Source organism: Bacillus cereus group sp. BfR-BA-01350 (genome assembly GCF_022663775.1).
GTDB lineage: Bacteria > Bacillota > Bacilli > Bacillales > Bacillaceae_G > Bacillus_A > Bacillus_A paranthracis.
In genome coordinates this window covers 519044-576714 of sequence record NZ_JAKUGD010000001.1, presented here as the reverse complement: position 1 = coordinate 576714, position 57671 = coordinate 519044, and the positions used below count along the sequence as shown (strand labels likewise).

The window sequence follows — 57671 nt, the reverse complement described above, 5'->3', positions numbered from 1 at the left end:
TCGTTTGAAATTGCTACATTATATTCCTTAATCAGAACTTCCTTCAGCTTCGCGACTGTAATATTTTCACAATCTATGTGTAATGCTGGCTTACTTACTTCTTCTTGTAAATGTGCAAATAATAGTACTTCAATCAATTTCTCATCTCCTTTCCAGGCTCGCCATTACCATATGCTGTTTTCTCTAACTGATCGCCTATCCACGACTCACTATCTTCCCAAAACTCTTTTTTCCATATCGGAACAATTTGTTTTATACGTTCCATAATATATTCATTCGCCTCATAAGCAGCTTTCCGATGCGATGTAGCAACAGCAACGACAACAGCCAAATCAGAAATTTGTAACGTACCAATGCGATGTGTAATTGCCACATATGTTCCAGGCCATTTCTCTCCTACTTCGGTACCAATTCTCTCAAGCTGTTTCTCCGCCATTGTTTTATAAGCTACATACTCTAAATAAAGCGTACGTCGGCCTTTCGTAAATTCTCTAACAGTGCCAATAAAAGTAGTAACCGCACCACACTCACGCCGAATTACTTTGTTTGTCACTTCTTCAATTGATATAGGTGTATCAATTACTTCATAATACGTATGTGTCATTTCGCACCTCTTATCTTTGTATAAATTAGCAACCTATTTTTCTATTATTTGTATGAACGAAACAATTCTTTCCATGGCCATTCACTTCCGTTGGTTGATTCTAATAACAGTACCGAAACAGTAATTCCAGCTTTAAATCCTCTCGTTCCCCCTGGCAAAACGATAAATGCATTCGCTTCTGCAAGTGAAGAAATTGCGCTAGATTTATCTAAACCAACTGGTGTAACTTGCAATTGACCATCTACAATTTCTACTCTCCCTCTTACAAATCGAGTAAACGGATTTGCTTTCGGAAAGTCTTTTTGTAAAATTGCCTCTGCACGAAATACGTGCGAATCTTTTCTATGCAAGTATGTTCCAATGACTGGTCTAACATATAATTCACAACCGACATAACAAGCTGAAGGATTACCAGATAAACCAAATAGTAGTTTTCCTTCTACCTCAGCTACAGTTGTCACACTTCCTGGTCGCATCGCTATTTTGTTAAAAAGTACATTAGCTTGTAATCTCTCATAAATAGCAGGCAAATAGTCATAGTCTCCTACTGAAACGCCACCAGTCGTAATTAAAATATCAACTTCTTTTATCGCCTTTTTTACATTGTTATAACACGTCTCAAAATCGTCAACGAATTGTCCATAATACCGTACAACTCCGCCCGCTCGTTCAATTTGCGCTGCTATCATATAGGAGTTACTATTTCGAATCTTCCCTGGCTTTAATTGTTCATGTACTTCAAGCAGTTCGCTACCCGTCGTTACTATTCCAATAATCGGCTGTTTTACAACATGTACGGAACTATAACCAAACGTAGCAAGAAGTGCTGCAACTCCAGGATTAATAACAGTCCCTTTTTTCACAAGGATAGTATTTTGTTTTACATCTTCACCTTTAAAGGAAATGTTATCACCAGCTGCGAAACAGCGTTTTAATGTCATATAAGTCCTTTCATTTTTTTCAAATCCTTCCGTTAGTTCTAACATAACAACTGCATTACACCCTCTCGGAATTGCGGCTCCTGTCATAATACGGACAGCTTGAAATGCTTTCACTTCTTCTGTAAAGACAAAACCTGCTCCAATTTCACCAATCACTTCAAACTGAATGGGATTACTGCTACTGGCTTCTTTTGTATCTTCTGCTCGAATCGCAAATCCGTCGTATGGAGAGCGATTGAAATGCGGGACATCATGATCTGCAATAACATCTTTTCCAAGTGTTCTACCGTAGCTTTCTATAAGAGAAACCTTTTCTATTTCACCTTGGTAAGCATATTCCATTACACGCGCAACTGCTTCTGCCACTGGAATTGGTATACGTTTTTCTAACATTCTTTTTCACCTCGTTTTAATAAGGAGAAACTTTCTTTCTGTTCATCCTATATATTTTGCGTACAATCGTTTTCCTATTTTCACATCATTTGTCCCATGAACAAATGCCCTACCGTCTGTAAATAAAACGAAACGATATTCATCAATTAGAAATGATAGTAAGTACGGCGTTTTTTGGACATGTACAATTTTTTGTAATCTTTTTTTAATTTCGTTTAAATTTAGAACTCTCTTTATTCCTGGACGGATTTGAACTGTATTCCGTCCGCATAGCACCTCCGTTTTCACCTGTGATTCAAATGTTAAACTTGGGTACGTACGTGTATTTCCGCAAGATGGACATGTACTTTTTTTCTGTTTATTTACTTTTAATGAGAGAAATTGATTGTTCCAAATATCAAATGATAACATTGTTCCTCGTAGCGTCTCGAAATCATCCACCAATATTTTCATCGCTTCTGTCACTTGGTGAGCAACAACCATCTGTACAGCTGGTTGAATGATTCCGGCTGTATCACATGTTGCACCGCCCATCGGATGATCCATTAAGCAGCGAAAACATGGTGTTTTTCCTGGAAGAATTGTGTACGTTACACCGTAACTTCCAATGCATCCACCGTATATCCAAGGTATATTTTCTTTTTGTGAAATATCATTTATAAGTAGACGCGTATCAAAGTTGTCAGTCGCATCTAATATGAGATCCACTTCTTTCGTTAACTCTTCCATTTCTTTCATTGTGACATCCGTTACAACTGGTACAATTTCCACCTCTGAATTAATCTTTCTTACATGTTCTGCCGCTGCAATTGCTTTTGGTTTGCATTGTTTTGCATCTTCTTCTGTATATAACTGTTGCCGCTGTAAATTACTCCATTCGACATAGTCACGATCGGCAATTGTCAATTTCCCAATTCCCATCCGAACGAGCGCTTCTGCATTTGCAGCTCCTAGCGCCCCCGCACCAATTAAGAGCACATGCTTTTCCCTTATTTTCCTTTGTCCCATTTCACCTATTCCAGAAAACAATACTTGTCTTGAATATCGCTCTTGCATAAGGAATCCTCCTTTCGCTATCCACCAATGTAAGACATCTCAACTTTTTGACGTTTATTTGTACTTTCCGCCGTTCTTTCATCTGAATATTGATCTGTTCTATACTCCCATGTATATTGGAGAATTTTTAGTAGTGAGGCATCCGAAATATTTTCTCGAAGAAGCGATCGTAAATCCGTTCCTTTTTCTACAAATAAGCACGTATAAAACTTGCCGTCTGCCGAAATACGGGCTCTCGTACAAGAAGAACAAAATGACTCAGATACTGAAGTAATAAATCCAACTTCGGCATCGCTTCCTACATATCGATACAATTTCGCAACTTCTCCAAAGTAACGAGGTTTAACAGGTTCAATTGGATATACACGATTAATTTTCTCTATTAATTGTTCCTTCGTAACGACTTGTTCAAAGTTCCATCCGTTCGTACTGCCTACATCCATAAACTCAATGAAACGTAACTGTATTTCTTGTTCTTTAAAATACTGAGCCATAGGAAGAATTTGACTATCATTCATCCCTTTTTTTACAACCATATTTACCTTTACTTCTAATCCAGCTTCCTTCGCTGCTTCAATTCCTTTCAGTACAGGTTTCGTACTTACATGTCTTCCATTAATTTTTTGGAAGACACGATCCTCTATTGCATCTAAACTAATATTTACACGCTTTAATCCTGCTTCTTTTAGCGCCTTAGCTTGTTTTGCTAAATGAATTCCGTTTGTTGTGAGCCCAATATCTTTTAAGCCTTCTAGCTTTGCAAGTCTTGCAATTAACTTCGGTAAGTCTTTACGCAATAAAGGTTCACCGCCAGTAAGCCTAATTTTATTAACTCCCATACTTATAAATAATCTCGCTAACCTTTCTATTTCATCAAACGTTAATAAACACTCTTCCTGTAAAAAAGCATAATCAGGTCCGAACACTTCAGCAGGCATACAATATGTGCACCTAAAATTACAACGATCAATAACTGAAATGCGTAAATCTTGAAGTGGCCGCTTTAAAGAATCTTTCATGTTCTCGTGCATCTATATCCCTTCTTTTCTGCTGCAATGCTTAGTAAGCTTTCGTTTTTTTATTTGCCTTCATTATAAAAAAGAAGCTACATATTCAATGTGACTTTTCTCACATTACTTTCCCCATTCAAAAATTCTTCACAAATCCGTTCGCATTTTGTTCACATCTTCAGTCCCTATTCCTTACGGTCATTGAAATTTAACTTTATTTTTGAAATAGCTCTTGCATTTTCATCATATTTACACTCAAAATAGGAAATGTATTGCTTATAAGAAGAAAGGTGATTGCTGTGGCAAACAGTATGACATTATCTCAAGATTTAAAAGAATTACTTGCATCTGTTGAATATAAAATGCAGATAAAAAAAGGTAGTTTTATTTTTCAAGAAGGTATGGAGGCAACCGAACTCTATATCATCCACTCAGGAAAAGTACAAATTAGTAAACTTAGTGCTGACGGACAAGAACTAACACTTCGAATTTGTTCGGCATACGACATTATTGGAGAATTAACATTGTTCACGGATAATGCGAAGTATTTATTAAATTCAAAATGCCTTGAAGATGTTGAAGTAGGCGTTATAAAGCGTGAAGCGTTAGAAAAAGAATTACTCCAAAAACCAGCTCTTGTATTTGAATTTATGAAATGGATTAGTGAACATTTAAGAAGAATGCAAACGAAGTTCCGAGATTTAGTATTACACGGCAAAAAAGGTGCCCTATATTCTACTCTCATACGAATGACAAATAGTTATGGTGTTTTAAAGGAAAATGGTATTCTCATCGATTTACCATTAACGAATCAAGAACTTGCTAACTTCTGTGCAACTTCACGTGAAAGTGTAAATCGAATGTTAAATGAATTAAAAAAGCAAGGTACAATTTCTATTCATAAAGGAAAGATTACAATCCACGATTTACAATTTTTAAAATGTGAAATTGCTTGTGAAGATTGTTCTGCTTCTGTTTGTAGTATCGATTAGCGTCTTATTTAGGTACTTATACTTATAAAGAAAGCCGAGGTCTCCAATTAGATCTCGGCTTTCCTTATAAATTACGAAACATATAAAACTAAATTATTTTTTCAATTCATTTGGAATACGTCTTCTGTAAATTACATAACTACGGCTTATATATTTAATTGGGGCACTAAATACATGTACTAGTCTAGTGAATGGCCATACTGCGAAAAGCCCCATTCCTGCAAGAATATGAATTTTAAACCACACTGGTACTTCCGTCATATATTCAACTTTCGGTTGGAAAATAAAGAGGCTTCGGAACCATGGACCGATTGTTGTACGATAATCAAATCCTTTTGAGTCGATATTTAAAAACGTTGAAGAAAGTCCTGCTAGCATTACGATAAGTAATAAAACAAGCGCAATATAATCTCCCTTTGTACTCGTTGCAATGATGCGTTTTACTGTTACGCGGCGGTACGTTAATATAATTAAACCTATGATAGAAGCAATACCTGCCGGAAGACCAAAACTAATTGCTACTACATGATACATATGCTCAGAAATACCTATGGAACGGTATACAGCTTCTGGAATTAATATCCCCATAACATGACCGCCAATTACGAACATAATCCCAAAGTGGAATAATAGACTTCCGATTCGGAGCATTTTCTTTTCTAATAGTTCACTAGATTTTGATGTCCATCCAAATTGATCATAGTTGTATCTAAAAATATGTCCACCGATAAAGATTGCAAAAATGATATAGGGAAACAACACCCATAGAAATTGATCCATCATTTTGACAACTCTCCTTTCTAATTTGTCTGTACACCCCATGTATCAATAGCGAGTAGAACAGCCGCAAGAATTGGTTCATACATACTATCAGCTTCTTTTAACTGAACGTGTAATGCTTGGATGTTCTCTTTGTATTTACTCATAATTGGTTCACTGTCTTGCTCATTTGCATTTGCAAAAAACTCTAGTAATAGCGGTAAATAATCAGGTAGTTCTTTATCTGTTACTTCAAAACCAGATTTTTTATACTGCTGTTTTAACTCTAGTAATTCAATACCTCTTTCCCTTTGTTCACCGGTGTTCATATACGTTAAATACATATTTGTCTTCTTACCGAAATCAAATGTATATACGTAACTATCAATGAGTTGATCGTTCGTTTTATCCAGTGCTTGTTTTATAAATGCTGTAAGTGAAGTTTTAACTTCTTCCTGTTCAATCGCTTCAATCTCTTCTTGCAATTCAGCTAAAGCTTCTCTCCACCCGAGTTCCGGGTAGGAGAGAAGGAATGAAGAACAAGAAAAAGCAATTTGTAGACTTTGTTTCATATTTTTCCGCCCCCATTATTTAAGAAATTGTCATGCAAGAGCCTGGACCACCTGCAAATGATAAACCACAGCTTCCTTGTTCATTGTATAAATCTGCAACTTGTTCGCGGTGAGACGTCGGGATAACAAAACGATCTTTATATTTTGCGATAGCAAGCAGACGATACATGTCTTCTACATCTTGTTTTGTTAAACCGAGTTCTTTTAATACCGCTTTATTTGGTTCTTTATTAATTTGAATTGCTCTCATATGTGTTCGCATAACAGCCATTTTTTTCAATGTAAGACGAATATGTGATTCATCTCCTGCAGTGAGTAGATTCGCTAAATATTGAATTGGAATACGCATATTATCGATAGCAGGGAAAATCTCTTCTGCTTGCCAGTTACTACCTTTCCCTTCCACCATATTCATAATTGGGCTAAGCGGTGGGATATACCAAACCATTGGCATTGTACGATACTCCGGATGAAGAGGTAGAGCAATTTTCCAATCGATAATCATTTTATAGATTGGTGACTGTTGTGCCGCTTTAATCCACTCTTCAGGAATGCCTTGTTTTATCGCTTCAGCTGCTACTTCTGGATCATTTGGATCTAAGAAAACAGTAAGCTGAGATTCGTATAAATCTTTTTCATTTTCAACTGAAGCTGCTTCTTTTACTTTGTCAGCGTCATATAGCATTACCCCAATATATCTGATACGTCCGACACATGTTTCCGAACAAATTGTTGGCATACCAGCTTCAATACGCGGGAAACACATTGTACATTTTTCCGCTTTATTCGTTTTCCAGTTAAAATACACTTTTTTATATGGGCAAGATGATACGCAGAATCTCCATGCACGACATGCATTTTGATCTACAAGAACAATCCCATCTTCTTCCCGTTTATACATCGCACCAGATGGACAAGACGATACGCAAGATGGATTCATACAATGTTCACATATGCGTGGTAAATACATCATAAAGACATTTTCAAAATCCGTTTTAATTTCTTCTTCCATTTTCTTTACGTTCGGATCTTGTAATCCTGTTATATGTCCACCAGCTAAATCATCTTCCCAGTTTGGACCCCATTCAATTTTTTCAATAAATTCACCTGTAATTGCTGATTTTGGACGAGCAACTGGCTGATGCTTACGCTGCGGACTATTTGTTAACGTTTCATAATCATAGTTCCAAGGTTCAAAGTAATCATCAATTGTTGGTTGATCTGGATTGTGAAAAATATTCATAAGGCGCTTCATTTTCGAACCGGATTTCAGCTGAATTTCACCATTTTTCAATTCCCAGCCACCTTTATATTTCTCCTGATCTTCCCATTGCTTCGGATAACCAATGCCAGGTTTCGTTTCTACGTTATTGAAATACATATATTCAGCACCTGGACGATTTGTCCAGGTGTTTTTGCACGTTACGCTACAAGTATGGCAGCCGATGCATTTATCTAGGTTCATTACCATTCCGACTTGTGCTTTAATCTTCAAGCCAATCTACCTCCTTCAGTTTGCGAATTACAACGTTTAAATCGCGCTGGTTCCCAGTTGGACCATAATAGTTAAATCCATAACTTAATTGACCGTATCCACCAATCATATGTGTTGGTTTCACGTGAATTCGAGTTGGACTATTATGCGTTCCCCCGCGATTACTTGTTAATTTCGTTCCAGGTACGTTAATGTGGCGATCTTGCGCATGGTGCATAAACGCCATTCCTCTCGGTATACGGTGCGTTACAACAGCACGTGCAACAACAACACCGTTACGGTTAAAGCACTCGATCCAATCATTATCCGCAACACCAGCTTCTGCAGCATCTTCTTTATTCATCCAAACGGTTGGACCACCTCTAAATAGCGTTAACATCGGTAATGAATCAAAGTACATACTATGAATGGACCACTTATTATGGGGTGTTAAATAGTTTAGTGTAATCTCTTTCCCTTCTACTTCAGGTCGTGATTTACGGAACGGTTTATGTTGCAGAATTGGTTTAAATGTCGCCATCGTTTCACCAAATTCTTTCATCATGTCATGATCTAAATAGAAAGATTGTCGTCCAGTGATTGTTCTCCAAGGGATGAGACGTTCCACATTTGTTGTAAACGGTGAGTAACGACGTCCACCTTTTTCTGAACCTGTAAAGGCCGGAGAAGTAATTACTGTTTTTGGTTGTGCTGTAATTTGTTCAAATGTGAAGCATTCTTCTTCACGTTCTTCTGCTAAATCACGTAGTTTTAAATCCGTTTGTTTTTCAAGTGCTTCCCATGCTTTTACAGCCATATGACCGTTTGTTGTAGAAGAAAGCGTTAATACCGCTTCAGCAGCATTGATTGCTTCTTTTATGTCTGGACAACCTTTCGCAATAGAATCTGTTTGAACAACTCCTAATCGGCTCTTTAATTGCTCATACTCTTTTTCTGCCGACCAAGAAATTCCTTTCGTACCAATCGGTTGTTTCCCGGCATTTGGTCCAAGTGCTGTCATTTTGTCATAAATCGTTTTATAATCCCTTTCGACAACATGAATTTGCGGCATCGTTTTACCTGGTATTGGTTCACACTCACCTTTGCTCCAATCTTTAATCTTACCAAGTGGTTGTGCTAATTCTTGCGGTGTATCATGAAGAAGTGGTGTTGCAACAACTTCTTTCATTGGTTCAAGATCAATTTTCTCTGCTAGATCTGACACAGCTTTAGAAAGTGATGTGAAAATATCCCAGTCAGAACGTGCTTCCCATGGTGAACCGATTGCCGGATTAAATGGATGTACAAATGGATGCATATCTGTACTGCTTAAATCGTGTTTTTCATACCAAGTTGAAGCAGGTAAGACGATATCAGAATAAAGCGCTGTTCCAGCCATACGGAAATCTAAATTAATGAGCAAATCAAGCTTCCCTTCTGGCGCTTCTTCATGCCATTTAATTTCTTCTGGTCGCAATGAATCACTATCATCATTCATTAATCCGTTCGTTGTACCTAATAAATGTTTTAAGAAATATTCGTGTCCTTTACCAGAACTTGAAATTAAGTTTGCACGCCAAACGAATAAGTTGCGCGGGAAGTTATTTTTATTATCTGGATCTTCAATCGCAAATTTTAGTTCTTTTTCTTTTAGTTTTTGTGCAACGTATTTTCCGATTTCTTCTTGCGTTGTTGCACCAGCAGCAACAGCTTCTTTATATAGTTCAATTCCATTTTTCTCGAATGTCGGATACGAAGGTAACCAGCCAAGTCGCGCTGCTAATACGTTGTAATCACCGTGATGTTGATAACGAGAGTTACCTTCTACTGGTGATGCTAAATGACCAACTGGTGTATCTTCATAACGCCATTGATCTGTTACGAAATAGAAGAAAGATGTACCGTTTTGTAATTTTGGCGGTCCTTGCCAATCTTTTGCCATCGCGATTGTTTGCCATCCTTCCGCTGGTCGTAATTTTTCTTGCCCAACGTAATGCGCCCAGCCACCGCCGTTTACACCTTGTGCTCCGACGAGAAGTACAAGATTTAAAACTGCCCGATAAATCGTATCAGAGTTAAACCAATGGTTAATACCAGCTCCGACAATAATCATTGAGCGACCGTTCGTATCAACAGCATTTTGTGCGAACTCACGAGCGATTTGAATGATTAGATCTCGTTTCACTCCCGTCATTTTCTCTTGCCATGCAGGTGTAAACGGCACGTCATCATTGAAGTCTTTCGGCTCTTGTCCACCAAGCCCTCGGTTCACACCGTAATTTGCTAACGTTAAGTCATATACAGTAGTAACGAACACTTCGCCCTCTTCTGTCATAACCTTTTTCACTGGAATTGTACGTTCTAATACTTTGTTTCCATTATCAGAGAAGTACGGGATTTGTACAGTTCCAACATAATCTTCCATTCCAAGTACAGAAAGACATGGATCAATCTTTTCGCCTGTTTCTTCATCTTCTAAACGTAAGTTCCATTTCTTTTCGTTATCCCAACGTGACCCCATTGTGCCGTGAGGTGTTGCAAAATCGTTCGTATTTTCATTCCAAAGTACAGGTTTCCATTCTCCTAACTTTGTTTCGCGTCCAATATCAGAAGCATTTAAGAATCGATCCGCAACGAATTGGTCTCCTTTTTGTTTCAATGTAACGAAGAAAGGAAAATCAGTATATTGCTTCGCATACTTTGTGAAGTATTCCACTTGATTATCTACGTAAAATTCTTGTAAGATCACGTGCCCCATTGCCATCGCAAGTGCACCGTCTGTACCTTGTTTCACACTAATCCAATCATCTGCAAACTTTGTTGACTCAGCGAAATCAGGACTGACAGAAACGACTTTCGTTCCTTTATATCGAACCTCCGCTAAAAAGTGTGCATCTGGTGTTCTTGTCATCGGTACATTTGAACCCCATGTCATAATGTAACCAGCGTTATACCAGTCACTACTTTCTGGTACATCTGTTTGATCACCCCAAATTTGCGGAGAAGCTGGTGGTAAATCTGCGTACCAATCATAGAAACTAAGCATCGGTCCACCCATAAGTTGCATAAAGCGGCTGCCTGCAGCATGACTTAACATCGACATAGCTGGAATTGGTGAAAAACCAACATTTCGGTCTGGACCGTATTTCATTACTGTATATAATAATGAAGCTGAAACGAGTTGTAACACTTCATCCCAATTCACACGAATGAATCCCCCTTTACCACGTGCCTGCTTATACTTTCGTGCTTTTTCAGGGTTTTCCACAATGCTTTTCCAAGCATCTAATGGTGACTCATTATTTTGTAATTCCTCTTGCCACACACTCCAAAGAACACCACGTACATACGGATATTTCACACGAAGTGGACTATAAATGTACCAAGAAAAACTCGCTCCACGTGGGCAGCCTCGTGGTTCAAAGTCAGGCATATCTGGACCTGTTGTTGGATAGTTAAGCTCCTGTCCTTCCCAAGTTACAATTCCATCTTTCACATAAATGTTCCAACTACATGAACCAGTACAGTTCACACCATGTGTAGAACGAATTACTTTATCATGCTGCCAACGCTTTCTGTACACATTTTCCCATTCACGATCTTCATATGTTTCTTGTGTATGATTATCGTTATAACGATCTATTGGTGAAAAATATTTTAAACGTCTCATTAGTGCTGAAGGTTTCTTCTTCATACTGTTCACTCCTTTAATACGTCTCTCTTACATACCCTTACTATAAGAGAGGTTGTAAAATACAGATGTGACATTTCGCACAGTTCAAGAGATTGTCAAAAATTCAGTAGAAAATAAGTTTGTGAGAAGACCTTTTGTTTTGTTATGAAGATTTATAGTAAATCTTGATTAATAGAAGAATAGTATTTTGAGGTATTGACTATTTTGCAAAAGAAAAACGTAGGAGAAACTCCTACGTTTTTCTTTATAAATATAGGAAACAACCATTTGAATGCATTTATAAAACTAGAAATCATTATTTACCATATTGCCCTTAGTTACTGAAACAATTATACTAGATGTAATCAGAATAAATAATCTGAATATTCTTAGAATTAAAGGTAAGAGTTTTATACTCGCACATAGAGAGGTACGTTCTATTTTCCACTAAATAGATTAGAAAACGATAATAACATTAGGAGGATTACGATGCACCAACTTGATTCATTACATCCCATTATAGAAAAAATAATTAACAATATTGAAAAATTAATGGTCGGAAAAAGAAAAGAAACGATTTTAGCTTTGACAGCTCTCTTAGCTGAAGGTCATGTACTATTAGAAGATGTTCCTGGCGTTGGGAAAACAATGTTAGTACGCGCTCTTTCTAAATCTATTGATGCTGATTACAAGCGAATTCAATTCACACCTGATTTACTGCCATCAGATGTAACAGGTGTTTCTATTTACAATCCGAAAGAGCTCCAATTCGAGTTCAATCCTGGACCAATTATGGGGAATTTTATACTTGCTGATGAAATTAATCGTACATCTCCCAAAACACAATCTGCCTTACTTGAAAGTATGGAAGAAGGCAATATTACAATAGATGGTATGACAAGACCGTTACCAAAACCATTCTTTGTAATGGCTACACAAAATCCAGTCGAATATGAGGGAACATATCCTTTACCAGAAGCCCAGCTCGATCGTTTCTTATTGAAGCTAAAAATGGGATATCCTTCACCAGAAGAAGAATTTGAAGTTTTAAACCGGATGGAAAAAACAAATCCCCTCTCCCTTTTACAAGCTATTACTACAATAGAAGAATTACTTTATTTGCAACAAAGCGCACGGGAAATAAGCATGGACAAAGCAATCAAGCATTACATTGTAAAGCTTGTTAGTCAAACTCGCTCTTATAGTTCTATACAACTAGGTGCAAGTCCACGTGGCTCGATTGCTTTAATGAAAGCTTCACAAGCTTATGCATTCATCCATGGCAGAAATTATGTTATTCCAGACGATGTTAAATTTTTAGCTCCTTACGTGTTAGCTCACAGACTCATTCTAAAAATGGAAGCAAAATTTGAAGGAATAACAGGGGAACAAGTTATTTCAAAAATCGTTGCGCGAACTACCGTGCCGACTCAAAGGAAGATGAACCTTTGATGAAACGCATGCTACGAGCACTACATCACGTTTTGAAGTTATTACTAATCCCTTTATGCCTAGTGTTAACATTTGTGTACGCTATGCTTCAAGGAGGATTTGTAAGTTGGTTTTTATTTTACAGTATGGTTCCTATTGGCCTTTATTCACTATTATTCCCCTTCTACGCTTTACGGGGTGCTGAAGTAAAAAGAATAACAAATCAAAACGATTATGTAGCAGGAGAACGATTTGTAAGTACGATTACAATAAAAAGAAAATTTCCTTTCCCCTTACTTTATTTAGTTATAGAAGATGAACTGCCACCATACCTTACAAGTTGTAGACAAACAAAGATGAATAAAACAATACTCTTTCCAGGATTAAAACGAAATTTTTCGTTTCAATATGCAATTGACACAATCCCTAGAGGAGAGCACACTTTTTCAAGCATACGCGTCAAAACTGGTGATTTATTCGGTATGATGGAGAAAGAAGTAACTTTTTCAGTTCCGGATATATTTTTAGTCTATCCTCAGTATGTAGATATAACGTATCAGCAATTGGAAAACCATTTCGAGCAAGGAGCGCTCTCAGCAAATATAAATTTCACAAAAGACTCTACCATTTCTGTCGGTGTGAGAGACTATAAACCTGGTGACCGCTTTTCATGGATTGATTGGAAAGCAACTGCAAGAACAAACAACATTATGACGAAAGAGTTTGAACAACAGCGCAGCCATAATATTATGATATTCATAGACAGAACTGAGTCTCCTCTATTCGAATCAGTCGTCACATTTACTGCCTCTATTGTCAGGGCTGTATTGAAGCAAAATTCACCAGCGTCATTTGTGTCTGTCGGAAAAGAACGAACTTTTTTCCCTTTAGACAATGGAGATAGTCAGTTGCAGCAAATCTTTTGTCATTTAGCGAAAGTACAAGCGGACAGTGTATTCCCGCTCTCCCGGAGTGTAGAAATGGAATTAAGAAAAGTTTATGAGCCCGTAACAATTATACTCGTGACAAGCGATCTTTCTCCCGATATTCAAAAGGCAGCTGACTATGCCGCTATACAAAATAGAAAATTACTAGTTTTTATTGTAAAAGAAAAACCGAATCAACTCTCACATCGAGAACTCAGTGTTTTAGAAACTCTACAAAAACGAAAAATATTTGTAAATGTGGTTTATGAAAACCGATATACAAATGTGTTTTTTGAGGTGAGCAAATGACAACATTACAAACAAAATACAAACGGGATATGAGCAGATTCTTCATGCATGCATGCGCATTTCTACTTTTACTAGAATGGATACGACCCCTTATAGGTATTACAAACGTAGGTAGATTAGATATTTTTGTAATATTTATAGGAATTTGCTTCACACTCTCTTTTTTTCAAACAAAGTGGCAGATTCCGATAAAGATCGTGACAATTTTATTCATCATTCATCTCCTATATTATAAAAATATTTTTATAAATCCATCTTGGCTAACGAAATTTTTTACTGATATTTCTCGAAATTCCTTCCTGTTATTCCAGGGGAATTTGCTAGATATTTCTCCAGTTTTTCCAACCGTTTTATTTTTTCTATCATTTTGGTTTTTGAGTTCTTTCATCTCTTTTTGGTTGATTCATAAAAAGCGTGGATTGTTATTTCTTATATTGACTATTATTTATATCACAATTTTTCATAACTTACATTTATACAATGCAAACTACGCTATTATTCGTACCGTTGTCATCGGCTTTTTTATGCTTAGTCTTCTTCGCATAGAACGAATAAAAGAGAGTGAGCACTTACAAAATTATGCTAGAGAAATCTCAAAACTACTTAAACCTCTTACAATATTTATTGTATTGTCAGCAACCATCGCATACTTTGCGCCAAAATTTGGCCCTCAATGGCCAAACCCAATGGATTTTTTAAAATTCAACACATCCGAAGTAAGTAAAAAACAAGAAGTTTCTAAAATTGGATATGGTCTAGATGACTCAAAATTAGGCGGTCCTTTTAAAGCAGATCCTACAATTGTTTTTACAGCAGCAACACAAAACAAACAATATTGGAGAGTAGAAACGAAAGATTTTTATACAGGAAAAGGCTGGGAAGTTTCTGAAAAGCAACAGAAGGTTTCTTTTAAAAATAAAAACGACGTCGTGAGCTGGTACGAACAAAATACAAAAAAGGAGACAACTAAGGCAACAATCACCATGCAAAAAAGGTATCCTCACCTTACCTATCCAGCAGGGTTAGTATCAGTTGAGGCTTCTTCCGATGTATCATACAGCGTTGACCCATTTTCAGAAAAAATCTATACGATGGACGGAGACTCTTCTACTACTTTACATTCATATAAAGTAACATATGAGGTCCCGGAGTTTTCCATAGAAAACTTGAAAGCTGTAAAAACGAATGAAGGTCAAGAATCAAATCCTTATTTCATGACAAAGTACACGCAACTTCCCGAATCATTACCGCAGCGAGTAAGAGACTTAGCTGTAAGTCTAACAAAGGATAAAGACACCCGATACGATAAAGTATTAGCTATTGAAAACTATTTCACCGACCATTCTTTTATATATGAAACAACGAATGTCTCATTCCCTACCAAACACCAAGATTATGTAGATCAATTTCTTTTCGATACAAAAAGCGGCTACTGTAATAATTTCTCAACATCCATGATCGTGTTACTTCGTTCTGCTGGAATTCCCGCTCGCTGGGTAAAAGGTTATACAGAAGGAACTCTTGATAATACGCTGGTGGGTGCTGAAGGTGAGGATGTTTATAAAATCGCGAACGATAACGCACACTCTTGGGTCGAAGTATATTTCCCTGGATACGGATGGATTCCATTCGAACCAACAAAAGGATTTACGAATCCCTATAATTTCACAAATAATACTCCTGCTCCTACTTTACAAAATAGCGAAGATACTAATTCTCAAAACGCGCAAATGCATCAAAAAAACAATGAAGCAAAGCTCAAAAGTTTAATAGAAGATACAGAAGAAGCTTCTATTAAAAAGATTCCAAATTCTAAAAATGGATTTTCTTGGTGGTACGTATTCCTCTCTACAATACCGATTAGTATTATAGGATACATTCTATTCATCACTAGAATGAAATGGATTACGTTTTTTATCATTCATTTCTATAAATATCGAAAAGATGATGCCGTTTATACAAAAGCTTACGATTCTCTCCTAAAACAATTTGCGCGAATTGGTATACGACGAGACGAGAGTCAAACATTCCGAGAATATGCTCTCCATGTTGATACACTTTACAACTCGGCTGATATGCAACAACTTACTTTCAGTTATGAGAATGCTATGTATCAAAAAGGACAAGCCGCAGCAGAATGGAAAAAATCCGTACACTTATGGGAAGTGCTTATGAAAAAAGCTGCTTCTCCGCCTAAATCAAATGACTTCCATTCAGCGATTTAATATTGACAATATGAATGTAAATAAAATGCCTCAAAGAACAAAATAGTTCTTTGAGGCATTTTTTAATAAAGTGAAACTCCTAGTTATTCGCCAAGTACCTTCTCAATCTCAACCTCTAAATCCACCGGCTTCGTTTGCGGTGCAAAACGCCCTACTACTTTTCCGTCTTTTCCAATTAGAAATTTTGTAAAGTTCCATTTTACTGCTTTCATACCGAGTAAACCTGGTGCTTGTTCTGTCATGTATGTATACAGAGGATGAGCCTTATCACCTTTTACATCAATTTTTGCAAACATTGGGAAGTTTACACCGTAGTTTAATTCACAAAAGCTTGTAATATCTGCTTCTGTACCTGGTTCTTGTCCTCCGAATTGGTTACAAGGGAAACCGAGTATTTCAAGTCCTTGTTCTTTATATTTATCATATACTTCTTGTAATCCTTTATATTGCGGTGTAAACCCGCATTTACTAGCTACATTTACAATAAGAAGTACTTTTCCCTCGTAATCTTTTAACGATTTTTCTTCACCTGTTATTGTTTTAGCTGAAAAATCATAAACTGTCATTGTCTTTGCCCCTCTCTTCACTATCATTCCATGTTTATACTATACTACATTCGTGAATTTACAGCTCTTATTACGTATTTTCTCCCCACGATTGTAAACGCTTTATTTCCGTTCGAAAATTCGACACAAATTACTAGACTTTTATGATGGAAAGTTTTACAATTAAATTGTGAACAAAATGTGACAGTTTATATTCTATTATTATAGAAAAGGATGGTGTTCAATATGAAAACTGCACAACATGAAACGATTTCAAATCGCGAGTTTTATTTCGTACTATATATGATGTTATTGTATGTGATTGGCTGGGTAATCGATGTAAATGGTTTATTTTTAAGCTCCTATTTTAATTTAGCTGGAGAAATTATGCTTCCATTAGTTGGCGGTATTGTTGGACTATTCGTTATGTCTATTAATAAACAACAAAAACAATAAGAACATTACAAAAAGGCAGAAGACGAAACTTTCGTTTTCTGCCTTTTTGTATTTTTGGCGTATAATAGTTACATACCGTATATAAGGAGTGGTAAAGATGAAAAAAGTAGAACAATTATCTTCTCACCTATATCTGATTGATGATTTTGATTTACAACATAATGAACGAACTGGTACGTACGTTTTATTAGGTGATGATATTACTTTAATTGAAACTTGTGCAGCCCCTTCTCTTCCGTATATTTTAGACGGCTTACAACAATTACATATTGATTTAAACGAAGTTAAAAACATTATCGTTACACATGTTCATTTAGATCACGCCGGTGCTGCTGGTTTAATGATGGAAAAATGCCCAAATGCTACTTTATATGTGCATTCTCGCGGTGCTCGTCATATGATTGATCCAACAAAACTCATTTTAGGTGCAAAAGCTGTGTACAAAGAAGATTTCGATAAACTATTTGATCCAATTCTTCCAATTGAAGAAGAACGTGTTCATATTGTACAACATGGTGATACGTTACAAATTGCCGAAGACCGCATCCTTACATTTTATGATACACCGGGACATGCAAAGCACCATATTAGCATTCACGATTCATTAACAAACGGTATTTTTACTGGCGATACAATTGGCATTTATTATAGAGAACTCGCAGACGTTGGTGTAGAACTATACCTTCCTTCAACGTCCCCTTCTCAATTCCAACCAGATGCGATGATTGCTTCTAAAAATCATATTCAAAGTATGAATGTAGATACTATTTATTTCGGCCATTACGGTGCATCATCCAATGTTACAGAAGTATATAAGCAACTAGAACATTGGTTACCTATTTTCGTTCATACTGGTAAAGAGGTCTTTGAAAAATATAATGATTTCGATGAGGCTACTAAAGCTTTGCAAACTGTATTAATGGATAAGGTCTCTTCTCACCTTACAAAGTTAAATGTTCCATCAGATCATTCCGTTTATAACATTTTACATCTAGATATAGAAATTAGCGCGATGGGCATTATAGATTATTTCACGAAGCAAGAAAAAGCAAACACCACTATTAAATAACCGTAAAAGAAGAGATATACAACAGTAGTTATTGTATATCTCTTCTTTTTTTTGAATATATTTTGAGTAAAGGATGGTGGAATATAATGCAAAAAGTGATGCTATACCTCTGCTTTACATTATTTATCGTCTTATTATTATTTGTCGGAGTGAAAATTCAATTTTATTTAGATACAGACGCACAAGTAAACTTTAACGTTTATCCAAGATTATTCTACTTTACACTCTTCCCTCTTATAGTCGGCATTTTATTACGATTCCTTCAATCTATTAATCGTGAAACAAGTAAACAAAACTGGCGCTTTCAACCGGATAAATTTATCGCCATTACTGTGCCTACACTATTCATTTCCTTTTCTCCAGCTCTACTCTTTTCACCAGTTGGTGCATACCTACCTTATATAACTAATATTATTCTTATCAATACAACTTTTGTTACGATAATTAGTTTAATAGCTGGCTATTCCCTTTTAGATTGTTTTATACAAAAAGATACTGTAAATATGAAAAAATATAATTGAGCACTCTTTTTTTGTTTCAATAAAAAAGCTCAAAGCTAAAGCATTGAGCTTTTTTACTTATCTCACCTTTTCGTCTACATACTCCATAAACTGCTCCGCTTTCATAAATCTTTCTTTATATGCCTCAGGTATTTCTTCTACTGGAATATGTAATATTTCTGCTACTTCTTCTTGAGAGTAGTCGTGTAAGTATCTTAAGATAATAACTTGTTTCAATTTATACGGTAATTTATGAATAAGTTCGATTAGCTTTTGATTTGATATTTTACTTACAACATCGTTAGAAAAATCAATTTGTACCGGTTTTCTTTGCTCTTCTGCTTTTTTTATAATTCGTAGTCGCATCCACCTCTTTCTTCTATAAGAGTGAATTTGTTTAATTACAAGTCCAATTAGCCAAGGACGAAATGGCTTCTCGCTATCATACTTACGAAGCGATTCATATAGCTGTATGTATATTTCTTGAACGACATCATCTACATCCGCTTTATCATCTATTAAAAAATGTGCTGTCTTATATACTTCGTGAATCGTTACATCATATAATTCGCTATACGCTTCTTTATTTCCTGATAAAGTTAATTGGATCAAATCTGTATACACTGTTTCATCCTTCATATACCACCCCTCCTTTGTCTTACACTTTATATTGGCAAGTAATCTATATTTCGTTCGATTTTTTTAAAAGTTTTTTATATAAATTAATATAATGATTCAATACGTTCATAAGCTTCACTTATAACCTTGCATAACTATTATATAATTTTCCAATTCCTGATAAAGATTTAAAATGATTTATATAGTCAAATTTAGGGGGATAAATAATGAAAGCTATCATTGTAACATCGTTCGGTGGTCCTGAAGTGATGAAATATACAGATGTGGATATACCGGCTATTTCAGAAGATCAAGTTTTAATTCGTGTTGTTGCTACGAGTGTAAATTTCGCTGATATTAAATCACGTTATGGCAAAAAAGGAACTAAAGCACTACCTTTTATTCCAGGGATAGATGCCGCTGGTATTGTAGAACGTGTCGGTTCTCATGTGAAAAATATTTATCCTGGACAACGTGTCATTGCTTTTCCTCAAAATGGATCTTACGCTGAATATGCTGTTGCAAATGAAAATCTTACTTTCGCATTACCTGATGAAGTCGATTTTCAAACTGCAGCAGCATGCCCTATCGTATCTTTCACAAGCTATAATTTACTCGCAAATGTAGCAAGGATTCAACAAGGTGAATCTGTACTCATTCATGCGGCGGCTGGTGGAATTGGCACTACTGCTATTCAACTTGCAAAACTATTAGGGGCGGGAAAAGTTATCGGTACTGTCGGAAGTGAAGCAAAAAAAGAAATTGCTTTAGATGCCGGTGCTGATTATGTAATTGGTCATCAAGATGAAGATTTTGTAGAGAAAGTCAATGAGCTGACAAATGGTGAAGGGGTTGATGTAATTTTAGACTCTATTTCTGGAACGGTTTCGGAAAGAAGTTTAAAATGTCTTGCTTATTACGGCCGCCTCATTCATTTCGGTAATGCAAGTGGTGAAATTGGCAATTTCCAAACGAAAGATTTACATGCAAGTTGCCGCTCTATACTCGGTTTTAGCTTTGGAACTACACGAAAAAAACGTCCTGAACTACTCCAAGAAACTGCAAATGAAGTATTCCGTTATTTGCGTGACGGACGTTTGCAAATCAGGGCTACGAAATCTTTTCCACTTCAAGATGCAGGGAAAGCACATGAATGGGTCGAAAGTAGAAAAAGTACAGGGAAAGTAATACTAACTGTTCAGTCCTCTTCCTGAAATGAATACTTGAAACCGAGGTGTCATTCATGGGATCACGAATTATGCATGCTATTATCGCTAACGGTATTGCCGAGAAATTATGTATTCAAGATAAAACTTCTTTCATACTTGGAGATGTAGCCCCTGATGCGGTTCATTCAGCAGAAGAAAAAGGAACTTCACATTTTTACGCAGGCACGACGAAAAACTATACGCGAAGGATAGATTTCAATTCTTTTTTTCAAAAATATAAAGTTCATATGAATTCCCCTTTTCTCTTAGGCTATTACACCCATCTCATTGCCGATGATAATTGGCTAAGTGGTTTTTTTCTACCTTGGCTAAAAAATAGAATAGAAAATGATGAAACAATCGCACCTATGTACTATAACGATTTTAAATTGTTAAATGCAAAATTGCTTCATCATTACGATAAAGAACAACAGCTCTTCTCTCTTCTCAATCAAGAGGCTCACATTGTGGATATTGAAGAGGTTTCTAAAGAAAATATTTTAGAATTTCGAAAGTATCTTTTTGAAGATATGTTGTATCCGGAGCAACATTTGCATGAAGACTTACAGGTGTTTACGTTTAATCAAATTGTCGGTTATATGGAAACCGCTATTGAAAAAGGAACATTTTTTATTAAACAACTTTCTCATGATAAATTCATTTCAATGATTTAATCCCCCTCAATATGTTTGAGGGGGATTTTCACATAGCAATATTATTATTTGTTCTTTTCCATAACCGCAAAATAATTTCCTTCACTATCAGCAAAGTTAAACACTTTACCAGAAGGCATAGTTACCATTTCTCCAACAGTAACATTTTTATTTGTTAAATCTGTATATAATTGATCAAGATTTTCTGAGAAGAACATTAAAGATGGTGTACCAAGATTCAATTCTGGGCTCATCTTAGAGATAACTTCTTTATTATGTAGTATAATGCTCGTTTCAGCACCGTTAGTTGGAGCGATTTCAATCCATCTCATTCCTTGTTTGTTATCTTCCTCTGCAACTACATGAAACCCTACCTTTTCCGTCCAAAAATTGACTGCCTCATCTTGATTATTTACATACAGCATAATTTGTCCGACCTTATGGATCATTACATTTCCCCCTAATGTTTTTTATATTCTAAGTAGGTTTCTACATGTACTATCATTATTCCTTTTGAGTTGGTATGTACTTCTTTGCAAAATTTATCGACTGACTCATCCCATCTAGTTCGTCAAAATAATCATTTCTTTCGATCATGTTATATCCATTGAATCCAATTTCATCTAATACTTTGAAGAATATATCGAAATCTACTTCACCATTTCCTACTGCTACTTCAATATACTTACTTGAACTATCGCTTTTCACTTTTGTACAATCTTTAATATGAGTTTGTACTATATAATCTTTTAATAACAATAAACCTTCTACCGGATTTTCATTTACATCACTAATTAAATTTGCTGGGTCAAAGTTAACCGCTAATCCTTTTGAATTTATATTTTCTATAAATCGCTTTAACACTATCGCTTTTTCAGATCCCGTCTCAATAGCAAAGAATCCTCCAAATCTGAATGCTAATTCCCCTATTTCATTACAAACACGTATCATTTTATCATAGTACTCACTATTTTCATCATCTGGGGTTTTCCCAATATGGGCTGTTACTATGTTAGCTCCTAACCTTAACCCTTTATCACTTGATTACAAACAAAAAAGACGTAACTACAAATAGTTACGCCTTCCACATTATTTATCTAGGCTTTTTCTTCCCAGTAAATGCTGGTTTCTTTTTCTTTGGTGCTTTCGGTTTCGTTTCTACAAATGATCCTTTGAACATTTCTTGCTTCGTAAATACGATACCTAGTTTTTTCGCAAATTGTAGTAATTTACGCTCTTCTTGCGGTGTTACAAGAGATACAACAGTTCCTTCTTTCCCCATACGTCCAGTACGTCCAGAGCGGTGAATATATTGGTCTACTGTGTCTGGTAATTCTAAGTGAATTACATGTGTTAAATCGTCAATATCGATACCGCGTGCTGCAATATCAGTAGCAAGTAGAATTTCTAATTTTCCTCCGCGGAAAGCACGCATCGTCGCTTCACGCTCTTGTTTACTTGCTTCTGCATGAAGAGCCGCTGCTTTCATTTTACGGAATTTCAATTTCTCTGTAATTTCGTCTAAACGGAATGGGTCGTTTAAGAAAGCAACTGCTTTTACATCGCCCATATGCATAATTCTTCTTACGTAATCATTTTTCTCGCGTCGCTCACAAATGATATACGTATGCTCAACTAAGCTTTTTGACTCTGCTCGTGTTACACGTACTAATTGTGGTTCAACTGCTAAATCACGTGCCGCATCTTCTGCAGCTTTTGTCATTGTAGCCGAGAAGAATACTAATTGACGATCGCGCATCGTAGATTTAATTACATCTTGTACAGCGCCCATCATCTTTTGTTTTACAATTTGATCAAACTCATCAAATACAATTGTTTTCACTTCATGCATTTTTAGCTTTTTCATACGAATTAATTCTAAAATACGTCCCGGTGAACCGACAATCACTCTTGGGTGTTTCTTTAATTTTTCTACTTGGCGCTTAATATCTGCACCACCAATTAAAGATGCACCTGAAATTTCAGTTCCTGCTGTAAACTTTTGAACCTCTTCATGAATTTGCATGACAAGTTCACGTGTTGGCGCTAAAACAACAACTTGTGGCTGTTTTACTTCAGGATTGATTTTATGTAAAAGGGGTAATAAGTACGCTAATGTTTTTCCTGTTCCAGTTGGAGATTCAGCTATAACGTCTTGTCCTTCTAAAATAGTTGGAATCGCTTGTTTTTGAATTTCAGTTAACTCCTTAAAACCAGCCTTCTCCCAAGCTTGTTGTAAAAATGGTTGCATATCTTTTATCATTTGTTTTTCTCCTTTATCTCTATTTTTGAAGAAAATGTTGTATTGTTCGCACCGTTTCTATCATGTGTGAAATAACAGCTATTAAATCATCAACATGGTCTTCTGTAATCGCTTTTTGAAATAGAACCTCTACCTTATTATGATATGAAATCGCTTGCTTATTATATTCGTATGAAAGTTTTTGCGTAATCATTCTTTCTTTTCCCCATATAGAATGCATGAAAGTTTCAATTTCTTCGCACATTACTTCTGGTTTTTCTATCGGGAATGAAAATGCTAACTTCATTTCGCATCCTGGTGTAAATTGTGGTACTTCTAATATTTCACCAGACAAGTTCTTTGCATCTACAGATAGTGAAAATGTTGCCTCTACTAACGGTTCGAATGCTTCTGTTAACTGAAATGAAATATGATATATACGACTTAATGAAGCAAGGTCCATCATATCTTTTCGATCTGTTACAAGAATATCTCCATGTAAATCAAAATCATATACAGCGCCTTCTACGATTACTTTTAAATTATCAAAAGCAGTTGGATCAAACATAATTCCCTCCAAAAAACAGGCGCCTTTCGATGGAAAGGCGCCACTTGATGTATATATAGTTTACAGATAAACGAGATGAATTACAACCTTTTAGAATAAACCTACTGCTTTTCCATCTTCATTTACATCCATTTGTAGTGCTGCTGGTTGTTTTGGAAGGCCTGGCATTGTTAACATTGTTCCTGTTAACGCAACGATAAAGCCTGCACCAATAGATGGTTTTAGCTCACGAATTGTAACGATAAAGTCAGATGGACGACCTAATTTCGTTGCATCGTCAGAAAGAGAGTATTGTGTTTTCGCCATACAAATTGGTAGGTTACTCCAACCTTCGCCTTCATATTGAGCTAATTGCTTACGTGCTTTCGGAGCAAATTCAATGTCTTTTGCGCCATACACTTTTTGAGCAATTGTACGAATTTTCTCTTCTAATGGTAATTCTAATTCATAAAGTGGTGCGTAGTTGTTTTCACCTTTTTCAATTTCTTTTAACACTTTTTCAGCAAGGTCAACTCCGCCTTGGCCACCTTTCTCCCAAACTTCTGTTAAGGATACCGCATAGCCACGCTCATTACACCATTCTTGTAAGTATGCAACTTCTGCATCTGTATCTGTAATGAATTTATTAATTGCAATTACGAAAGGCACACCGAAGCTTTGAATTGTTTCAACGTGCTTCTGTAAGTTCTCCATACCTTTTGCTAATGCATCTACATTTTCTTCTTTTAATTGATCTTTTGCTACGCCACCATGCATTTTAAGCGCACGAATCGTCGCAACAATAACAACTGCTTCTGGTTTAATACCAGCTGCACGAGCTTTAATATCTAAAAACTTCTCAGCACCTAAATCTGCACCAAATCCAGCTTCTGTAATAACATAATCACCTAATTTTGCTGCCATTGTTGTAGCGATAACACTGTTACAACCATGAGCGATATTCGCAAATGGTCCGCCATGAATGATAGCTGGTGTATTTTCTAACGTTTGCACTAAGTTTGGCTTTAATGCATCTTTTAATAATAATGTTAACGCACCTTCTACACCTAAATCTTTAACCGTTACAGGTTGATTTGCAAAATTATAAGCAACTACGATGCGTGATAGACGTGCTTTTAAATCTTGAATATCTGTCGCAAGGCAGAATACGGCCATAATTTCAGATGCTACTGTAATATCAAAACCGTCTTCACGCGGTACACCTTGAACCGGTCCACCAAGACCAATTACTACGTTACGAAGGGCACGATCATTTAAGTCAACACAACGTTTCCAAACGATTTTACGCGTATCAATTCCAAGTGTATTTCCTTGTTGGATATGATTATCAATAAACGCGGCTAACGCATTATTAGCAGTTGTGATCGCATGGATATCTCCAGTAAAGTGAAGGTTAATGTCTTCCATAGGTACAACCTGTGAAAAACCACCACCTGCTGCTCCGCCTTTTAGCCCCATCGTTGGTCCAAGAGATGGTTCGCGAAGTGCAATTACTGTTTTCTTACCAATTTTATTAAAAGCTTGACCTAAACCAACTGTTACTGTTGATTTACCTTCTCCAGCTGGAGTTGGGTTAATCGCTGTTACTAAAACAACTTTACCGTCTTTCTCATTCTGTAAGCGCTTAAAAATATCAAGAGATAACTTACCTTTATAATGCCCGTATGGCTCTAATTCATCTTCTAAAATATTTAAATCAGCTGCAATTTCTTGAATCTTTTTCATACTCGCTTCTTGTGCGATTTCAATATCGGATTTAACTGTTGTAGTAGTTGTCATATACCCTAGTCCCCCTTTAATTGGTTCTGATGATATTGTATCAGTTTTTTGTATTTTCTGCACTTATTTACCTCCTAAAAATTCTTTCATTTCTTTATGCTTTTTTAACATAAATACCCATAAGAACGTTAACGATTGTTGTAACTCTGTAGGAAGTTGACCTAACATCTTCTCATTTACTCCGCGCTTATATACACCGATACCATCTACAACTTTAAAACCTTGTTCTTTTGCTAACTGTTCAAATTCCCAAGGCATCATCGTATTACATACAACGTCTTTGCCGTATAAACGAGGATAACTGTTCTCTCTTGGCTTTGCTGTCGGCCCTAAAATTGCAATACATGCATACCCATCACTTTTTAGAACACGCTTTATCTCATTTAATGCTCGTAATGGCTCCTCGGTCCATTCTAAAGAATTAATTGCCATAATTGCTTCAAATTGTTCATTTTCAAATGGCAAGGAAGAAAGATCTCCTTTTATAAAAGATAAATCTGGTCCTTCTCCGCGCTCCTTCCCTTTTTGAATCATCACTTCTGATAAATCCACTCCAACTGCTTTATAGCCCGTGCGACTTAATTTATATGTACCGTATCCATCACCACAACCAACATCGAGCACCTCGGCTTCTTTCTTTACGTACTGTTCAAAAAACGGAATAATTGTACTCCTACTCCCGCTGTCCCACATCTCCTGACTATTTTGATTCCAAAACTCTGCGCTACTATCCCATTTCTTTTCTGCTGATTCATGCCAATTAAATTTCGTCATACATTCCCCTACCTTCACGCTTTATCACTCATTTCATTCTACATCATTTTCCAAAATTCCTGTTTTATCTTCATTAGGAAATGTACATGCTAATAAAGGAATCTTTATTCTCCAATTTTTGCTTTACTTGGGTTTAACTCATACTCATGTTCTTCTCTTTATGAAAGATAATATAAGTACACCCAATTGAAAGAGAGGGATGTACATGCGAAGAAAGAGAAATCATCATTTTAAAAGTGGTGAAAAAAACGAAGAGTATGCAGCTGAAATATCACCAGCTGGCATTCCAATTAGACATAAACGTAAAGAAATTGCAAATGAAATAGAAGGTACAAATACCGGTGCAATGATAGGCTATGTCGCTTTATTTCTTTCGCTTTTCTCCATTGCTTTTTATCCAGTTACACTCGGTTCTCTTGCGATTTTAGTTGGCTTATTAGCTGTCAATTTTGGAGCAAGAACACTTGGATATACAGCAATTGGTTTTGGTAGTTTTTCTGTTTTATTTACTTTACTTTATCCGCTTGCTTTGTCAGCGTTTTAAAAAAACACACCAAGTTATACTTGGTGTGTTCATTCGTGATACAACATAATATGACCGCATCCACAACAATGTTTCGCTGTAATTTCTTGAAACACTGGATAATTTTCTTCATCCCGATGCTCAATAAACACCTTTTCAAATCGATACATATTTGGTGCATATGCCCAATCTTGTTTCGTACGTGCGTATAATGTAGAAGAGAAAAACTCCTCACCGCCACAAACAATACATTCCTTTTTCATCAATACCCCTCCTATGCTTGTCTTACTTCATCTATATGAACATAAGCATAAGAAAAAGACCTTCTATTACTAGAAAGTCTTCTCTGAAACAAAAAGAAATGTACCAAACATTCCTACCCCGCTATATTCTCTCGTAACATCAGCTTCTGTTTTAAATGTTTGCTTTACAGTCATAAAGAATACACCATTTCGTGCATCTGTACTTTCAAATTTTAGTTTTTCTTTTTTACCATCTACATTTTGTGTGCATTCAAAACTACCCTCGTCACATTTCAATGCATACTTATCTTCTAGATACAATTTAAAATCTGATTCTTTCGGACAAGTGATAAGTAAAATTGCCACAAGAATAATACTTACAATACCCACAATTGTATAATATTTCTTCATTTGTACTCCTTTCAAAAGACAAGAAAACTTGACTGCATGCGCCAAGTTTTCTTAGTCCACAACCCATTGCCACTCTTGTTCTTTCTTATCAAAAATAAGCCAACCAGTCTCTGTTGCTTCTTCTTTCAATTCATCGATATTATCTAGTACCTCATCCGTACTTTCATACGAACCGACTACATAAACTGGAATTTCAAGACCCCTTCTTGACTCAATTTTCCCTGCCAGATCAATATAAAGACCATCTTCCATTAATGGAATAAGCCCCATAATCACTTCTTTTGAAATTGCTGGGAAAATTTTTGATTTTTGGAAGAAAGAAAAACGTTTCTTACCGAAAGCACCGAGTTTATAAGGAATGACTTTACTTAACATCCCTACAAAGTCTGCAATTCTACGATAATACACTTTGTTGTACCATCCGTCATCATGTGAAAAATAAACAAATCTATTTTTCAATAACGGAAAGAACGTTCTTGCAAGTGGTTCTTTTTTGTGAGCCAAATATAAAAGCTCTGCAATTTCTTTTGGCTCTAGTTCATCTAAATCGCTTGCATCATCAAAATCTACCCAACAAAATTCATCAAATTCATCAATCTCTGCTTGAATTAACTTATGTATATTTTCTTCCTCAACATATTCAAATAAAGTATGATAATGAAAATCTGTCCATTCAAAGTTATGCTTTAAAAGCAACACTTGATGAAGCGGTGAAGGGATGTTACTTGCAAACTCTTTAAACGTAATTCCTGATGTAATAAAACAATGACCCCGACGATTACCATTAATATATATCATATTCTTTACTTGGTCAGATCCTCCAGACAAAGCACCTAGCCACCTTCGTTTTATATGTTTCAATTCTATAGCATATTTTAACATGAAAAATTTTAGAAACATAGAAAAAACTTCAAAAACTATTTACAATTTCATGTGTTTTATTACACAGTGATTACAAGAAAAAACACCTGCTCGTAAGCAGGCGTTTTTAAAGGATTTCATCTGGGTTTTGAGGATGATGATTTCCCTCTTTCTTTTCATCTTTTTGGAACATCGATTGAATTTTATCAATTGTTTGTGGAGCTAATTCAATCATTTTCTCTGCTAAATGTGTCGCATTTTGCAAATGAAGAATATTTACTCCATCTTTATTCACCACAAGAAATGCTACTGGTGTAATAGAAACACCACCCGCGCTACCGCCACCAAATGCAGGGTTACCGTTCGCTCTTTGTCCATCATTCGTTTGGAAATCAGAACCTCCTGCTCCAAAACCGAACGCTACTTTAGAAACCGTTAACACTACACCACCGTCAGCCGTTTGAACAGGCTCTCCAACAATCGTATTTACATCGACCATTTCTTTTAAATTTTCCATTGCCGCTTTCATTAATCCTTGAATTGGATGATCCACCGTTCATAACCTCCTTTGTCATATCTTTCCTAGTTTTTCCGAAAGTTTGTGAACTAAACATAAAATTTTATATTGCTTTCAAAAAAATTAAGTTGTAATATTTAGAAAAATAAAAAAAGAGGTCGATTCGTTATGATGCGAAAATTAACAAAGAAAGATCATGAACAAGTATTCGCTTACCTAAAAGAAGAAGCAGCCCTTAACTTGTTTATTATTGGAGATATTGAAGCTTTCGGTTATGACACAGATTTTCAAGAATTATGGGGCGTATTTAAAGAGAATGGAACATTAAAATCAATTCTACTCCGATTCCACGATTCATTTATACCCTATAGTAAAGAAGAACTTGTTACCACTGATTATGAGACAATTCTTTCCGCATATAAGCCGCTTAAACTCTCTGGTAAGTCAACTATTGTAGAAAGGTTTGAAACTGCTTCCAGTCTACAATTAGGCTCCAAAAATGAAATGTATTTTTGCGAATGTATAGATGCCGACAACTTGCCTAGTACGCCTGCCCAAGAAACAATTAAACTTGCCACACTAGATGATGTAGAGCGAATTATGCAATTAAGAAGTAGCATCGATGAATTCCCGACTGCTCATGAATCAGAAAAAATTTTAAGGCAAGCTCTCGAAACAAATACAGGACGTACATATTACATTGAAAAAGACGGTGCAATCATCGCATCCGCCTCTACTTCCGCTGAAAATTCATTATCTGCAATGGTTGTTGGCGTATGTACACACCCGAATTACCGCGGAAATGGATTTGCTTCACTCATATTACAAAAAATGATTCAAGACTTTACGAAAGAAAGCCGAACACTTTGCCTGTTTTATAACAATCCAACTGCTGGACGAATTTATAAACGATTAGGTTTTAAAGACATTGGAATGTGGACGATGTATCGATAATTAAAAGCCGATTTTAAATCGGCTTTTATACATATTGTGCTATTCCAGCTTCAAAAGCTTTCTTATCATTATTTTGACCTATTTCATTTATATAGACAGAGTTTATTTGCAATTCAGGATACAACCTTTTTAAATACGCAACATACTCATTTTCTTTTCTCATGCTTTCGCTTCTCCCGTTCAAACTATTATTCTCACTTCAAAGTCATAATGACCTGTCTTTCAACAAAACCAAACTGTTCGTACATCTCTTTTGCAAAATTTCCAGCAAATACATTCAAACGAATTTCTGAATAATTCTTTTGTAATTCCTTAATACCAGCCTCCATTAACTTTCTTGACAATCCTTTCCCGCGGTACTCTGGAAAAACATACAATTCGTATATAAACCCTAGTTTTTCATGAGAAAAATAGTCCTTATTTTCCCCTATTAATATCCAACCCATTACAACGTTTTCTTCTTTAACGACTAAATAATACGCTCCCTTTTCTACAATCGGCCTTGTAATTTCAATCGCTTTCTCTGTATTTAAACGACAATTTCCCCTCGTACCTTCAAAAAGCGATTGAGCTGCATATTGTATTATTTCGTCCGTTTCTTCCCGATTTGCCTTTTCTATCATTTTTTACAACTCTCCTCTTTAATAGGCATTAATATCGCTCGTTCAAGATCCTCCGCTTCCATAACAATTGCCATCAATCCCTTTTCTGTACTCGTTTCATGAAATTCACCCTTCTCCCAAAACACAGCTTGTCCCGCTTCCACCTTCACTTTTTCTTTATTTGCCCCGCATACATATCCTTCTCCGTCCACAATAAGAAGCAGTTGCGATACAACTGCTTCATGATATCCAATTATTCCATTCTCTTTTAAATGCATAGCACCGATATGTATATTCTCTTGATGGTTTACTATTTTCGACATTATGAAATTAGATTGAAATGCTGTAATTTGCTTTCCTACTTTTTCACTAAAATCAAAGATTTTCACTTCTAGTCCTCCTTATATGTATAAAACCATCCTTACTGTCTGCATCATATGTCCTTCAAAATCTTCTTCAAATTCTTCTAATTGTGCAAAACCTTTCGCTTCATAAAAACGTTTTCCTTTTTCATTCGCTGCTTCTACATGAATGTATAGTTTCCGAATTCCTTTTAATACTGTTAACCCTTTTTGTAATAAAGCACTTCCTATCCCTTTCCCTTGTTGATCTGGTAACAAATAAATTGCTCCTAATTCTGCTTCGTTTTGCAGCCTAACAGGTGAAAAATTTGCAAAGCCAATTACTTCTCCCTCTTCTTCTGCAACGAATAAATGTGTATTCTCAAGACGATATTTCATTTTTTCATCAGAATAAGCCTCGTCTAAAAAACTGTCTTGAATCTCTCTCGGAATAATGCCTTTGTATGTATCATGCCAAGCTATTTTCGCTACTGATTGTACAGCATGAATATCTTCTTGCTTCATTTCTCTAATTACATATGTCATCTCGATGTCTCCATTCTCTTTAAATTATATTCTGCTAATATACTAGAAGAAATGGCAGAACCATTTTCATAATTTACCTTAATTAATTTTAATTTCTCAATTGAAGCTGTTGCATGATCAAATTTTTCATAAATATATTCCATTACACGTAAAAACTGATTTGTATGTAATCTATTTGCAATCGTACAATGCGGAACCCACTTTCCCGGTACGTAATATGAATTTGGGTTGTCATGAAAATTGTTAAAATAATCATGATAAGAATGATGAAAATTTAACAATGTATCAGTAACAGTCGGTGCTAGAAAGACTGTTCCGTTAGTAGGAAAAATTCCAACAGAAGGAAAAGTCACTGGGTCCGTATTTTTTTGCATAACTACAAACTCCCCTAATTTCTCCTTATACAAATGAACATTTAACTCATTATAATCAGCTAACGTAATATGGGGTTCTCCTCCGGCTAATTGATCTGTGCCAATGATATTTGTTAATTCATTTTGCAATTCTGTAATTTTATTAGTAAATACACGATCAAATGTAGCAATAATAGCGTACATATCCCTTCACCCCTTTGTTACACATAGCGCTTCCCATTCTTCACGAATCATTCCCATTCGAATAGAGTCATAGTACGTTCCGTTATAATAACGGCATTTTCGCATTCTACCTTCTAAGCTCATTCCTATTTTCTCCGCCACTTTCATCATTCGTTCATTACCAGACCAAGTCGTGAGCCCTACTCTACCAATCTCCATCTTTTCAAATAGTAAATCCCGATATAACGTTAACGCTTCTGTACCGTAGCCGCCATTCCAGTAAGCCGGATTATAAATGACAATTCCCATCTCCAACCAACGCGTCGGTTTATACTCCCAATAAAATCCGACCGTCCCTATAACTTGACCGTTATGTTCTATAATTAAATTGGATAGCGGTTCTTCTTTTAAACGAGTTTGCATCTTTTCCTTATAGGCTGAGTATTGTTGCATCGAAAATGGAAAATACGGTGCATCCCATTTTTTCCATTCTGGATTTTCTTCTTTAAATACGAGGTTCCATAATGTTTTTATATCTGATTCTTCAATTGTACGAATTATTACTCTATCCCCTTTTATGATTACGCTTTTCATAATTTCCTCCTACACTCCTCTTTATTTCATATATAATTATAATGTTTTTTCTGAAAAATCAAAACAGATATCGTTTATTATATTGTATAATTTTGTTATAAGATACCAATTATTCATGTAGAAAGCTGGTGATTCAATGAATAATCGATTTAGTATTACTTTATTTCTCACTATTGTTACAACAAATATTATTCTCTATTTCTTCTTACCATCAAATATTGTTACGAAATGGGACTTCAATGGAACGCCTACATCAACAATGGATAAAGCTACTTTTGTTATCGTAAATATAATTATATGTTCCTTCGTATTCTTTTTATTTTTAGCTTTATCTAAAGCAGCGAGTAACCAGAAATTTCTCCATTTGATTAGCAACGCAATGTTACTATTCTTATTTTTTGTTGATATTGTCATTGCCCTTATCGCTCTTGGCTTTTCACTTCCTCTTGATTATTTCATATTTATAGCATTAGGGCTTTTATTTATATTACTAGGTTATTTCAGCTCCAAAATTGATACGAGTAAATCAACCGTTTCATTGGAATGGAATGATAAGCACCTTGAAAAAAGAGCTTCAAATATTTGTAGTATTTCAATGATGATAGCAGGTATTTTTCTAGCGGGGCTTCCATTTATCGTTTCTGCTCCATATAGAGGTTATGCTATACTAACAATTATTTTAGGAATGACGCTTGTCATTTTACCGAGTACGATTTATTTACTTATTAAAGATAGCAAGCAATCTACTTCTTAAAAAAAATAGGAGGTTACATCCCTCCTATTTCAGCTAAATATTTTCTTTTTCGTCTTTTCTATCTCAACTAAAATCCCTTTCTCTATCCAGCCTTCTACTCCATCTTTTTTAATTAAATCATATCCTGAGCAGCTACCATCAATGAGAGAAACAATATCCCCTTTTTTTACGCTTATTTGCGCACAAGATATATCCGTTTTCACTGTGTATTCACCTGAATCAAGTTGCCTAATATATTCATCTTTCACATAAAGTAATGTATTCGTTTCCCTTTGCCTGCATATTGTGTAATCTTGCTTCTTCTCCATAGGCTCTATGTAATAATGTGGATAGGTAACCCCGCCCTGCATTGTTGCATCGGCATGAAAATCTGCTATTACTTCATATTCTGGAAAACAGTCTACATATGTATAAGAAAACTTATCACTTGCACTTGTCCTCTGAATGATAAATGTATTTAATTGTCCTGCCTCTTTAATCGCATTTCCGCCGTCAATTGCTATAATCTTTTTCTCCTTATCAATAACTGGATTGTTAGACGGTGCCTTCTCTGAGTAGTTTACAACAGGCCAATGACCAACAACTACATACTTATTTGCTTTATGTGATTGATTGAAAAACTCCGGCATTGCTATCGCATTTTTTCGTTCTGTTTCTTTCCAATCCTCTCTATCTTCAAGGCCAGCATGTACAAAAATATAATCTTCCGTTTCAATCGCTGTTGGTAATTCTGTTAGCCACTGTATTTCTTTTGAGAAATGGCTCATTAATTTTGTTTTCAATTCACGGATATCACTCTCTTCATGAACGTTAATATTCAATTGCGCTAGCCATTCATTAAAAATTGTATTTTTTCGCGTACACAAATAATTTATTAAAGCAGGATTTTCATTTACAAGCGCTTCAACTATAACTTCACAATTCCCTTCAACAACATGAACATTTGAATTGTTCTTTACAATATTCATGACATAGTTTACGACGCCAATACTATTTCTTCCTTTCTCACAAAGATCACCATTAATAATTAAGTAATCCTCATCTTTAAAATTAACTTTATGTAGTAATTCCTTAAAAAGATCTAATTCTCCATGAATATCAGAAATAATGATGACTCTTACATCATTTGGTATAGATAATTCCTTTATTTTTTCCAAGTATAAACGCCCCTAACATTCTCTAAATTCAAGATTCCATTTTTAATTTCTAATATTCGACAAATCATATCGCTAGACCTGTCCCTAGCTCAAATCTGAAAAAGAAAATAGGTTCCACATATTTGTACATATGGAACCTACTTAATATTATAACGCTTTATAAAAAGAATAGCTTACCTTATTAAAGCCTTCTCTTTCATAAAAACGATGTGCATCAATTCTTGGAAACGCAGATGTAAGTACGATAGAACTACAACCTTTTTCTTTCCCCCATTTTTCTACATATGACAGCAGAACCTTACCATACCCTTTTGATCTGTGAGCTTCCGCAGTTACAAGGTCATACACAAAAACATGTTTCTCATTATAAAAATTCGTACAAATCGCTACACCAGCTAGACTAACAACTTCATTCTCTTCGTTACGCAGCGAAAATAGTTTGTAATTTTCTTCTTTCATTTTTTGAAATAAAGAACTTGCTTCTTCTCTTGAAAGTTTTGTTCGCAGCTGCTGTAATACGGGAAATACTTCATGTAAATCTGCCTCTGTTACTACTTCTTTAATATTCATTATGATTCTCTCCTTACTATTTATAAAATTTTCTAAATGTTATATCATCATTATAGAAAGCGACTGCCCTTAGTTTAAGTGACAGTTCTATTCTTTTTTATAAGGCCAATATAAAAAGGAGCGTCTACAAATGGATCTGACTATCCCATTAGTGTTACAAAATAAAACACCTATTTACTTACAAATTTACGAATATATGAAACGAGAAATCTCTCATGGATCACTACGTGCCGGTACACGTCTTCCTTCTCACAGAAATTTAGCTATGCAACTTACTGTAAGCCGTATTACAGTTGAATCCGCTTATCAACAATTACTAGCTGAAGGTTACGTAGAAAGCAAACCGAAACGCGGGATTTTTGTTGCGGAAGTAGATATTGATGTCATTCAAAAGAAACAACAAATTGCGTCAAGCAGTACTAACAATAAAGAAAAAGAACAATATGATTATGATTGTAGTCAAGGACTTATTGATCAAAAAGCTTTTCCCATAACAAACTGGAAAAGAGCGTTATACGAAACTTTATTTCAGTATGAAAATGAATTATTTGCTAAAGAAGATCCACAAGGTGAGCTCGTTCTACGAGAACATATTTCAAAGTATTTATATCATGCTCGCGGGGTACATTCTTCACCTGATCAAATTATTATTGGAGCAGGTACGCAGCCTCTTCTTTGGCTACTCCTTCAACTACTTGGTTCAAAAAAAGAATACGGAATCGAAAATCCTGGATTTCACCGTATACCTGCTATGATTCAAAGTTGTGGCCTTCCTGTTCACCCGATCCCTTTAGACGATAAAGGGATTCATATTTCCGCTTTACGTGAATCCGGTTCCAATGTGACATATGTCACTCCATCTCACCAATTTCCACTCGGAATCATTATGCCATTATCTAGAAGACTCGAGTTATTAAAATGGGCGAATGATTGTAATGGTTATATTATTGAAGATGATTACGACGGGGAATTTCGCTATATAGGAAAACCTATTCCTTCTTTACAAGGGCTAGATTCAAATGAACGTGTTATTTATATGGGAACTTTCTCGAAATCTTTTTTACCTTCTTTACGAATGGGATATATCGTTTTACCACCTCATCTTTTAAAAGTCTATAAAGAACTTGGTGGTATGTTTAAACAAACGGTTTCTACCATGCAACAACTTACCTTCGCCACCTTTATTCAAAATGGGGATTGGGAACGTCATCTTAACCGAAGTCGTACGTTATATAAAAGAAAACATATTTCTTTGATTAAATCTATTAAAAGCGAAATGGGAAATAACGTGCATATACTCGGTGAACAATCCGGACTTCATATTGTACTTCACGTTCATAACGGGATGAATGAACATGAACTTATTCATGCAGCTGCAAAACAACGTATTAAGTTATACCCTCTCTCGACATACGATTCTGTTCATAATGTAAGGGAGGAATCATATGTATTGCTCGGTTTTGGCAGTATTCGAGAGGAGTGTATTGAAACTGTTGTCAAATTACTAAAAAAAGCGTGGTTCCCTAAATAAAAATAGCTCCACATAAGTTACACTTACGTGGAGCTATTTTTATTTACTATTTTTCCGATCTCGCTGCCCTTCCCGGACGTTTGACACCAGTTGTTTCTGTTGAATAAGACGCTTCAATTATAGCAGTTGGATCTACAGAGAGAACGAGATCTTTCATTTTCGGATAAATGAAACGGTTTGTAATACAATAAATGATTCTCTTATGTTCTCCTAAAAAACCACCTTCTCCATGTAGATACGTAACGGATAATTGCAATTCTTTCATAAGTAGATCGCCTATTTCTTTATTTTTACCAGAAATAATCATAACGCTCTTTCCTTGATTAATGCCATCTAATATGAAATCAATCATCTTCGTAACAATATAGAAAATTGCTAATGAGAACATCGCTTGTTCAATTGAGAATAAAATGGCAACAAAGATGAAAATAACCGCATTTACTGCAAGTAAAAATGTACTAATCGGCACTTTAAAATGTTTATTCATCCAAACAGCTAACATTTCTGATCCGTCAATTGCTCCACCCATTTTTACTACAATCCCTACACCAACACCAAATAGAACTCCTCCATAAAGAACAATTAACAATTCAGAAGTTGTAATTGCTGGAAATGGTTTCAAATAAATCAATCCGAGTGTTGTCACAACATTTGCATAGGACGTACGGATAAAGAACTTCTTTCCCATTACTTTTGCAGTAAATAATAAAATCGGGATATTAATCCCTAAGAATACTCCATAAAGCGGCAATCCTGCAACTTTATTCGCCATAATAGCAATGGCTGTTACCCCGCCATCTACTAATCCATTAGGCGCTAAAATAAGCTCTAATGAACCTGCTACAATAATTGAGCCAATTGTTAATAATACGTATTCAAATACTTTCTTCATTCATTACCCCCAAAACTTATATATTTTCTTAGTATTATTTTAACGTAATTTCTCTACTAATACAAAGATATCAGTTTATATACACAAAAGTTTCACCTTTATAGTGATTTTTATGTAATTTTTTATTGAAGCACACTTACCCATTGTAGTAAGTGTGCCTCAAACATTTATTTAAGTTTCAAGTACGAATTCATTTTCATTTTAAATATTTCATCAACTGCCCTTTTATATCCACCAGCCTTTCGAAGTGACTCTCCAACTTTACGACTATTTTCCTTAAACGTTACATCATACATTACTTTCTTTACAGTCTCACGTAACAATTCAGAAGTTAATTCTTTACGATTAAGCCTTATTCCTGCCCCTACTTCATTCACTCGTTTCGCAACTAAAGGCTGATCTCCTGTTACCGGAATTACAACTAACGGGACACCGTAATATAGTGCTTCACTCGAACTATTCATACCACCGTGTGTCACGAATACATCAGCATGCTGTAATACTTCTAATTGTGGCACATAATTATACAACTTAAAGTTATTCGGAATGTTTTCAAACTGACTTATATTTATCTTCTTACCAACAACTAATACGACTGTCGCTTCTACCCCTTTAAACGCTTCAAAACATTTTTCATATAACTCAGGTTGTTCATTAAAAACTGTTCCCATAGAAATAAAAATCAATTTTTCACCTTTTAAATCTTCCATAGGAAAGCTACCTACTTCTTTTCGAGTAGCAATTGATGGACCGACAAACTTATACGATTCATCGAATACATCTGAACGTGGTTGATATTCTTTTGAAGTATACACAATCGTAATATCACCAGGATGGTTCATAATATCATACATACTATTACATTTCATTCCATACTGTTTGTTCCATTTTTCCATTCCCGCTAAACAAGATTGATACAATGGATTCATTTCATCTACTTCTCTTGATTCATGTTCATCGTTAAAAGTAATGTACTGATTAAAAGCAAACGTTGTACAAGAAGAAACACTAGGTACTTTTAAAACATTGGCTATAATACGTCCTACTGGAAAATGATTATCATATATCAAATAATCGTACTTTTCCCCTTTTGTTTCTTCTACAATTTGAGTAACAATACGTTCTGATGCTTCCATCATATGAGACAGCATCGTCAAAGGACTCCCACCTTCATTTACTCGCTCCATAATATTAATTTGAGAGAGGAAATTCTCAAACACTCGGAATTTTGCACCCGTTGCTTCAATCTTCTTTTTATAATCTTCAATACAATACGAAACAACTGTCTCCCCTCGCCGAACTAACTCACTTACAATAGCTAAAGTCGGATTTATATGACCTTCTCCAGGGAAATTTATTACGAGTACATTTGCCATCATCTTCTCTCCTATCTAATATAATTAATAATTAATTATATTAATTAATTTAAAACTATTATAAAGGAATCTATTCTACTTCTTCATATTTTTCTCTTCATTTTATTATTGAGAAATATTTTTCATAACCTACGTTATACTCCTATAGAAAGTGAGCTTAACTCTTCATTTACTGAAAAATATGAGATTTATATTTGGGTATTTTTACAGATTTATCATTAGAAACATTATTTTGATAATTCATACAAAAGTAGAAAAATATAATTTTCACACTGATTTCTCACCGTAAATTTATTTAAGTTCTATGTTGCCCCTATCATTATCCACTTCGTACACATTCTGTTATATAATGAATTTATAGAATTTACAGAAAAAGGAGCGATTTCATGCTACAACAACTATTCGTTTCCCCTATTTTATCTGTTCAAACTTTACATCCGGGTTATGAAGACCATGCAAGCGATGTGTTTCTCGTCCAAACAGAAGATGAAGAAGTCATCGTTCGTTCTTCTAAAATGAATGAAGAGCCAAATAATGATTTTTGGTGGGGATGTAAAAACCTATTCGGAATTGATCCAAGGAACGTCCATCATTTAAAACTTATACACGAATTATTGAAAAAGCATACTAACTTGCCCATCCCCACTATTTTGCAAAAACATGTTTTAAATGGCCGGAAGTTTGTTAGTGTCGAAAAACTAACAGGAAATACGCTACAATCCTTTATCGGACAATCTGATTCAATTTTATTCAGCCTTGGAAAAGGACTAGCAGAAATTCATTCGTTTCAAGCAAAGTTTATAGGAAACCCATCAGGTACTTTCCAAGTTTCACTAGAAGAATTTAAGTCTCACATATTAAAAGTCAGTAAAGAACTTGTAAATAGGTTTTATTCCGATAATGCGAGCATCCGTAACGCATTCTCTACTTTTGAACAACAACTTTCTTCCTTACCGGTACCAAAGGAAGCAACGCTCGTTTTAATTGATATGGACCCTACTCAGTTTTTATCAGATGGTACAACTATTACAGGTTTAGTAGATACAGAAGCTTATGCAATTGCTCCTCGAGAGTTTGATTTTATCGGGCTAGAATATGTACTTACCGAAAAAGAAGCGCGTGCCTTTAAAAGTGGTTACGAAACAATTATGCCTATTCCTCAACTTGAAAGGTGTAGACAGCCTTACCGTTATTTATACCGACTGTTGTCTGTTCAAGGGAGTGTGGAATTAGAAAAGTGGTTAAGTCACCCATCCTATTTTTAAATATGAATGTGAGGGATTATGAAATGGAAATTCAGAAAAAGTGGTCTTTAACAGAATGTGAAATACAACAAATGAAGGATTTAGCTCATATTTGCGGGCAACACGATCGAATTGATTATTCGTCAGATTTACATATAAACTTTTTAACTGCCCGTAATAAAGAAGAGATAAATGATTTTCTATTTTATGACGATACAAAATTAGTCGGTGCATTAAGTATGTATGGCTTTGAAAGACCTACTAAACTTGAGTTAATAGGCTTTGTTCATCCGAACTATAGGAAACAACGTATAGGTACTACTCTTTTACAAACCGCAATGAAAGAAATACGATTAAGAGGGGCAGACGAAGCTCTTCTTATTATGAATGGGGAGTCTGCTTCTGGGAAAGAATTTGCAATACATATGGAGCTGCCTTATTTACATAGTGAATATAGTATGGAGTTCAAAGGAAAAGAAGTTCAAAAAACAACGAAGAATGCTATACAGCTTACTCTTGCATCTTCAAAATCACTTCTTGATCTTATTGAGCTTTCTAGTAAAGCGTTTGGAGATTCAGTAGAAAATACCGCTACATGGTTACAAAAGATGATGAATTCATCTTCCCATCAAGTTTACAGCGTCCTTATCGATGAAAAAGTGATAGGAACAATTACAGTTTCTAAAGAAGACCAATCTACTACACTATCAGGATTCGCCGTTCACCCTTCTTATCAAGGGAAAGGATACGGTAAAGATATTCTTAAGTCTATGATACATACCCTTATTACAAAAGGAGTTTCAACAATTAAATTAGACGTCGAAACGAAAAATAAAAATGCTTTAAAACTATATACACAATGTGGTTTTGAAATGAAAGCGAAGCATGACTATTATAATGTAAAGAATTTCGGGGTAAATACATATGTCTAAAAAACTAATTTATTCTAATTATGATATTTTCGCATCCATTTATAATAAACATTGGGGGCATTATGCTGAACATGCCTATCTACTTTTGGAAAAACTCGTTTTACAATATGCACCACCACATTCTCATCTTTTAGATCTTTGCTGCGGGGCTGGTCACCTTACTAAGAAATTGATTGATAATTCTTTTGTAGTAACTGGTATAGATGGTTCTGCTCAAATGATTGAATACGCACGTCAAAACGCTCCAGACGCAACCTTTATCGTCGATGATGCTCGTTATTTCAATATAAATAAACAATTCCACTATGTTATCTCTACTGGTGATAGCTTAAACCACATTTTAAAATTAGATGAATTAATAACTGTTTTTCGTAATGTTTATTCCGTATTACATAGCGAAGGTACATTCGTATTTGATATGAATATGGAAAAAGGTTTTCTAGAAAACTGGAGCGCGTCCTTTCACATTTCAGAAACGGAATATGTTTGTACAATCGATTCTACATATGATAATGACAATAAAAAAGCAGTCATGAACTTTATACTATTTCAACATGACATAGATAATAATTGGACAAGAAGTGACTTTTCTTTTGAAGAAGCTTGTTATTCCAATGAAGAAATAATATTTTCATTGGAATCCGTAGGTTTTAAGAACATTCAATCACACGGTACTAATAGGGCATTTTTTATTTGTCAAAAATAAAAAAACTGAATCATAACGATTCAGTTTTTTCTTAGTATATTTACAACAGCAGTTGTTTCATTATTTTCTTTATACACACGTGGAATTCTTCTATCTAACATACATGTAACTTCATAGTTAATTGTACCTAACATATCCGCTATTTCTTCTACTGCGATGTTTTCTTCGCCTTGTTTACCGTAGAATACTACTTCGTCTCCCACTTGTACAGGCATTGCTTTTGAAACGTCTAACATGAGCTGATCCATACAAACACGGCCAATAACAGGTACTCGAACTCCATTTATTAATGCATGCCCTTTATTAGATAACTGACGATTATAACCATCAGCATAACCAATCGGTACAGTGGCAATCCATTCTTCACCAGTCGTTACATACGTATTCCCATAACTTACACCGCGATTTTTCTTCGCATGCTTAATATGGGCTACTTTTGATTTTAACGACAACGCAGGCTGCAGAGAAACAACTGAATGATCTACCTCTTTTGAAGGATACATTCCATAAATTCCGATACCTACACGAACCATATTTTGAAATGTATTGCTAAGTTCCATTGAACCTGCACTATTTGAACTATGAATATATGGAATATGAATTCCTAATTCTTTTGCTGTATTGACAGCTTTCTCAAATAAACTTGTTTGCATATTCGTATATGATTTATCGATTTCATCTGCCGTAGAGTAATGTGTAAACATTCCTACTACCTCTACATACTCCATACGTTTTAATTCTTCTAAAAATGGTTTAACCTCTTCTTCCTGTAAACCAATGCGACTCATTCCTGTATCAATTTTCACCTGAATTTGCGCTTTCTTTTGAAGACGTTTTGCGATTTCATTTATACCTTGTAAATCTTCACTTCTATAAACAGTCATCATAACGTCATATTGAATTGCTTCTTCCGCAGCCGCTACTGATGTATAGCCTAAAATTAAAATCGGCACGTTAATTCCTGCTTCTCTTAACTCTATCGCTTCATCTACAAATGCGACTGCAAGCTGATTTATTCCTGCTTCAATAGCAGCTTTTGCAACTTCAACTGCCCCATGACCATACCCATTCGCTTTTACAGCAGCCATCATTGTAATATTTTCATCATTCACACGTTTTTTAAATTCTTTTACATTATGTTTTACTGCATTTAAGTCAACTTCAACAATTGTATCTCTTCCATATTTCAAACTCATTGGTCTAACTCCTAACTCAATAATTGCATTCCATTCTATTTCACGTTTCATATGACCTTTTACAATATAATACTTTTCAATATGCTAGTCAAACTACTAGAATTTTCGGAATTTTGAGCATGATATAATACCCTCAAGAAACTATTATATACGTAGAAGAGGAGAATTACAATGTTTGTACAATCTGCATTACACCAACTACAAGTTGCTGTTGATACTTCTATTCGAATGCTTAACCGATATAAAGAAGACGAATTAAAAATACAACCAATTCACTCGAAGCGATCATTATTTGAAATGTGTGCACATCTTTCTCTTATTTGCCATGCTGATTTACTCATTTTAAATGGTATTACAGAAAAAGAGCTACATACTTTCTATAAAGAACAAACACCCGAAACAATTATGCAAATACAACAAACGATGATACATGGCTACGATTTACTTTCTAAAACTTTTTTATCTTATTCCAATGAACAATTAGCAGAAATTAAGACTGCTTATTGGGGTATTTCTTATTCACGCTTTGAATGGTTGCTAGAAATTGTTACACACTTTTATCATCATCGTGGACAAGTTCATATTTTACTATGTGAGCATATAAAAGATCCTAACATACCTTTATTTCAATAAAGGTATGTTAGACGATATGAAACTTCTCTAAGGCAAATAAAATACCACCTTCACTCGCCTTCTTTGTAACAAAATCAGCTCTTGTTTTTAACTCTTCTCCAGCATTCCCCATCGCAATACCTAATTCTACATACTGCAACATCTCAATATCATTTCTACCGTCGCCGAAAGCAATGGCTTCTGATTTGCAAATGTTTAGGTGTTCTAATACCTTTTGAATTGCAGTTACCTTTGATACTTTATTATCTTCCAACACATTCATAACGTAACCGTGAAAACGTTCAAACGTAAGTGCTGGATATCTTTCAAGAAATTTTTGAGCTTCTATTTCATCTGCATACAGACATAAACAATAGATTTCTTCTGACAAATCTCTGCTTTTTTCTGGATACTTCTCTAAATTCAACGTCTCGCTAAGCGCTTGCATTACACGCTCATTATCCGAGGCTATTCCGTTCATTGCAAAATCCTCGGTAAAATAAGAAATACCGTGACCATGTAATTCTGCAAACTCTGAGATATCATGAACGATTTCACTTGAAAGTACTGATTTATGTAGAACCGTTTCCTCACACTTAATATGTGCACCATTTGCAGAAATAATTGTATGTATGCCCAGCTCTTTAAATTGTGAACATAAGCTATATGGTCTCCCAGTAGTAACAACTACGTGAATCCCTTTTTCTATTAATCTTTGTATTGCTTCTTTTGTGCTTTCATGCATACTTCTATCAATTTCGCTTAAAAGCGTACCGTCAACATCAAAAAATACTACTTTGTACATAGATCTTTACATCCCGTCCAAATGATTCGTATCATTAATAAAATGTACTGTTTTTTGTTCGCCATCAATTTCAATTAAGCTTATTCCCGTATCTCCCATTTTAAAATAATAGTCCATTGAAATGGGCATTTTGAAAAACGCACGTAATAGACTATTTATTACACCACCATGTGCAACAATTGCAATTCGGTCATACGTATTCTCCGTCACGATTTTAGAAAAGATGCCTTCTATTCTCATTCTAAATTCAATAAATGATTCCCCGTTTTCAAAACGATCATGGAGGAACTTTGGCTCTGGGCATTTCTTTGCTTCTTCAAACGAAAGACCTGCTTGCACTCCATTATTGAACTCCATTAATTCCTCTTCTAATTGAATTGGACACCCAATTCCTTCCGCTAATGTTTCACCCGTTTCACGAGCACGTTTTAATGTACTTGCCCAAATGAAATCTGGCGGAAAATCTGCTTTCACTTTCTGTACAAGCCTTTGCACTTGCTGCCTTCCCTTTTCTGTCAATTCAAAATCAGCTCGTCCTTCATGTACGTTTAAGATATCAGCTTCTGATTCTCCGTGGCGTATTAGCAGTATTTGCATGTATTCTCCACTCCTCTATTTAACATTCGCAAAATTCAATTATATCACACTCTGAATTTTTTATAAAAAAAATAGATTGCTTTAACAATTGTTCAATCCCTTTTAGTTAAGGCGTTATTTCCCTTAACAATTCCATGTACTCTAGACTTATAATTCTTTCAAAAGTGACATAGAAAAAAGTCCTATCCATACGTATAGGACTCTTTTGTCTATTAAAATTCAGCTTGAGCTGTCTTCATCAATTGGGCTTTATAAGATACAATCCCTTTTCCTTCTGTCGCACTTTTCTGTTCACTTTTGAGTTCGATTGTTGCATCCTCACCGTTAATAACTAATATTCCAGTGCCTTTTGTACCGATATCATCTGTCCAAGCAAATATCCAAGTTGTTTCATTTTGTTTTGTAGCCTGTGTTTCGAACATACCGGTAAGTGTATTATTTAGGCGCTGTTCTACATACAGCGTAGCTTTATCTACTTTCGGATTAGATTCAGTAGTTCCCCATGTTTGAATGAATACACTTACCTGATTTTCACTGTTACTATCAACAGGATCGAAGAAGGCCTTTAGTGATTCTGATTGTTCCGTATTGTTTTTAGTGCCATCATTTGGGTTATTTTCATCCGGTTGACTTACTCCTGCGCTGCTATCAGAACTTGGCATTGCTTGTTTTGCTCTCTCTTCCTCCATTGCTTTTTCTGACGATCTTGTTAGGACAATTGGGTAATCCCCTTGAGTAATGCGTATTTTATCCTTACTAAGTTTTTCTAGCTTAAATTCTAAAGCTGGTTCTTGATGCGTACCAGGATACATAAATGTATATTCCGGTTTCCCTGAAAAAACATTTTTTTGTATATTTGTAAACTTCACTACCGCTGTGTAGTCCGTTTCATATAAAGCCATTGCAGAAACTTCAATTATATTTTGACCTTTTTCAACTATCTTATAGAAATATGTTTTATCCTTTTCACTCTGCCACATTCCTTTTAGCCCTTTTGTTGCATCTGAGGCATAATCCTTAATTGTGATAGGTATCTTTCTTGTTAATTCTCCATTATGCTTTTTATTTTTATAACTAACTTCAATTTCCACACTTATTTTTGAAGGTGACTCGTTTGCAATGATATTCACTTGCCCACTTTCGGTTATTTTCACCTTAGCAACATTTTCATCTTTTGATTTAACCGATAGAAATTCTTTTTCAGCCGCCCCTAAGTTTATCGTATTTTCTTTTGCTGTTCCTTCATCGTATAACCTTAAGGATACATTAATGTTTTTTTCTTCACCAGGCTTCAGTGATACTTCACTGAAATTTGCAATAAGTTCCTTGGCTATTATACTTGCATCCGCTTTTTCCACATTCACATTTGTTTTTTGTTCTTCTTTCTTCGGTTCTGTTTGTTTCTTTTCAGTTTGTTGTCGCTCTGTATTCGTTTTTGCCCCTTGTAATTGATACAGAAAAAATACAGATATACACACAATCATAATTCCTATCAAAATAATAATTCCCTTTTTCACAAGCTCCCCTCAATTCTATAATACTGAATAACTTTGCTTTCTTTTCTACTTTTGATAACTATTTATATATAAAATTGACTAATTCATTTAAAATATATTACAAATCAGAAACATATAAAACGTTTATTTCGAATATTTTTTACTTCTCCTCAAAAAGCAGATATAAAATAAATTGAAACTTTAATCAGTAGGGGTTTTCTTCATCCCCACTGATTATTAGTTGAACCAATTGGGCTTTAATGGGCAGTTGATCCCCCACCTTACTTCTTTGTTTTCGCTGAATTTTGAGGTGGGGGTCTTACTGCCCATTAAAGCGGGATAAATAACGAATTGCAAGACTAAGAAATTGATAGCTATATTGTGTACAACAAATAAGAAAAAACACCATCTTAAGATGGTGTTTTTTCTTATCTATCTCATCTACAATATCGATCAGGTTGACCGCAGGTATCACAGTATTCACAGGGATATGAGTCGCATTAACTTCAACACATACATGGATGGTCATTACATTTGCAACATGTGCATTCGCGTTCAATTTCACCACACCCGAAACAGCGAGCTGCATGCATCTCATCTTCATAGTCTCTTTGTTGTGGACTACGTCCTAAAAAGTCGTCAGCTGCATCCACCATATATTCATTACCGCCTTGTTGTCTATAAAAGCGGGCATCTTCCTCAGCTTGATTCTTCCGTTCTTCATAATTGTTAATATGATCATAAGTACCTGTATATCCACCATATCCTGTATTGGTGGGCCTTATTATAGGTTCCCTAATTGGATTACTGTTAAAACCTCCGCCATAATTCCTTTTATCATTTTGTTCTTTTTTTCTCGTTGTATCATACAATATTCCTGCTGCAAATAATACAAGCAAAATGGCAAAAGCACCTAAAAGAATTGAAATAGATATAGCTACAAAGAATAGCATAACAGTACCTAAAAAGAACAACACACTTTTTACATTTTTATATACAATTGTAGAAATTATAATAATAAAAATACAACTATATTCTACAATTGCAGCACTTGGAAAATCCAAGAAATACCAAACAATCGGTATAATCGTTGCTAATATTACCCACATAAATTCTTTCCCCCTTGTTTTCCTCTCTTACATATCATATGAAATATATTATGAAAAATAAATATATATAAGAAAAATGCTAAAAATATATATCGTTTTTTTATATTATTTTTCCGTTAATTATTCTTCGGTTTCTTTCAAGAGCGTTTCCTGTTCCTTTGTGTAGTCTAGTATTTTCCCTTCCATTCTGCTCTTACTATCATTTTTAACTTTATATTCCGTTTATTATAATTTATAATAATTATTTGTTTTTTCTACCAATAAAACGCGTAGACACAAAACAGCGGAATTATAATTCCGCTGTTCGCTTTTTCACTTAATATTAATTCCGAATTTATCTCCAAATTTCAAATCAGCATTAGGAGCAATAGTAATTTCGGCCTGACCTTTCTTAATAGCATGTATTGTATATTCCTCAATAGGCATTGCAACTCTTCCTTCATGAGGAACTTCATCCATACTTAACGTATCCGCACTTACTAAGATTTTAAGTGGCTGATCTGGGTCCATATTCTTATGGTGGAGTTTTAGCTTCTGCCCTACTGACATTTGTAAAAGTCCATCCGCCCCTGGAATATGCCAAATCACTTTATTAGTCCCTTTTTCTATTTCAAAATCTATAATATACTCTCCATTCTCTCCATTCTTGACTTGATTATCATCATCTGCTGTTTTACCTGATGTTTCAATTTGTACTTTAGGTTTACTTTCTTTCGCACCCTGTTTAACACCACTAGAATCTGTTTTTTCCTTAGGCTTATTTTCTTCTATATTTTGTTTTACATCACCTGCAACAGTCTGCTCCTTAGGCTTATTCTGTTCAGCTTTTTGTTTCTCATTACTTGATGTAGCTTGCTCATTCGATTTGCTTTCTTCAGTTTGTGACTTTTCACTACTCGATTCAGTTTTTTGTTTTTCACCACACCCTGATAATGAAATCAATATAACAATAAGTAAAAACCAGCCTTTGCGCATATAACTAATCCCCTTCCCCTTCCCCTTTTATACATGTACTTACTAATGTTAATCCATCTAGCATGTTAATTTGTATTCTCTTATTCAACAAATCTCTCCCAAAAAGCGCACCGCATACGCAATCTCCATTAAATAATTTTCTTGAAAAATAATTAAATCAAACTTTTACCACCTCATTGTGGTACATAATTCTATGTACTTACTTTTTCAAACACCCTAAACCTACAAGTATTTCAAAAGAATCAGACAAGAAAAATCCTATCTATGTGTATAAGATTGAACTTTCCTTGTCTTTTAGAATTCTTGGCTGTGCTGTTTTTTTACTAGTCCTTTTTAAGTTTTACGTTTTGAGTTATTACTCCTCTTCCTTCAATGCCATTTCGATTTCCTTTTAAGTCTAATGTTACGTTGCCTTCTTGAAATGTAATAGTACCTGTTCCTTTGGTTTCAAAGTTATCAACCCATGTGAATGACCATGTGGACTCATTTTGCTTTACGGCATTCGATGTAAACATCCCCATCATGGAAGTTGTTATTCCATTACTATTATTAGACCGCTGTTCTACTTGAATTGTTGCATTTTTGTCATCAACCATGGTAAACAAAGCACTGACAAGAAGTTTATCTCCATTTTGGATATTATAATAATCTCCATTTAGTTTGTTATTTTGACTTGTTTTTACATTATTATCTTGTTTTGCATGTGTAGTGTTGTCTTGGTTGGGTTGCGTATTGGTACCTTGGTCCCCTCCAACAGGAACTAACTGTGCTTGTTCGAATTCTGCTTTAGACGATTTCGTCAAATTCAATACATCTTTCCCTTTTCGCACAATCATTTTATTTACACTAACTCTCTCTAGTGTGAACTCTTCATCTGGTGGTGTATCTCCATCTTGTGCGTACGCCTGTGTATACTTCATTTTTCCGAATAATTCTTTTTGCTTAAATGTATTAAATTGAACATCACCCGTATACCAGATTTCATACAAATCAAACGCTTGAAACTCTATTTTCTTTGCATTTTTCTGATTTATTTTCACAAACAATTTTTTATTATTTTCATCACGCCAATACCCTTCTAATCCTTGTGTTACATTTGTTTCCTGATTGTTAATTGTAATAGGTATCTTTACTGTTGATTCTCTATTTTTCTTTTTATTTCTATAAGTAATCTCAATTTCCGTACTTTTTTGTGACGGGGACTCGTTTGCAATAATTTTCACTTGCCCATTTTTCATTATATTTGCCTCTGCAACATCATCATTTCTAGATTTAACGGATAGAAACTCTACATCATCTACACCTAGGTTAAACGTATTTTCTTTCATTGTTTTTTCATCATATAATTTTAAAGATAAAGTGACGCTACTTTCTTCACCAGGTTTCAGCGATACTTCTTTAGGATTTGAAATAAGTTCCTTGGCTATTATACTTGCATCCGCTTTTTCTACATTCACATTTGCTTTTTGTTCTTCTTTCTTCGGTTCTGTTTGTTTCTTTTCAGTTTGTTGTCGCTCTGTATTCGTTTTTTCCCCCTGTGATTGATACACAAAAAATGCAGCCATACACACAATTATAATCCCTATAAAAATAATAATTCCCTTTTTCACAAATTCCCCTCAATTCTATAATACTTAATAACTTCTCTTTCTTTTCTACTTTTCATAACCATTTTTATTTATAACTCACTTAGACATTTAAAATATATTACATATTATTGATATTTAAAACCCTTATTTTGAATATTTTTAAATTTATGTAAAAAAATACAGACATAGATTAAAATCTTTGAAAAATATTACTTAAAAACAGATAGGAAACTACTTACAACTTTGTGCGTCAAAAGAATGAAAAAACTGTCTACTATTATTACACGAATCAAAAATTAAAAGAGAAATGGCATCCCATTTCTCTTTTTCACTCTTATTGTTCTTTTTCTGTATTATTTAAAGGCAGTTTCTTCGCTTGTTTTTCTTTAAAGATTTCACCAATTGCCCCGAGAGTACCAAGTGTTTCAATTGCATTAGATGGAATAAAGACTTTATTTGCTGGCCCTTTCGCAACTTCAGCTAATGATTCAAATGATTTGTAAGCAAGTATACGTTCATCTAAATTCGCCTCGCGAAGTAATTGAATTCGATTTTGTTCTGCTTTTGCAATTTCCTCAATCGCTCTTGCTTCCCCTTGCGCTTCTAATTCTTTTGCTTCTTTAATACCTTCTGCTTCTCGAATACGTGCTTCTTTATCCCCTTCAGCCATTAAGATTTTACTTTGCTTTTCCCCTTCAGCACGAAGGACTTTATCTTGTTTTGCAGCTTCAGCTTCTAATATGATCGCACGTTTATTACGCTCTGCTTTCATTTGTTTTTCCATTGATGCTTGCACATCTTTCGGCGGATTAATATCGACAACTTCAACACGTTCAATGCGAACGCCCCATTTTTCTGTAGCTTCATCAAGTGCTAAGCGAATTTCTGTTGAAATTTTTTCACGACCAGATAACGTTTCATCCAGTTCCATTTTACCAATGATTTGACGCATCGTTGCTGAAGTAATGTTACGTACACCGTATTCATAGTTCGAAATACCATATGTCGCAAGTTCCGGTTCAACGACTTGATAGAAAATAATTGTATCAATTTCCACTTGTACATTATCTTTCGTAATTACCTTCTGCGGTGGTACATTCGTTTGTTGAATACGCAAGTCGTGATATACGCGAACACGATCCACAATCGGAATTAATAAATTTAATCCCGGCTGCATAACCCGCTGAAACTTACCAAATCTTTCAACGACTCCAACTTTTTGCTGTGGAATAATTTTAATTGTTAATGCGATAAATGTAACAACAATTAGTGCAAAAATAATCGTTAACGTTAATGCTACCATATTTATTCACTCTCCTTTTTTACTTGTAATATAGTACTATGCCTCTTTATAACAATAACTTTTTCTCCGGCATCAATTGGATCATCTGCAATAGCTGTCCAAGTATCTCCATCCACTTTCACAATGCCGTTCGCCTCATTTGTAATCGCTTGCATAACAATCCCTTTTTTACCTGCAAGCATATCTACTGTATCAGTAAAACCTTTTGCTTCCCGAAAGTTTTTTGATATTCTTTTCGTAAAGAAAGTCAATGTTAAACTTACAATCGCACCAGCAACAACTTGTAACAGTAGTGCTTCAGGAACAAACAAAGCAATAAGACCTCCGACAACAGCTCCAATTCCAAGCCAAAGCATGTAAAATGTAATCGACAGCATTTCCCCAATAAATAAAATACCAGCTATTATAAACCAAATTACCCAAGCAGCCATTTGCAACCCTCACTTTCTTTCTCATTTTCTATATGTATATGAAGAAAAGAATGGTTTATCCGCCCTTTCTCATACATGGGCGCTTACTACAAGCTATTGTACATTTTCACTGTTACAATGAGTATTATTAAAATACTATATTAATATATTCTTCATTATACATGAAAATCCCTTTCAAAAAGTGACAAAAAATTTAATTCTTTCAAAATTTATTTTTCAAATTATAATGATTATAACTACTGTCATATTTCCCCAGAAAGGGTGTGTACTTATTGCAAAAACGTTCATTGACTTACTATTTAGGATCGAAAATATGCATTACTCTCGCTGACATCGTATACGTAATGATTATTACAACTCATATGTATATCACAACGAAATCAGCTACATTAACTGCTCTTTTTCCATTATTACAAGTCATAACTAATCTTATAGCAAATACATCTGCACCACTTATAATGAATCGTTTTCCATCTTATTCATTACTGTTTACACTACAATGGATAAAAACTGCTCTATTATTTTTATTAATGATATTATTCCCGGTCCTTTCCACAAACATTGTAGTACTATTCATTTTCATTTTTTTCATTTCATTATGTAGTGGCTGGAGCGCTCCATTACTATACGGTATTCTTCCGCGCCTTACACCGAAAGAAAAATTAGTAAAAGTAAATAGTATTTTTTCCTTTTCCACACAAATTGCACAAGCCGCTGCTTATTCATTTACAAGTGTTATTGTGCTTCTTATTGGTGCTTCTTCTACACTGATGATGAATAATATTTTGATGATTTTCGGATGTGTTGCACTACACTTTTCATTACGATCCATACATACTGAACGAGTAATAGAGCCTTCTTCTTCAAAAGGTGATACTTTATTGGAAGGTTGGAAGCTCTTATTTCAAAACCCTTCTCTCCGTACTGTTACATGTATGGACTTAATTGAAACTTTTGCAGGGACGATATGGATCGGTGCTATTACGATGGCTTATGTAACAACTGTCCTTCATAAAGGAGAAGAATGGTGGGGATTTATTAATACAAGTTATTATGTTGGGACGTTAATTGGCGGTCTATTAGCGTGGAAAATGAGTACATACATTCAAAACAATTTAATACGCTCTATGGCGATAGGCTCTCTTCTGTTTAGTATGCTTACATTTTTATATGGTATAACAAGTAGCGGATTTATTGCGCTGTTCCTATGCATTCTAATGGGCCCATGTTACCAAATTAGAGATATTTCTCAAACAACTGTTTTACAATCCAGCGTCGCTCCATCTTTATTATCAAAGATGTATACAGCTCACGGCGCTCTTCTCTCAACAGCTTCTGGCCTTTCTATGCTGAGTGTTGGCATTATTACCGATTTGTTCGGTGTTCGTACGATCTATATTCTCGCTTCAATCCTTATATTGTGCTCTGCTTGTTTATCATTTAACTTATTAAAATATGATAAGACAAAGCAAAAAAACATGTCACTTTAATGAACAAAATAAATAGGACAAGATTTCCTGTCCTATTTATTTATGATAAGTTAGGAGATTTCCGATGCTTTGTCGCTTGTTCAAAAGCGTATGCGAGTTTAATTAAAGTCCCCTCACGAAAAGCAGTGCTTGCAAGCGTAATTCCAAATGGTCTCCCGTTATCCATATATCCCGCAGGTATTGCTATAGACGGATAACCTGCTTTCGCACATATAGTGGAGCCTATATAAGAAGGGAACAGAATCGCATCAAGATTATATTTTTCCAGTGCAAAATCAATGCCTTGTTCTTGTGAAAAATATATATCTTCTAATCTTGCATTTAAATATTGTGGATTTCTTAACGTATTAGGAAAATCTTTTCTTCTTTCTAACTTAGTTTGTCCATATCTCAGAGCTCTTTCTGCTATGTTTTCATTAAACTCCATTAACTCTGAAATAGAATGGACTGGTATAGTAGAAGGCAATTTCGAAAGATAGTTATCTAAACTATGCTTTAATTCATAAAGCGATACACCCCAGCTCCATTCTCTATGAAAAGATGGAATATTAATATCCTCTACTACTGTCGCACCCTTACTACGTAATACTTCAATTGTTTCCTTAAACAAATTCTCATCATACTCACCAGATTTATAATAATCTTTTGGTGCGTTGTTATATACACCAATCTTTGTTCCATTTAAACCGTTAACATCCAAATACTTTGTATAATCATGTTCTGCTATCCCTTCACTTTTACGAGTAGCTACATCTTTCTCATCTAGCCCAGTTAACCCCCCTAGTAAAATAGCGGCATCTGTTACTGTTCTAGCAAATGGGCCGGCTGTATCTTGCGAATATGTGAACGGAATAATACCTCTACGACTAATTAGACCAACAGTCGGTTTAATACCGACTACAGAGTTTTGAACAGCTGGACTCAAAATAGAACCATCTGTTTCTGTTCCAACCGATACTACTGTAAAGTTAGCAGCAACTGCTATGGCAGATCCTGTACTTGAGCCACCAACAAACATATCATCCTCACCCGTACCGTAAGGGTTTATTGTTTGACCACCTCTTGCACTATATCCAGCCCACATTTCAAATGACATTGCATTTGCTAATTCTGTCATATTTGTTTTCCCTATTATCACTGCTCCTGCTTCTCGCAGCTTCGTAACGAGAAATGCATCTTCACTACTTATATGTTGTTCTAGCGCAATTGTACCTGCACTTGTATGCATAGAGTCATTCGTTTCAATATTATCCTTAAGTAAAACCGGTATACCATGTAATGGACCTCTTTTACCTTTAATCTTTCTTTCATAATCTAACGCTTCAGCAATAAAGATGGCGTCTGGATTGATTTCTAAAATAGAATTAATTTCCGGTCCATCTTGATCATACTTTGCGATTCTATGAAGGTAATACATAACTAGTTCTTTTGAAGTTAACTTTCCATCTTCCATCGCTCTTTGTATATCATGAATTGTTAATTCTTTTTGTAGTAGTGTATTGAACTGAATCTCCATTTTCATTCTCCTTCTATAAACCTTTATTGATAGCATATCTCTATTACTTTTTCATTTTCTCCGCTCCTCACATATACAACTACAATCCCTCTATAAGAATTCAACTTACCGATGTAAAAACCTTTTATTTCCTGAAAAATAAAAAAAGTCTGAAACGATTTCACCTTCGCCTCAGACCCTATTATTACTGCACGTATACCTCATCTAACAAATGTAAAAACTCACCTTGTTTCCCCGCTAATTCAGGGCATTTTGCAATATCAATCCATTCATAGCAAAATACTAATCCTTCATCTTCCTTACCAGCACTTACAATATGTTCCCAACTATCTTTTACATCTGTTAGTAATGTTACGTGGAAGAAATGGCGTTTTTGATATTCCTTTTTTTCTTTCACATGTATGATGTAATCAGCTAGGAATCGTTCTATGCATAAATGCCGTAATCCAGTCTCTTCTTGTACTTCACGTAAAATCGCTGCTTCTAATGTTTCCCCTTCTTCCACTGTTCCTCCTGGTATTTGTATACCAGCTTCAGGTATATCACGATGTTTAAAAACAAGCAGTTGCATAACTCCTTCTTTTTCTCTTGTCACATATGCGTGTACTTTTTTATTATATAACACCGTCATAACCCTTCTCTCCCCTCAATTTTTCACTCTGCTACTTCTTCAAGCGTGAGTTGATTTTCATATAAATATGTAGCTTGTGGATTCCCCACATACCTCACATGCCATGGTTCATATCGATAACCAGTGAGCGACTCCTTCTCTTTCGTATATCGAATGACAAAACCAAATTTATGGGCATTTTCAGAAAGCCACTGCCCTTCTTTCGTTTCACCAAAAATTGTCTCTAACTGAAACTTAGCAGATTGCGATGTAATATCCATAGCAAGCCCTGTTTGATGTTCACTCGTTCCAGGAACTGCACTCGACATTGCCGTTTTGGCTTCTCCATCTTGTTTTTTATACATTGTATTTAACGCTTTTTGCCGATCAAAAGATCTAAATCCAGAGACTGCAAATAAGAAAACACGCTCCTTATCCGCTTGCTGAAACATTTCCTCAAGCGCACCGGCCGCCTCTTTCCTCATTTTTTTCTTTTCTTGATCACCTTCACTAGAATAGCGCACTTTCGGAATAACTAAATCTGGCGGTCTATACCCGTCTGGTAAACGCCTACTTTTATTCACAAGCACAAGCATTGAATTCGGATTACTAATTACCGCAATATCTCCATCCATATTCGCAATCGTTTCTTTCGCTTTCGGAAATATGTTATTTACATTCACCTCGCGCGCTTGCTTATCCTTATACATTTTATAATTGATTCCCGCTACTCCAACAATGAGTATCACCGCTACGATACCAAGTAGTATCCATCTTTTTTTCATATAACGACCTCTTATTTTAATAATTTGGCCATTTCATACTCATCGATGTTCTCTCCATCGATAATAAGAGCAGCTCTTTTGACACCTTCTTTCTCAAATCCAGCTTTTTTATATAGTGCCTGAGCTCTTGTATTGTGGGCCATTACCGTTAATTCTAAACGCCATACATCATGTAATCTTGCCCACTTCTCGACCTCTTTAAACAATCTAGTCCCAATACCTCGCCCACTATACTCTTGCAAAATACCAATTACAATACTTGCTACATGTCTCTTTCTTTGAATATGATTTCCATTCACTAAAATAAACCCTACTATTCTCTCTTCTTCAACTGCTACCAATATTGTTGCATATTTATTTTCTACAAAGCGCTGAATCATTTGCTCTTGTTGCTTGGCTGTAAATTTTCTTTCTCCTGGTTCGTATAACATAAATTTCGTTTCTTCATCTAATTGCTTACTTAATTGCAAAAATAATGCTGCATCTTCTACTTTGATTTCCCTAATCACTTCAATCACCCTACCAATTTCATAATAAAAAGCTTTCCTTATAAAAAGATTTTCTCTACTTTCCCGAAAATCCCTTTGTAAATCTCCCAGTATAATTTGACAAATTTCGATATTACTATAACATCGACAAATTATGTCTATTCTGTGACACATCATTAATTACAAAAAAACGCAAGCATTACACTCACGTTTTTTCAGACTCTCGCATTCATTTCTGTTTCACTTTATCCATTCACTTTTTCTGCCTGCCAGAAATATTCACCAAACGCTTTAGCTAGCGCATCAATCGATCGATTTAGTTCTTCCTCTGTATTATCTACGCCACCAACTTCAATTAATATCGCTTGTCCTGACAAATCTTGATTGTAGACACCATTTCCTGTTTGGAATCCTTTTTGAATGACACCGCGGCTAACTCCTGGATACTTCTTATTAATTGTCTCATGTAAAGCCGTTGCTAATTGTAAATTCTTTTCATAATTTTTATTACCTTTCCCAATTACGAAAGCAAGCTTTGCATATGATTTATCTCCAATTGCTTTTGTCGTTACATTTTTCCGAGCACTATCACGATGTAAATCA

Annotated in this window: 62 protein-coding genes and 1 pseudogene (2 of these 63 running past the window's edge); 18 read left to right on the top strand and 45 right to left on the bottom strand. The window is 35.1% G+C overall.

Annotated elements, in window-relative coordinates:
* The 5 genes in view from moaD to moaA are tightly spaced (at most 44 nt apart) and all read right to left on the bottom strand, a layout consistent with a single transcriptional unit that may run on beyond the window.
* Nucleotides 1–137: the 5' portion of a molybdopterin converting factor subunit 1 gene (gene moaD / locus MR147_RS02940; RefSeq protein ID WP_000573674.1), read on the bottom strand. It extends 97 nt beyond the left edge of the window; 137 of the gene's 234 nt are visible here — the first part of the coding sequence; its start codon is at nt 135–137; its stop codon lies beyond the left edge, outside the window.
* Entirely contained in the window at nt 134–604 is a 471-nt protein-coding gene (locus MR147_RS02935; RefSeq protein WP_074606049.1) for a molybdenum cofactor biosynthesis protein MoaE, read from the bottom strand. The genes moaD and MR147_RS02935 overlap by 4 nt, the downstream gene beginning before the upstream one ends.
* 44 nt (nt 605–648) lie before the next feature.
* Nucleotides 649–1938, bottom strand: coding sequence for a molybdopterin molybdotransferase MoeA (locus MR147_RS02930; protein WP_074606047.1), 1290 nt, complete (start codon nt 1936–1938; stop codon nt 649–651).
* Nucleotides 1939–1980: 42 nt separating this feature from the next.
* Nucleotides 1981–2994 (bottom strand): molybdopterin-synthase adenylyltransferase MoeB, encoded by a 1014-nt coding sequence (locus tag MR147_RS02925; protein WP_001158136.1) that lies wholly within the window; start codon nt 2992–2994, stop codon nt 1981–1983.
* 17 nt (nt 2995–3011) lie between these two features.
* Nucleotides 3012–4025 carry a GTP 3',8-cyclase MoaA gene (gene moaA, locus MR147_RS02920; protein ID WP_074606043.1) on the bottom strand — a complete coding sequence of 338 codons (1014 nt, stop codon included), beginning with the start codon at nt 4023–4025 and terminating at the stop codon, nt 3012–3014.
* 278 nt (nt 4026–4303) lie between these two features.
* Here moaA and MR147_RS02915 point away from each other — a divergent pair, with 278 nt between their 5' ends.
* Nucleotides 4304–4996, top strand: coding sequence for a Crp/Fnr family transcriptional regulator (locus MR147_RS02915; protein ID WP_000013859.1), 693 nt, complete (start codon nt 4304–4306; stop codon nt 4994–4996).
* 93 nt (nt 4997–5089) lie between these two features.
* Here MR147_RS02915 and narI read toward each other — a convergent pair whose 3' ends face one another.
* The 4 genes from narI to MR147_RS02895 are packed head-to-tail and all read right to left on the bottom strand — an operon-like array spanning nt 5090 to nt 11495.
* Nucleotides 5090–5779, bottom strand: coding sequence for a respiratory nitrate reductase subunit gamma (gene narI / locus MR147_RS02910; RefSeq protein WP_074606041.1), 690 nt, complete (start codon nt 5777–5779; stop codon nt 5090–5092).
* Nucleotides 5780–5796: 17 nt separating this feature from the next.
* Nucleotides 5797–6327, bottom strand: a complete 531-nt coding sequence (gene narJ, locus MR147_RS02905) for a nitrate reductase molybdenum cofactor assembly chaperone (protein ID WP_074606039.1) — start codon at nt 6325–6327, stop codon at nt 5797–5799.
* Nucleotides 6328–6346: 19 nt separating this feature from the next.
* Complete coding sequence (gene narH / locus MR147_RS02900; RefSeq protein ID WP_074606037.1) at nt 6347–7822, bottom strand: nitrate reductase subunit beta; 1476 nt, start codon at nt 7820–7822, stop codon at nt 6347–6349.
* Nucleotides 7812–11495, bottom strand: coding sequence for a nitrate reductase subunit alpha (locus tag MR147_RS02895; protein ID WP_242303622.1), 3684 nt, complete (start codon nt 11493–11495; stop codon nt 7812–7814). The genes narH and MR147_RS02895 overlap by 11 nt, the downstream gene beginning before the upstream one ends.
* A gap of 468 nt (nt 11496–11963) precedes the next feature.
* Between MR147_RS02895 and MR147_RS02890 the strand changes: the two genes are divergently transcribed.
* From MR147_RS02890 to MR147_RS02880, 3 genes are read left to right on the top strand one after another with little or no spacing between them, the layout of a single operon-like run.
* Nucleotides 11964–12926 (top strand): AAA family ATPase, encoded by a 963-nt coding sequence (locus MR147_RS02890; RefSeq protein WP_242303621.1) that lies wholly within the window; start codon nt 11964–11966, stop codon nt 12924–12926.
* Nucleotides 12926–14140 carry a DUF58 domain-containing protein gene (locus MR147_RS02885; protein WP_074606032.1) on the top strand — a complete coding sequence of 405 codons (1215 nt, stop codon included), beginning with the start codon at nt 12926–12928 and terminating at the stop codon, nt 14138–14140. The genes MR147_RS02890 and MR147_RS02885 overlap by 1 nt, the downstream gene beginning before the upstream one ends.
* Nucleotides 14137–16365 (top strand): transglutaminase TgpA family protein, encoded by a 2229-nt coding sequence (locus tag MR147_RS02880; protein ID WP_242303620.1) that lies wholly within the window; start codon nt 14137–14139, stop codon nt 16363–16365. Before MR147_RS02885 ends, MR147_RS02880 begins: the two co-directional genes overlap by 4 nt.
* Before the next feature lie 83 nt (nt 16366–16448).
* Here MR147_RS02880 and bsaA read toward each other — a convergent pair whose 3' ends face one another.
* A complete protein-coding gene (bsaA, locus tag MR147_RS02875) occupies nt 16449–16931 on the bottom strand; it encodes a glutathione peroxidase (protein WP_000219438.1) in 483 nt (160 codons plus the stop codon).
* Between the two features lie 225 nt (nt 16932–17156).
* Between bsaA and MR147_RS02870 the strand changes: the two genes are divergently transcribed.
* The 3 genes from MR147_RS02870 (at nt 17157) to MR147_RS02860 (ending at nt 18956) form a co-directional block, all read left to right on the top strand.
* Nucleotides 17157–17366: a DUF3925 family protein gene (locus MR147_RS02870; RefSeq protein WP_000844977.1), complete on the top strand. Its 210-nt coding sequence runs from the start codon at nt 17157–17159 to the stop codon at nt 17364–17366.
* Nucleotides 17367–17463: 97 nt separating this feature from the next.
* Nucleotides 17464–18435 (top strand): MBL fold metallo-hydrolase, encoded by a 972-nt coding sequence (locus MR147_RS02865; RefSeq protein ID WP_242303619.1) that lies wholly within the window; start codon nt 17464–17466, stop codon nt 18433–18435.
* An 86-nt stretch (nt 18436–18521) separates the two neighbouring features.
* Nucleotides 18522–18956, top strand: a complete 435-nt coding sequence (locus MR147_RS02860) for a hypothetical protein (protein WP_062821427.1) — start codon at nt 18522–18524, stop codon at nt 18954–18956.
* A gap of 57 nt (nt 18957–19013) precedes the next feature.
* Here the strand turns inward: MR147_RS02860 and MR147_RS02855 are convergent, their stop codons facing one another.
* Complete coding sequence (locus MR147_RS02855; RefSeq protein ID WP_074606027.1) at nt 19014–19574, bottom strand: DUF3600 domain-containing protein; 561 nt, start codon at nt 19572–19574, stop codon at nt 19014–19016.
* A 206-nt stretch (nt 19575–19780) separates the two neighbouring features.
* Here MR147_RS02855 and MR147_RS02850 point away from each other — a divergent pair, with 206 nt between their 5' ends.
* Nucleotides 19781–20767, top strand: a complete 987-nt coding sequence (locus MR147_RS02850) for a quinone oxidoreductase family protein (RefSeq protein ID WP_074606025.1) — start codon at nt 19781–19783, stop codon at nt 20765–20767.
* 29 nt (nt 20768–20796) lie between these two features.
* On the top strand, nt 20797–21435 hold the full coding sequence (locus tag MR147_RS02845; protein ID WP_242303618.1) for a hydrolase: 639 nt from the start codon (nt 20797–20799) through the stop codon (nt 21433–21435).
* 44 nt (nt 21436–21479) lie between these two features.
* On the opposite strand, the gene MR147_RS02840 is transcribed toward MR147_RS02845, so the two are convergent.
* From MR147_RS02840 to MR147_RS02815, 6 genes and pseudogenes are all read right to left on the bottom strand, one after another.
* A complete protein-coding gene (locus tag MR147_RS02840; RefSeq protein ID WP_074606021.1) occupies nt 21480–21863 on the bottom strand; it encodes a VOC family protein in 384 nt (127 codons plus the stop codon).
* Between the two features lie 55 nt (nt 21864–21918).
* A pseudogene (locus MR147_RS02835) lies at nt 21919–22455 on the bottom strand (sugar phosphate isomerase/epimerase family protein); the annotation flags it as partial.
* A gap of 52 nt (nt 22456–22507) precedes the next feature.
* Nucleotides 22508–23677: a DEAD/DEAH box helicase gene (locus tag MR147_RS02830; RefSeq protein WP_000588613.1), complete on the bottom strand. Its 1170-nt coding sequence runs from the start codon at nt 23675–23677 to the stop codon at nt 22508–22510.
* Nucleotides 23678–23696: 19 nt separating this feature from the next.
* The gene (locus MR147_RS02825; RefSeq protein ID WP_242303617.1) at nt 23697–24224 is read right to left on the bottom strand and encodes a hypothetical protein; all 528 of its coding nucleotides are present in this window, start codon (nt 24222–24224) and stop codon (nt 23697–23699) included.
* Between the two features lie 90 nt (nt 24225–24314).
* Nucleotides 24315–26003: a formate--tetrahydrofolate ligase gene (locus MR147_RS02820; protein ID WP_001985392.1), complete on the bottom strand. Its 1689-nt coding sequence runs from the start codon at nt 26001–26003 to the stop codon at nt 24315–24317.
* 63 nt (nt 26004–26066) lie between these two features.
* The gene (locus MR147_RS02815; RefSeq protein WP_074606017.1) at nt 26067–26777 is read right to left on the bottom strand and encodes a class I SAM-dependent methyltransferase; all 711 of its coding nucleotides are present in this window, start codon (nt 26775–26777) and stop codon (nt 26067–26069) included.
* A gap of 205 nt (nt 26778–26982) precedes the next feature.
* Here MR147_RS02815 and MR147_RS02810 point away from each other — a divergent pair, with 205 nt between their 5' ends.
* Nucleotides 26983–27321, top strand: a complete 339-nt coding sequence (locus MR147_RS02810; protein ID WP_001253199.1) for a hypothetical protein — start codon at nt 26983–26985, stop codon at nt 27319–27321.
* A gap of 29 nt (nt 27322–27350) precedes the next feature.
* Here MR147_RS02810 and MR147_RS02805 read toward each other — a convergent pair whose 3' ends face one another.
* The 4 genes from MR147_RS02805 to ytfJ form a co-directional block, all read right to left on the bottom strand.
* Nucleotides 27351–27563, bottom strand: a complete 213-nt coding sequence (locus MR147_RS02805; RefSeq protein WP_000711202.1) for a hypothetical protein — start codon at nt 27561–27563, stop codon at nt 27351–27353.
* Between the two features lie 69 nt (nt 27564–27632).
* Nucleotides 27633–27953 (bottom strand): hypothetical protein, encoded by a 321-nt coding sequence (locus MR147_RS02800; protein WP_076869868.1) that lies wholly within the window; start codon nt 27951–27953, stop codon nt 27633–27635.
* Nucleotides 27954–28004: 51 nt separating this feature from the next.
* The gene (locus tag MR147_RS02795) at nt 28005–28781 is read right to left on the bottom strand and encodes an oxalate:formate antiporter (protein ID WP_000014090.1); all 777 of its coding nucleotides are present in this window, start codon (nt 28779–28781) and stop codon (nt 28005–28007) included.
* A 160-nt stretch (nt 28782–28941) separates the two neighbouring features.
* A complete protein-coding gene (gene ytfJ, locus MR147_RS02790; protein ID WP_000349987.1) occupies nt 28942–29367 on the bottom strand; it encodes a GerW family sporulation protein in 426 nt (141 codons plus the stop codon).
* A 132-nt stretch (nt 29368–29499) separates the two neighbouring features.
* On the opposite strand from ytfJ, the gene MR147_RS02785 reads away from it, so the two are divergent.
* Entirely contained in the window at nt 29500–30285 is a 786-nt protein-coding gene (locus MR147_RS02785) for a GNAT family N-acetyltransferase (protein WP_000984765.1), read from the top strand.
* Nucleotides 30286–30310: 25 nt separating this feature from the next.
* On the opposite strand, the gene MR147_RS02780 is transcribed toward MR147_RS02785, so the two are convergent.
* Genes MR147_RS02780 through MR147_RS02755 form a run of 6 tightly spaced genes read right to left on the bottom strand, consistent with a single transcriptional unit; the run spans nt 30311 to nt 32904 of the window.
* The gene (locus tag MR147_RS02780) at nt 30311–30448 is read right to left on the bottom strand and encodes a kanamycin kinase (protein WP_098214794.1); all 138 of its coding nucleotides are present in this window, start codon (nt 30446–30448) and stop codon (nt 30311–30313) included.
* A 31-nt stretch (nt 30449–30479) separates the two neighbouring features.
* A complete protein-coding gene (locus MR147_RS02775) occupies nt 30480–30908 on the bottom strand; it encodes a GNAT family N-acetyltransferase (RefSeq protein WP_242303616.1) in 429 nt (142 codons plus the stop codon).
* Complete coding sequence (locus MR147_RS02770) at nt 30905–31276, bottom strand: cupin domain-containing protein (RefSeq protein WP_242303615.1); 372 nt, start codon at nt 31274–31276, stop codon at nt 30905–30907. The genes MR147_RS02775 and MR147_RS02770 overlap by 4 nt, the downstream gene beginning before the upstream one ends.
* 12 nt (nt 31277–31288) lie before the next feature.
* The gene (locus tag MR147_RS02765) at nt 31289–31774 is read right to left on the bottom strand and encodes a GNAT family N-acetyltransferase (protein ID WP_042511410.1); all 486 of its coding nucleotides are present in this window, start codon (nt 31772–31774) and stop codon (nt 31289–31291) included.
* Nucleotides 31771–32331 carry a 2'-5' RNA ligase family protein gene (locus tag MR147_RS02760; protein ID WP_242303614.1) on the bottom strand — a complete coding sequence of 187 codons (561 nt, stop codon included), beginning with the start codon at nt 32329–32331 and terminating at the stop codon, nt 31771–31773. Before MR147_RS02760 ends, MR147_RS02765 begins: the two co-directional genes overlap by 4 nt.
* Nucleotides 32332–32337: 6 nt before the next feature.
* Nucleotides 32338–32904, bottom strand: a complete 567-nt coding sequence (locus MR147_RS02755) for a GNAT family N-acetyltransferase (RefSeq protein WP_242303613.1) — start codon at nt 32902–32904, stop codon at nt 32338–32340.
* A gap of 136 nt (nt 32905–33040) precedes the next feature.
* Between MR147_RS02755 and MR147_RS02750 the strand changes: the two genes are divergently transcribed.
* Nucleotides 33041–33658 (top strand): DUF1648 domain-containing protein, encoded by a 618-nt coding sequence (locus MR147_RS02750; RefSeq protein WP_242303612.1) that lies wholly within the window; start codon nt 33041–33043, stop codon nt 33656–33658.
* Between the two features lie 29 nt (nt 33659–33687).
* On the opposite strand, the gene MR147_RS02745 is transcribed toward MR147_RS02750, so the two are convergent.
* Together MR147_RS02745 and MR147_RS02740 are read right to left on the bottom strand one after the other, a co-directional pair.
* On the bottom strand, nt 33688–34815 hold the full coding sequence (locus MR147_RS02745; protein ID WP_242303611.1) for a metallophosphoesterase: 1128 nt from the start codon (nt 34813–34815) through the stop codon (nt 33688–33690).
* A 147-nt stretch (nt 34816–34962) separates the two neighbouring features.
* Nucleotides 34963–35385 (bottom strand): GNAT family N-acetyltransferase, encoded by a 423-nt coding sequence (locus tag MR147_RS02740; protein WP_074610608.1) that lies wholly within the window; start codon nt 35383–35385, stop codon nt 34963–34965.
* A gap of 130 nt (nt 35386–35515) precedes the next feature.
* Here MR147_RS02740 and pdxR point away from each other — a divergent pair, with 130 nt between their 5' ends.
* Nucleotides 35516–36916: a MocR-like pyridoxine biosynthesis transcription factor PdxR gene (gene pdxR, locus MR147_RS02735; RefSeq protein WP_242303610.1), complete on the top strand. Its 1401-nt coding sequence runs from the start codon at nt 35516–35518 to the stop codon at nt 36914–36916.
* Between the two features lie 46 nt (nt 36917–36962).
* Here the strand turns inward: pdxR and MR147_RS02730 are convergent, their stop codons facing one another.
* Nucleotides 36963–37808, bottom strand: coding sequence for a YitT family protein (locus MR147_RS02730; protein ID WP_000755131.1), 846 nt, complete (start codon nt 37806–37808; stop codon nt 36963–36965).
* Between the two features lie 167 nt (nt 37809–37975).
* Nucleotides 37976–39184: a macrolide family glycosyltransferase gene (locus tag MR147_RS02725; RefSeq protein ID WP_074610603.1), complete on the bottom strand. Its 1209-nt coding sequence runs from the start codon at nt 39182–39184 to the stop codon at nt 37976–37978.
* A 386-nt stretch (nt 39185–39570) separates the two neighbouring features.
* Here MR147_RS02725 and MR147_RS02720 point away from each other — a divergent pair, with 386 nt between their 5' ends.
* The 3 genes from MR147_RS02720 to MR147_RS02710 are packed head-to-tail and all read left to right on the top strand — an operon-like array spanning nt 39571 to nt 42066.
* Nucleotides 39571–40449 carry a protein kinase family protein gene (locus MR147_RS02720; RefSeq protein ID WP_242303609.1) on the top strand — a complete coding sequence of 293 codons (879 nt, stop codon included), beginning with the start codon at nt 39571–39573 and terminating at the stop codon, nt 40447–40449.
* A 23-nt stretch (nt 40450–40472) separates the two neighbouring features.
* Entirely contained in the window at nt 40473–41360 is an 888-nt protein-coding gene (locus MR147_RS02715) for a GNAT family N-acetyltransferase (protein ID WP_074610599.1), read from the top strand.
* Complete coding sequence (locus MR147_RS02710; RefSeq protein ID WP_074610596.1) at nt 41353–42066, top strand: class I SAM-dependent methyltransferase; 714 nt, start codon at nt 41353–41355, stop codon at nt 42064–42066. Before MR147_RS02715 ends, MR147_RS02710 begins: the two co-directional genes overlap by 8 nt.
* A 20-nt stretch (nt 42067–42086) precedes the next feature.
* Here MR147_RS02710 and alr read toward each other — a convergent pair whose 3' ends face one another.
* Nucleotides 42087–43262, bottom strand: a complete 1176-nt coding sequence (gene alr, locus MR147_RS02705; RefSeq protein ID WP_074610614.1) for an alanine racemase — start codon at nt 43260–43262, stop codon at nt 42087–42089.
* A gap of 171 nt (nt 43263–43433) precedes the next feature.
* Here alr and MR147_RS02700 point away from each other — a divergent pair, with 171 nt between their 5' ends.
* Nucleotides 43434–43895, top strand: coding sequence for a DinB family protein (locus MR147_RS02700; RefSeq protein WP_074610594.1), 462 nt, complete (start codon nt 43434–43436; stop codon nt 43893–43895).
* A gap of 7 nt (nt 43896–43902) precedes the next feature.
* On the opposite strand, the gene MR147_RS02695 is transcribed toward MR147_RS02700, so the two are convergent.
* The 8 genes from MR147_RS02695 to MR147_RS02660 form a co-directional block, all read right to left on the bottom strand.
* Nucleotides 43903–44679: a Cof-type HAD-IIB family hydrolase gene (locus MR147_RS02695; protein ID WP_074610591.1), complete on the bottom strand. Its 777-nt coding sequence runs from the start codon at nt 44677–44679 to the stop codon at nt 43903–43905.
* A gap of 6 nt (nt 44680–44685) precedes the next feature.
* Complete coding sequence (locus MR147_RS02690) at nt 44686–45276, bottom strand: histidine phosphatase family protein (RefSeq protein WP_074610588.1); 591 nt, start codon at nt 45274–45276, stop codon at nt 44686–44688.
* A gap of 212 nt (nt 45277–45488) precedes the next feature.
* Entirely contained in the window at nt 45489–46793 is a 1305-nt protein-coding gene (locus tag MR147_RS02685) for a hypothetical protein (RefSeq protein WP_242303608.1), read from the bottom strand.
* 485 nt (nt 46794–47278) lie between these two features.
* Entirely contained in the window at nt 47279–47881 is a 603-nt protein-coding gene (locus tag MR147_RS02680) for a hypothetical protein (RefSeq protein ID WP_242303607.1), read from the bottom strand.
* Between the two features lie 312 nt (nt 47882–48193).
* A complete protein-coding gene (locus MR147_RS02675; RefSeq protein ID WP_074607275.1) occupies nt 48194–48856 on the bottom strand; it encodes a hypothetical protein in 663 nt (220 codons plus the stop codon).
* Between the two features lie 323 nt (nt 48857–49179).
* Nucleotides 49180–50466: a hypothetical protein gene (locus tag MR147_RS02670; protein ID WP_074607274.1), complete on the bottom strand. Its 1287-nt coding sequence runs from the start codon at nt 50464–50466 to the stop codon at nt 49180–49182.
* A 313-nt stretch (nt 50467–50779) separates the two neighbouring features.
* Nucleotides 50780–51748, bottom strand: coding sequence for an SPFH domain-containing protein (locus MR147_RS02665; RefSeq protein ID WP_074607273.1), 969 nt, complete (start codon nt 51746–51748; stop codon nt 50780–50782).
* Nucleotides 51749–51750: 2 nt separating this feature from the next.
* Nucleotides 51751–52179, bottom strand: coding sequence for an NfeD family protein (locus MR147_RS02660; RefSeq protein ID WP_074607272.1), 429 nt, complete (start codon nt 52177–52179; stop codon nt 51751–51753).
* 272 nt (nt 52180–52451) lie between these two features.
* On the opposite strand from MR147_RS02660, the gene MR147_RS02655 reads away from it, so the two are divergent.
* Complete coding sequence (locus MR147_RS02655) at nt 52452–53669, top strand: MFS transporter (protein WP_139302749.1); 1218 nt, start codon at nt 52452–52454, stop codon at nt 53667–53669.
* Nucleotides 53670–53709: 40 nt separating this feature from the next.
* Here the strand turns inward: MR147_RS02655 and MR147_RS02650 are convergent, their stop codons facing one another.
* The 5 genes from MR147_RS02650 to spoIIP all read right to left on the bottom strand — a co-directional run.
* Nucleotides 53710–55185, bottom strand: a complete 1476-nt coding sequence (locus MR147_RS02650; protein WP_074607270.1) for an amidase family protein — start codon at nt 55183–55185, stop codon at nt 53710–53712.
* 184 nt (nt 55186–55369) lie between these two features.
* Complete coding sequence (locus tag MR147_RS02645; protein ID WP_242303606.1) at nt 55370–55816, bottom strand: NUDIX hydrolase; 447 nt, start codon at nt 55814–55816, stop codon at nt 55370–55372.
* Between the two features lie 23 nt (nt 55817–55839).
* Entirely contained in the window at nt 55840–56580 is a 741-nt protein-coding gene (locus MR147_RS02640) for a M15 family metallopeptidase (protein WP_242303605.1), read from the bottom strand.
* Between the two features lie 11 nt (nt 56581–56591).
* Nucleotides 56592–57089 (bottom strand): GNAT family N-acetyltransferase, encoded by a 498-nt coding sequence (locus MR147_RS02635; RefSeq protein WP_242303604.1) that lies wholly within the window; start codon nt 57087–57089, stop codon nt 56592–56594.
* A 224-nt stretch (nt 57090–57313) separates the two neighbouring features.
* On the bottom strand, nt 57314–57671 hold the 3' end of the coding sequence (gene spoIIP / locus MR147_RS02630; protein ID WP_074607266.1) for a stage II sporulation protein SpoIIP. Its footprint extends 797 nt past the window's final position; the window shows 358 of its 1155 coding nt (coding positions 798–1155); the start codon falls outside the window, past its right edge; its stop codon occupies nt 57314–57316.

Bases quoted from the DNA above. Each gene is read 5' to 3' on its own strand.
- MR147_RS02935 (WP_074606049.1), bottom strand. From the start codon at position 604: ATGACACATACGTATTATGAAGTAATTGATACACCTATATCAATTGAA.
- MR147_RS02930 (WP_074606047.1), bottom strand. From the start codon at position 1,938: ATGTTAGAAAAACGTATACCAATTCCAGTGGCAGAAGCAGTTGCGCGT.
- MR147_RS02925 (WP_001158136.1), bottom strand. From the start codon at position 2,994: ATGCAAGAGCGATATTCAAGACAAGTATTGTTTTCTGGAATAGGTGAA.
- moaA (WP_074606043.1), bottom strand. From the start codon at position 4,025: ATGCACGAGAACATGAAAGATTCTTTAAAGCGGCCACTTCAAGATTTA.
- narI (WP_074606041.1), bottom strand. From the start codon at position 5,779: ATGATGGATCAATTTCTATGGGTGTTGTTTCCCTATATCATTTTTGCA.
- narJ (WP_074606039.1), bottom strand. From the start codon at position 6,327: ATGAAACAAAGTCTACAAATTGCTTTTTCTTGTTCTTCATTCCTTCTC.
- MR147_RS02895 (WP_242303622.1), bottom strand. From the start codon at position 11,495: ATGAAGAAGAAACCTTCAGCACTAATGAGACGTTTAAAATATTTTTCA.
- MR147_RS02890 (WP_242303621.1), top strand. From the start codon at position 11,964: ATGCACCAACTTGATTCATTACATCCCATTATAGAAAAAATAATTAAC.
- MR147_RS02885 (WP_074606032.1), top strand. From the start codon at position 12,926: ATGAAACGCATGCTACGAGCACTACATCACGTTTTGAAGTTATTACTA.
- MR147_RS02880 (WP_242303620.1), top strand. From the start codon at position 14,137: ATGACAACATTACAAACAAAATACAAACGGGATATGAGCAGATTCTTC.
- bsaA (WP_000219438.1), bottom strand. From the start codon at position 16,931: ATGACAGTTTATGATTTTTCAGCTAAAACAATAACAGGTGAAGAAAAA.
- MR147_RS02870 (WP_000844977.1), top strand. From the start codon at position 17,157: ATGAAAACTGCACAACATGAAACGATTTCAAATCGCGAGTTTTATTTC.
- MR147_RS02865 (WP_242303619.1), top strand. From the start codon at position 17,464: ATGAAAAAAGTAGAACAATTATCTTCTCACCTATATCTGATTGATGAT.
- MR147_RS02860 (WP_062821427.1), top strand. From the start codon at position 18,522: ATGCAAAAAGTGATGCTATACCTCTGCTTTACATTATTTATCGTCTTA.
- MR147_RS02855 (WP_074606027.1), bottom strand. From the start codon at position 19,574: ATGAAGGATGAAACAGTGTATACAGATTTGATCCAATTAACTTTATCA.
- MR147_RS02850 (WP_074606025.1), top strand. From the start codon at position 19,781: ATGAAAGCTATCATTGTAACATCGTTCGGTGGTCCTGAAGTGATGAAA.
- MR147_RS02845 (WP_242303618.1), top strand. From the start codon at position 20,797: ATGGGATCACGAATTATGCATGCTATTATCGCTAACGGTATTGCCGAG.
- MR147_RS02840 (WP_074606021.1), bottom strand. From the start codon at position 21,863: ATGATCCATAAGGTCGGACAAATTATGCTGTATGTAAATAATCAAGAT.
- MR147_RS02830 (WP_000588613.1), bottom strand. From the start codon at position 23,677: ATGATAAAAGATATGCAACCATTTTTACAACAAGCTTGGGAGAAGGCT.
- MR147_RS02825 (WP_242303617.1), bottom strand. From the start codon at position 24,224: ATGTTTGATCCAACTGCTTTTGATAATTTAAAAGTAATCGTAGAAGGC.
- MR147_RS02820 (WP_001985392.1), bottom strand. From the start codon at position 26,003: ATGACAACTACTACAACAGTTAAATCCGATATTGAAATCGCACAAGAA.
- MR147_RS02815 (WP_074606017.1), bottom strand. From the start codon at position 26,777: ATGACGAAATTTAATTGGCATGAATCAGCAGAAAAGAAATGGGATAGT.
- MR147_RS02810 (WP_001253199.1), top strand. From the start codon at position 26,983: ATGCGAAGAAAGAGAAATCATCATTTTAAAAGTGGTGAAAAAAACGAA.
- MR147_RS02805 (WP_000711202.1), bottom strand. From the start codon at position 27,563: ATGAAAAAGGAATGTATTGTTTGTGGCGGTGAGGAGTTTTTCTCTTCT.
- MR147_RS02800 (WP_076869868.1), bottom strand. From the start codon at position 27,953: ATGAAGAAATATTATACAATTGTGGGTATTGTAAGTATTATTCTTGTG.
- MR147_RS02785 (WP_000984765.1), top strand. From the start codon at position 29,500: ATGATGCGAAAATTAACAAAGAAAGATCATGAACAAGTATTCGCTTAC.
- MR147_RS02780 (WP_098214794.1), bottom strand. From the start codon at position 30,448: ATGAGAAAAGAAAATGAGTATGTTGCGTATTTAAAAAGGTTGTATCCT.
- MR147_RS02775 (WP_242303616.1), bottom strand. From the start codon at position 30,908: ATGATAGAAAAGGCAAATCGGGAAGAAACGGACGAAATAATACAATAT.
- MR147_RS02765 (WP_042511410.1), bottom strand. From the start codon at position 31,774: ATGACATATGTAATTAGAGAAATGAAGCAAGAAGATATTCATGCTGTA.
- MR147_RS02760 (WP_242303614.1), bottom strand. From the start codon at position 32,331: ATGTACGCTATTATTGCTACATTTGATCGTGTATTTACTAATAAAATT.
- MR147_RS02755 (WP_242303613.1), bottom strand. From the start codon at position 32,904: ATGAAAAGCGTAATCATAAAAGGGGATAGAGTAATAATTCGTACAATT.
- MR147_RS02750 (WP_242303612.1), top strand. From the start codon at position 33,041: ATGAATAATCGATTTAGTATTACTTTATTTCTCACTATTGTTACAACA.
- MR147_RS02740 (WP_074610608.1), bottom strand. From the start codon at position 35,385: ATGAATATTAAAGAAGTAGTAACAGAGGCAGATTTACATGAAGTATTT.
- pdxR (WP_242303610.1), top strand. From the start codon at position 35,516: ATGGATCTGACTATCCCATTAGTGTTACAAAATAAAACACCTATTTAC.
- MR147_RS02730 (WP_000755131.1), bottom strand. From the start codon at position 37,808: ATGAAGAAAGTATTTGAATACGTATTATTAACAATTGGCTCAATTATT.
- MR147_RS02725 (WP_074610603.1), bottom strand. From the start codon at position 39,184: ATGGCAAATGTACTCGTAATAAATTTCCCTGGAGAAGGTCATATAAAT.
- MR147_RS02720 (WP_242303609.1), top strand. From the start codon at position 39,571: ATGCTACAACAACTATTCGTTTCCCCTATTTTATCTGTTCAAACTTTA.
- MR147_RS02715 (WP_074610599.1), top strand. From the start codon at position 40,473: ATGGAAATTCAGAAAAAGTGGTCTTTAACAGAATGTGAAATACAACAA.
- MR147_RS02710 (WP_074610596.1), top strand. From the start codon at position 41,353: ATGTCTAAAAAACTAATTTATTCTAATTATGATATTTTCGCATCCATT.
- alr (WP_074610614.1), bottom strand. From the start codon at position 43,262: ATGAGTTTGAAATATGGAAGAGATACAATTGTTGAAGTTGACTTAAAT.
- MR147_RS02700 (WP_074610594.1), top strand. From the start codon at position 43,434: ATGTTTGTACAATCTGCATTACACCAACTACAAGTTGCTGTTGATACT.
- MR147_RS02695 (WP_074610591.1), bottom strand. From the start codon at position 44,679: ATGTACAAAGTAGTATTTTTTGATGTTGACGGTACGCTTTTAAGCGAA.
- MR147_RS02690 (WP_074610588.1), bottom strand. From the start codon at position 45,276: ATGCAAATACTGCTAATACGCCACGGAGAATCAGAAGCTGATATCTTA.
- MR147_RS02680 (WP_242303607.1), bottom strand. From the start codon at position 47,881: ATGTGGGTAATATTAGCAACGATTATACCGATTGTTTGGTATTTCTTG.
- MR147_RS02675 (WP_074607275.1), bottom strand. From the start codon at position 48,856: ATGCGCAAAGGCTGGTTTTTACTTATTGTTATATTGATTTCATTATCA.
- MR147_RS02665 (WP_074607273.1), bottom strand. From the start codon at position 51,748: ATGGTAGCATTAACGTTAACGATTATTTTTGCACTAATTGTTGTTACA.
- MR147_RS02660 (WP_074607272.1), bottom strand. From the start codon at position 52,179: ATGGCTGCTTGGGTAATTTGGTTTATAATAGCTGGTATTTTATTTATT.
- MR147_RS02650 (WP_074607270.1), bottom strand. From the start codon at position 55,185: ATGGAGATTCAGTTCAATACACTACTACAAAAAGAATTAACAATTCAT.
- MR147_RS02645 (WP_242303606.1), bottom strand. From the start codon at position 55,816: ATGACGGTGTTATATAATAAAAAAGTACACGCATATGTGACAAGAGAA.
- MR147_RS02640 (WP_242303605.1), bottom strand. From the start codon at position 56,580: ATGAAAAAAAGATGGATACTACTTGGTATCGTAGCGGTGATACTCATT.